The 54727-nt window shown below is 67.0% G+C and carries 60 protein-coding genes, 1 tRNA gene, 1 pseudogene and 1 riboswitch (2 of these 63 only partly in view); of the genes and pseudogenes, 24 read left to right on the top strand and 38 right to left on the bottom strand.

Going from position 1 to position 54727, the window contains the following annotated elements; genetic code table 11:
- The 3 genes from KZX42_RS08815 to xseA form a co-directional block, all read right to left on the bottom strand.
- Nucleotides 1-46 carry the start of a DUF3035 domain-containing protein gene (locus KZX42_RS08815; protein WP_248118835.1) on the bottom strand. The gene continues 521 nt to the left of window position 1, outside the view, so only the first 46 of its 567 coding nucleotides appear in the window; it begins with the start codon at nucleotides 44-46; the stop codon falls past the left edge of the window.
- Between the two features lie 170 nt (nucleotides 47-216).
- Entirely contained in the window at nucleotides 217-702 is a 486-nt protein-coding gene (gene lspA / locus KZX42_RS08820) for a signal peptidase II (protein ID WP_248118836.1), read from the bottom strand.
- 51 nt (nucleotides 703-753) lie between these two features.
- Nucleotides 754-2346, bottom strand: coding sequence for an exodeoxyribonuclease VII large subunit (gene xseA / locus KZX42_RS08825; RefSeq protein WP_248118837.1), 1593 nt, complete (start codon nucleotides 2344-2346; stop codon nucleotides 754-756).
- 65 nt (nucleotides 2347-2411) lie between these two features.
- On the opposite strand from xseA, the gene KZX42_RS08830 reads away from it, so the two are divergent.
- The 3 genes from KZX42_RS08830 to purD all read left to right on the top strand — a co-directional run bounded on the left by KZX42_RS08830 (nucleotide 2412) and on the right by purD (nucleotide 4359).
- The gene (locus tag KZX42_RS08830; protein ID WP_248118838.1) at nucleotides 2412-2573 is read left to right on the top strand and encodes a hypothetical protein; all 162 of its coding nucleotides are present in this window, start codon (nucleotides 2412-2414) and stop codon (nucleotides 2571-2573) included.
- A gap of 17 nt (nucleotides 2574-2590) precedes the next feature.
- On the top strand, nucleotides 2591-3022 hold the full coding sequence (locus KZX42_RS08835; protein WP_248118839.1) for a PRC-barrel domain-containing protein: 432 nt from the start codon (nucleotides 2591-2593) through the stop codon (nucleotides 3020-3022).
- A gap of 62 nt (nucleotides 3023-3084) precedes the next feature.
- Nucleotides 3085-4359 carry a phosphoribosylamine--glycine ligase gene (gene purD / locus KZX42_RS08840; protein WP_248118840.1) on the top strand — a complete coding sequence of 425 codons (1275 nt, stop codon included), beginning with the start codon at nucleotides 3085-3087 and terminating at the stop codon, nucleotides 4357-4359.
- A gap of 111 nt (nucleotides 4360-4470) precedes the next feature.
- On the opposite strand, the gene KZX42_RS08845 is transcribed toward purD, so the two are convergent.
- The 3 genes from KZX42_RS08845 to KZX42_RS08855 form a co-directional block, all read right to left on the bottom strand.
- Nucleotides 4471-5436, bottom strand: a complete 966-nt coding sequence (locus tag KZX42_RS08845; RefSeq protein ID WP_248118841.1) for a hypothetical protein — start codon at nucleotides 5434-5436, stop codon at nucleotides 4471-4473.
- An 89-nt stretch (nucleotides 5437-5525) separates the two neighbouring features.
- A complete protein-coding gene (locus KZX42_RS08850) occupies nucleotides 5526-6218 on the bottom strand; it encodes a murein L,D-transpeptidase catalytic domain family protein (RefSeq protein WP_248118842.1) in 693 nt (230 codons plus the stop codon).
- Nucleotides 6194-6379, bottom strand: coding sequence for a hypothetical protein (locus KZX42_RS08855; RefSeq protein WP_248119149.1), 186 nt, complete (start codon nucleotides 6377-6379; stop codon nucleotides 6194-6196). The genes KZX42_RS08850 and KZX42_RS08855 overlap by 25 nt, the downstream gene beginning before the upstream one ends.
- On the opposite strand from KZX42_RS08855, the gene KZX42_RS08860 reads away from it, so the two are divergent.
- Entirely contained in the window at nucleotides 6333-7658 is a 1326-nt protein-coding gene (locus KZX42_RS08860) for an amidohydrolase family protein (protein ID WP_248118843.1), read from the top strand. The two genes, KZX42_RS08855 and KZX42_RS08860, sit on opposite strands and share 47 nt — an antisense overlap.
- Here KZX42_RS08860 and lpxK read toward each other — a convergent pair.
- Genes lpxK through KZX42_RS08885 form a run of 5 tightly spaced genes read right to left on the bottom strand, consistent with a single transcriptional unit; the run spans nucleotide 7643 to nucleotide 13034 of the window.
- Nucleotides 7643-8659 (bottom strand): tetraacyldisaccharide 4'-kinase, encoded by a 1017-nt coding sequence (gene lpxK / locus KZX42_RS08865; RefSeq protein WP_248118844.1) that lies wholly within the window; start codon nucleotides 8657-8659, stop codon nucleotides 7643-7645. The two genes, KZX42_RS08860 and lpxK, sit on opposite strands and share 16 nt — an antisense overlap.
- Nucleotides 8656-9951, bottom strand: a complete 1296-nt coding sequence (locus tag KZX42_RS08870; protein ID WP_248118845.1) for a 3-deoxy-D-manno-octulosonic acid transferase — start codon at nucleotides 9949-9951, stop codon at nucleotides 8656-8658. Before KZX42_RS08870 ends, lpxK begins: the two co-directional genes overlap by 4 nt.
- Nucleotides 9948-10631 (bottom strand): lysophospholipid acyltransferase family protein, encoded by a 684-nt coding sequence (locus KZX42_RS08875; RefSeq protein ID WP_248118846.1) that lies wholly within the window; start codon nucleotides 10629-10631, stop codon nucleotides 9948-9950. The genes KZX42_RS08870 and KZX42_RS08875 overlap by 4 nt, the downstream gene beginning before the upstream one ends.
- Nucleotides 10628-12466 (bottom strand): ABC transporter ATP-binding protein, encoded by a 1839-nt coding sequence (locus tag KZX42_RS08880; RefSeq protein WP_248118847.1) that lies wholly within the window; start codon nucleotides 12464-12466, stop codon nucleotides 10628-10630. Before KZX42_RS08880 ends, KZX42_RS08875 begins: the two co-directional genes overlap by 4 nt.
- Before the next feature lie 31 nt (nucleotides 12467-12497).
- A complete protein-coding gene (locus tag KZX42_RS08885) occupies nucleotides 12498-13034 on the bottom strand; it encodes a hypothetical protein (RefSeq protein WP_248118848.1) in 537 nt (178 codons plus the stop codon).
- Nucleotides 13035-13111: 77 nt separating this feature from the next.
- Nucleotides 13112-13255: riboswitch (FMN riboswitch) on the top strand.
- 97 nt (nucleotides 13256-13352) lie between these two features.
- Between KZX42_RS08885 and KZX42_RS08890 the strand changes: the two genes are divergently transcribed.
- A complete protein-coding gene (locus KZX42_RS08890; RefSeq protein WP_248118849.1) occupies nucleotides 13353-14318 on the top strand; it encodes a DMT family transporter in 966 nt (321 codons plus the stop codon).
- 31 nt (nucleotides 14319-14349) lie between these two features.
- The gene (locus tag KZX42_RS08895; RefSeq protein WP_248118850.1) at nucleotides 14350-15015 is read left to right on the top strand and encodes a sulfur transferase domain-containing protein; all 666 of its coding nucleotides are present in this window, start codon (nucleotides 14350-14352) and stop codon (nucleotides 15013-15015) included.
- Between the two features lie 72 nt (nucleotides 15016-15087).
- Here the strand turns inward: KZX42_RS08895 and KZX42_RS08900 are convergent, their stop codons facing one another.
- The 15 genes from KZX42_RS08900 to folE form a co-directional block, all read right to left on the bottom strand.
- Nucleotides 15088-15294, bottom strand: a complete 207-nt coding sequence (locus KZX42_RS08900; protein ID WP_248118851.1) for a hypothetical protein — start codon at nucleotides 15292-15294, stop codon at nucleotides 15088-15090.
- Nucleotides 15295-15361: 67 nt separating this feature from the next.
- Nucleotides 15362-15604, bottom strand: coding sequence for a DUF4170 domain-containing protein (locus tag KZX42_RS08905; protein ID WP_248118852.1), 243 nt, complete (start codon nucleotides 15602-15604; stop codon nucleotides 15362-15364).
- Between the two features lie 94 nt (nucleotides 15605-15698).
- The gene (locus KZX42_RS08910; protein ID WP_248118853.1) at nucleotides 15699-16493 is read right to left on the bottom strand and encodes a 3'(2'),5'-bisphosphate nucleotidase CysQ; all 795 of its coding nucleotides are present in this window, start codon (nucleotides 16491-16493) and stop codon (nucleotides 15699-15701) included.
- Nucleotides 16490-17845: a TldD/PmbA family protein gene (locus tag KZX42_RS08915; RefSeq protein ID WP_248118854.1), complete on the bottom strand. Its 1356-nt coding sequence runs from the start codon at nucleotides 17843-17845 to the stop codon at nucleotides 16490-16492. The genes KZX42_RS08910 and KZX42_RS08915 overlap by 4 nt, the downstream gene beginning before the upstream one ends.
- A gap of 52 nt (nucleotides 17846-17897) precedes the next feature.
- Nucleotides 17898-18305, bottom strand: a complete 408-nt coding sequence (locus tag KZX42_RS08920) for an MAPEG family protein (protein ID WP_248118855.1) — start codon at nucleotides 18303-18305, stop codon at nucleotides 17898-17900.
- Nucleotides 18306-18308: 3 nt separating this feature from the next.
- Complete coding sequence (locus KZX42_RS08925) at nucleotides 18309-20141, bottom strand: M14 family metallopeptidase (protein ID WP_248118856.1); 1833 nt, start codon at nucleotides 20139-20141, stop codon at nucleotides 18309-18311.
- 101 nt (nucleotides 20142-20242) lie between these two features.
- Nucleotides 20243-21172: a DUF3829 domain-containing protein gene (locus tag KZX42_RS08930; RefSeq protein WP_248118857.1), complete on the bottom strand. Its 930-nt coding sequence runs from the start codon at nucleotides 21170-21172 to the stop codon at nucleotides 20243-20245.
- A gap of 129 nt (nucleotides 21173-21301) precedes the next feature.
- Nucleotides 21302-22831: a UbiD family decarboxylase gene (locus tag KZX42_RS08935; RefSeq protein ID WP_248118858.1), complete on the bottom strand. Its 1530-nt coding sequence runs from the start codon at nucleotides 22829-22831 to the stop codon at nucleotides 21302-21304.
- A gap of 10 nt (nucleotides 22832-22841) precedes the next feature.
- Nucleotides 22842-23504: a Pr6Pr family membrane protein gene (locus KZX42_RS08940; protein ID WP_248118859.1), complete on the bottom strand. Its 663-nt coding sequence runs from the start codon at nucleotides 23502-23504 to the stop codon at nucleotides 22842-22844.
- 16 nt (nucleotides 23505-23520) lie between these two features.
- Nucleotides 23521-24363, bottom strand: a complete 843-nt coding sequence (locus KZX42_RS08945; protein WP_248118860.1) for an aldo/keto reductase — start codon at nucleotides 24361-24363, stop codon at nucleotides 23521-23523.
- A gap of 70 nt (nucleotides 24364-24433) precedes the next feature.
- Entirely contained in the window at nucleotides 24434-25327 is an 894-nt protein-coding gene (locus KZX42_RS08950) for an alpha/beta fold hydrolase (RefSeq protein WP_248118861.1), read from the bottom strand.
- 68 nt (nucleotides 25328-25395) lie between these two features.
- Nucleotides 25396-25737: an MmcQ/YjbR family DNA-binding protein gene (locus KZX42_RS08955; protein WP_248118862.1), complete on the bottom strand. Its 342-nt coding sequence runs from the start codon at nucleotides 25735-25737 to the stop codon at nucleotides 25396-25398.
- Nucleotides 25738-25750: 13 nt separating this feature from the next.
- Nucleotides 25751-27568: a gamma-glutamyltransferase family protein gene (locus KZX42_RS08960; RefSeq protein WP_248118863.1), complete on the bottom strand. Its 1818-nt coding sequence runs from the start codon at nucleotides 27566-27568 to the stop codon at nucleotides 25751-25753.
- 144 nt (nucleotides 27569-27712) lie between these two features.
- The gene (locus KZX42_RS08965; RefSeq protein WP_248118864.1) at nucleotides 27713-28147 is read right to left on the bottom strand and encodes a biopolymer transporter ExbD; all 435 of its coding nucleotides are present in this window, start codon (nucleotides 28145-28147) and stop codon (nucleotides 27713-27715) included.
- Nucleotides 28148-28316: 169 nt separating this feature from the next.
- A complete protein-coding gene (folE, locus tag KZX42_RS08970; protein ID WP_248118865.1) occupies nucleotides 28317-28931 on the bottom strand; it encodes a GTP cyclohydrolase I FolE in 615 nt (204 codons plus the stop codon).
- 130 nt (nucleotides 28932-29061) lie between these two features.
- On the opposite strand from folE, the gene cysS reads away from it, so the two are divergent.
- Nucleotides 29062-30513: a cysteine--tRNA ligase gene (cysS, locus tag KZX42_RS08975; protein ID WP_248118866.1), complete on the top strand. Its 1452-nt coding sequence runs from the start codon at nucleotides 29062-29064 to the stop codon at nucleotides 30511-30513.
- 177 nt (nucleotides 30514-30690) lie between these two features.
- Here the strand turns inward: cysS and KZX42_RS08980 are convergent, their stop codons facing one another.
- Nucleotides 30691-31974: a lytic murein transglycosylase gene (locus tag KZX42_RS08980; protein ID WP_248118867.1), complete on the bottom strand. Its 1284-nt coding sequence runs from the start codon at nucleotides 31972-31974 to the stop codon at nucleotides 30691-30693.
- 184 nt (nucleotides 31975-32158) lie between these two features.
- Here KZX42_RS08980 and KZX42_RS08985 point away from each other — a divergent pair.
- From KZX42_RS08985 to KZX42_RS09005, 5 genes are all read left to right on the top strand, one after another.
- Nucleotides 32159-32235, top strand: a tRNA-Ala gene (locus KZX42_RS08985).
- Nucleotides 32236-32438: 203 nt separating this feature from the next.
- Entirely contained in the window at nucleotides 32439-32564 is a 126-nt protein-coding gene (gene ykgO / locus KZX42_RS08990; protein WP_008263184.1) for a type B 50S ribosomal protein L36, read from the top strand.
- A 159-nt stretch (nucleotides 32565-32723) separates the two neighbouring features.
- The gene (locus tag KZX42_RS08995; RefSeq protein WP_248118868.1) at nucleotides 32724-32999 is read left to right on the top strand and encodes a DUF2312 domain-containing protein; all 276 of its coding nucleotides are present in this window, start codon (nucleotides 32724-32726) and stop codon (nucleotides 32997-32999) included.
- 12 nt (nucleotides 33000-33011) lie between these two features.
- Nucleotides 33012-33323: a hypothetical protein gene (locus KZX42_RS09000; protein WP_248118869.1), complete on the top strand. Its 312-nt coding sequence runs from the start codon at nucleotides 33012-33014 to the stop codon at nucleotides 33321-33323.
- 130 nt (nucleotides 33324-33453) lie between these two features.
- The gene (locus KZX42_RS09005) at nucleotides 33454-33738 is read left to right on the top strand and encodes a hypothetical protein (RefSeq protein ID WP_248118870.1); all 285 of its coding nucleotides are present in this window, start codon (nucleotides 33454-33456) and stop codon (nucleotides 33736-33738) included.
- A 3-nt stretch (nucleotides 33739-33741) separates the two neighbouring features.
- On the opposite strand, the gene KZX42_RS09010 is transcribed toward KZX42_RS09005, so the two are convergent.
- Complete coding sequence (locus KZX42_RS09010; RefSeq protein ID WP_248118871.1) at nucleotides 33742-35193, bottom strand: sigma-54 dependent transcriptional regulator; 1452 nt, start codon at nucleotides 35191-35193, stop codon at nucleotides 33742-33744.
- Between the two features lie 158 nt (nucleotides 35194-35351).
- On the opposite strand from KZX42_RS09010, the pseudogene KZX42_RS09015 reads away from it, so the two are divergent.
- From KZX42_RS09015 to KZX42_RS09055, 9 genes and pseudogenes are all read left to right on the top strand, one after another.
- Nucleotides 35352-37144 (top strand): annotated as a pseudogene (locus tag KZX42_RS09015) (M3 family oligoendopeptidase).
- 70 nt (nucleotides 37145-37214) lie between these two features.
- On the top strand, nucleotides 37215-37487 hold the full coding sequence (locus KZX42_RS09020) for an aa3-type cytochrome c oxidase subunit IV (RefSeq protein ID WP_248118872.1): 273 nt from the start codon (nucleotides 37215-37217) through the stop codon (nucleotides 37485-37487).
- 136 nt (nucleotides 37488-37623) lie between these two features.
- On the top strand, nucleotides 37624-38757 hold the full coding sequence (locus tag KZX42_RS09025) for a Re/Si-specific NAD(P)(+) transhydrogenase subunit alpha (RefSeq protein WP_248118873.1): 1134 nt from the start codon (nucleotides 37624-37626) through the stop codon (nucleotides 38755-38757).
- Entirely contained in the window at nucleotides 38754-39008 is a 255-nt protein-coding gene (locus KZX42_RS09030) for a hypothetical protein (protein ID WP_248118874.1), read from the top strand. Before KZX42_RS09025 ends, KZX42_RS09030 begins: the two co-directional genes overlap by 4 nt.
- 2 nt (nucleotides 39009-39010) lie before the next feature.
- The gene (locus tag KZX42_RS09035; protein ID WP_248118875.1) at nucleotides 39011-39346 is read left to right on the top strand and encodes an NAD(P) transhydrogenase subunit alpha; all 336 of its coding nucleotides are present in this window, start codon (nucleotides 39011-39013) and stop codon (nucleotides 39344-39346) included.
- Nucleotides 39343-39609 carry a hypothetical protein gene (locus tag KZX42_RS09040; protein WP_201099279.1) on the top strand — a complete coding sequence of 89 codons (267 nt, stop codon included), beginning with the start codon at nucleotides 39343-39345 and terminating at the stop codon, nucleotides 39607-39609. The genes KZX42_RS09035 and KZX42_RS09040 overlap by 4 nt, the downstream gene beginning before the upstream one ends.
- Nucleotides 39610-39622: 13 nt before the next feature.
- On the top strand, nucleotides 39623-41044 hold the full coding sequence (locus tag KZX42_RS09045; protein WP_248118876.1) for an NAD(P)(+) transhydrogenase (Re/Si-specific) subunit beta: 1422 nt from the start codon (nucleotides 39623-39625) through the stop codon (nucleotides 41042-41044).
- A 26-nt stretch (nucleotides 41045-41070) separates the two neighbouring features.
- Nucleotides 41071-41475 carry a hypothetical protein gene (locus tag KZX42_RS09050; protein WP_248118877.1) on the top strand — a complete coding sequence of 135 codons (405 nt, stop codon included), beginning with the start codon at nucleotides 41071-41073 and terminating at the stop codon, nucleotides 41473-41475.
- Between the two features lie 90 nt (nucleotides 41476-41565).
- Nucleotides 41566-42624 carry an acyltransferase gene (locus KZX42_RS09055; RefSeq protein ID WP_248118878.1) on the top strand — a complete coding sequence of 353 codons (1059 nt, stop codon included), beginning with the start codon at nucleotides 41566-41568 and terminating at the stop codon, nucleotides 42622-42624.
- Nucleotides 42625-42629: 5 nt separating this feature from the next.
- Here the strand turns inward: KZX42_RS09055 and KZX42_RS09060 are convergent, their stop codons facing one another.
- Nucleotides 42630-42854, bottom strand: a complete 225-nt coding sequence (locus tag KZX42_RS09060) for a hypothetical protein (RefSeq protein WP_248118879.1) — start codon at nucleotides 42852-42854, stop codon at nucleotides 42630-42632.
- Between the two features lie 92 nt (nucleotides 42855-42946).
- Between KZX42_RS09060 and KZX42_RS09065 the strand changes: the two genes are divergently transcribed.
- A complete protein-coding gene (locus tag KZX42_RS09065; protein ID WP_248118880.1) occupies nucleotides 42947-43936 on the top strand; it encodes a WYL domain-containing protein in 990 nt (329 codons plus the stop codon).
- Nucleotides 43937-44010: 74 nt separating this feature from the next.
- Nucleotides 44011-45444, top strand: a complete 1434-nt coding sequence (locus tag KZX42_RS09070; RefSeq protein WP_248118881.1) for a hypothetical protein — start codon at nucleotides 44011-44013, stop codon at nucleotides 45442-45444.
- A 62-nt stretch (nucleotides 45445-45506) separates the two neighbouring features.
- On the opposite strand, the gene KZX42_RS09075 is transcribed toward KZX42_RS09070, so the two are convergent.
- Both KZX42_RS09075 and KZX42_RS09080 read right to left on the bottom strand, forming a co-directional pair.
- Entirely contained in the window at nucleotides 45507-46481 is a 975-nt protein-coding gene (locus KZX42_RS09075; RefSeq protein WP_248118882.1) for a DUF6607 family protein, read from the bottom strand.
- 36 nt (nucleotides 46482-46517) lie between these two features.
- The gene (locus KZX42_RS09080) at nucleotides 46518-48728 is read right to left on the bottom strand and encodes a TonB-dependent hemoglobin/transferrin/lactoferrin family receptor (protein ID WP_248118883.1); all 2211 of its coding nucleotides are present in this window, start codon (nucleotides 48726-48728) and stop codon (nucleotides 46518-46520) included.
- 109 nt (nucleotides 48729-48837) lie between these two features.
- Here KZX42_RS09080 and KZX42_RS09085 point away from each other — a divergent pair, with 109 nt between their 5' ends.
- Nucleotides 48838-49377, top strand: coding sequence for a hypothetical protein (locus KZX42_RS09085; RefSeq protein ID WP_248118884.1), 540 nt, complete (start codon nucleotides 48838-48840; stop codon nucleotides 49375-49377).
- Here the strand turns inward: KZX42_RS09085 and ychF are convergent.
- The 7 genes from ychF to KZX42_RS09120 form a co-directional block, all read right to left on the bottom strand.
- Nucleotides 49370-50464, bottom strand: coding sequence for a redox-regulated ATPase YchF (gene ychF / locus KZX42_RS09090; protein ID WP_248118885.1), 1095 nt, complete (start codon nucleotides 50462-50464; stop codon nucleotides 49370-49372). The two genes, KZX42_RS09085 and ychF, sit on opposite strands and share 8 nt — an antisense overlap.
- 73 nt (nucleotides 50465-50537) lie before the next feature.
- Nucleotides 50538-51032: a copper chaperone PCu(A)C gene (locus tag KZX42_RS09095; RefSeq protein ID WP_248118886.1), complete on the bottom strand. Its 495-nt coding sequence runs from the start codon at nucleotides 51030-51032 to the stop codon at nucleotides 50538-50540.
- 12 nt (nucleotides 51033-51044) lie between these two features.
- Nucleotides 51045-52436 carry a PepSY domain-containing protein gene (locus KZX42_RS09100; RefSeq protein ID WP_248118887.1) on the bottom strand — a complete coding sequence of 464 codons (1392 nt, stop codon included), beginning with the start codon at nucleotides 52434-52436 and terminating at the stop codon, nucleotides 51045-51047.
- Between the two features lie 68 nt (nucleotides 52437-52504).
- On the bottom strand, nucleotides 52505-52891 hold the full coding sequence (locus KZX42_RS09105; RefSeq protein WP_248118888.1) for a hypothetical protein: 387 nt from the start codon (nucleotides 52889-52891) through the stop codon (nucleotides 52505-52507).
- 36 nt (nucleotides 52892-52927) lie between these two features.
- Entirely contained in the window at nucleotides 52928-53536 is a 609-nt protein-coding gene (gene pth, locus KZX42_RS09110) for an aminoacyl-tRNA hydrolase (protein ID WP_248118889.1), read from the bottom strand.
- Between the two features lie 87 nt (nucleotides 53537-53623).
- Entirely contained in the window at nucleotides 53624-54256 is a 633-nt protein-coding gene (locus KZX42_RS09115; RefSeq protein WP_248118890.1) for a 50S ribosomal protein L25/general stress protein Ctc, read from the bottom strand.
- Between the two features lie 132 nt (nucleotides 54257-54388).
- On the bottom strand, nucleotides 54389-54727 hold the end of the coding sequence (locus KZX42_RS09120; protein WP_248118891.1) for an ATP-binding protein. 1797 nt of this gene lie beyond the right edge of the window; the window shows 339 of its 2136 coding nt (coding positions 1798-2136); its start codon lies off the right edge, out of view — the gene reads right to left on this strand; it ends in the stop codon at nucleotides 54389-54391.

Consider the following 54727-nt stretch of genomic DNA (forward strand, 5'->3'; position numbering starts at 1 on the left):
CGGAGGAGGCGACGAGGGTCAGGACGGCGACGCTGCGGATACGCATGGTTTCAGGCTCTGATCGGCTTATGCACGAAGCGCCGCGACGGCGCCGTTGGCATAGTGAAGACGGGGTGATTACGACTTTTCGGGGGCCGCGCCAACCTAGAGCCTGATCGTTCGAGGCGGGCGATCCCGCCGAGATCGTGAATCAGGGCCTAGAAAATGGAAAGCCGCTCAGGCTTTGGCGGGCTTATCCGACAGCAGGCTGTCGAGAATAAGCAAGACCACGCCGATGGTGATGGCGCTGTCCGCCACGTTGAACACCCAGGGAAAAACGCCCGTGCCGGAGAAGTCGATGAAGTCGACCACATAGCCGAAGCGGATGCGGTCGATCACATTGCCGAGCGCGCCGCCCATGACGAAGCCGATGGCGGTGATCAGAAGGCGGCGATCCGACTTTGTCGCCCACCAGCCCAGGCCGGCCGAGACGATGATGGAGAAGATGGCCAGGCCCCAGCGCGCCTCGCCCCCGCCGAACAGGCCGAAGCTGACGCCGGTGTTCTCCACCCAGCTGAAGTTCAGGATGGGCGGGAGGACGGGAATGCGCCCGACCTCGTGCAGGGTCAGGCCGCTGATGACCCAGGCCTTGGTCGCCTGGTCCAGCAGGATGATCAGAAGCGCGAAGACATAGGCGGTGACGGCGAGGCGGGTGATCTTCATGCCGGGCCGGTTAGCAGGAAGCGCCGCCGGGGCGAAGCGGAAAACCGCGCATCAGAACAGGTCGCCCTGACCCGCCACGGGCGGTTTCGGTTTCGCCGGCGGACGCGCAGGCGCCGCCCGGGCTTCGCCGCCGTCGATCGTGGCGGATTTCGCCCCGTCGCCGAACACCAGCCGAACCGCTTGACCCGCCTCAAGCGCGGCGGCCGAGGTGATCCAGCCGCCGTCCGTGTCCTCGACCCGGGCGAAGCCGGGCTTGGGTCGGCCGGGGTCCAGCGTGGCCAGCGCTCGCGACAGGGCCGCCAGGCGGTCCTTGTCCCGCTCCAGCCGGCGCGGCAGCACCGCGTCCAGCCGAGTCGTCGCCGCCAGCAACCGCGCCTCTCGCTGGTCCAGCCGCCGATGCAACGGTGCGGGCGACAGGCGGGCCGAAACCTGCAGCAAACGCCGCTCACCGCGCGCCACGCCCGCCTGCAGCGCCGAGCCCAGCCGGTCGCCCGCGCCGCGCAGCCGGTCCTGTCCCCGTTCGATCCGGGTGCGCAGCAAGGCCGGGCTCAGCTTGCCGCCCGTCACGGCCAGATGCCGCTCGTGCAGGGCGATGTTACGTTGAAGGCCAGAGCCGAGACGGCTCGACACATGGTCCAGCCGCTGCTGCGCCAGGGCCAGCAGATCCTCCGGCCGCGCCGGCAGGCCGCGCGTCACGGCCCGGAGCCGGGTGCGCCGATCCTCGATCAGCCGCCCGCCCGCCTGGACCATGCGCCGATCCATGTCGGCCACGGCGTAGCGCAGGTCCGCCAGCACCGGCGTGGCCATTTCGGCTGCGCCCGTCGGGGTCGGCGCCCGGCGATCCGACACGAAGTCGATCAGGGTTGTATCCGTCTCGTGCCCCACGGCCGAGATGATCGGGATGCGCGCCGCCGCGACCGTGCGCGCCAGACCTTCGTCGTTGAAGCACCACAGGTCCTCCACCGATCCACCGCCGCGCGCCACGATGAGCATGTCCGGGCGCGGGATCGGCCCGTCCGGCGTAAGCGCGTCGAAACCGCGAATCGCATTTGATACTTGGCCGCAGGCGGCCTCGCCCTGAACCACCACGGGCCAGACGATCACGCGGCAGGGCCACCGTTCGGCGATCCGGTGCAGAACGTCGCGGATCACCGCGCCGGTCGGGCTTGTGATCACGCCGATGACGGCCGGGAAGGCGGGCAGGGGCTTCTTGCGGCCCGGCTCGAACAGACCTTCCTCGCGCAGCCGGACCTTCAGCCGCTCCAACTGGGCCAGAAGCGCGCCGGCGCCCGCCGCCTCCATGCTCTCGATCACGATCTGGTAGGACGAGCGCGCGGGATAGGAGGTGATCTTGCCGGTGACGATGACTTCCAGCCCCGCCTCGGGCTGCACCCCCAGGCCACGCGTCGAGCCTTTCCAAACCACCCCGTCGATGGCCGACTTGTCGTCCTTCAGTGTCAGATAGATGTGGCCCGAGGCGTGGCGGTTGACCTTGGAGATCTCGCCCCTCAGCCGAACATGGCCGAACCGATCCTCCAGCGTCCGCTTCAGCGCGAACGACAGTTCCGAGATCGACAGCGGCGGATTGTTGTCGCGCGGGGCAGGGGCCTCGGCCGGGCCTTCGAACACATAGTCGTCGCTCATGCGCGGCACTCTAGCCTGCGTCGATGCGTCCGGGAACGGGGGCTTCGTTGTCTCGTTGAACCACCATGGCTGCTGATCCCCCGAACACAGACCCTGCCGACCGGGATCCGCACGAGCGCGATCTGATGCGCCGCTCGGGCGCGGGCGGCGCCATGAGCCCGTGGCTGATCATTGGCGGCATCGCCCTGCTGGGCGTGGGCGCCTATGTCGTTTTCGCCCTGCTTTGACGCCGTCAGGACACCCCATGACCCGTATTCTTCCGTTCGCCGCCGCCCTGTTGATGACTGCGTCCGTCGGGGCCTGTTCTGACCGTGACGACGACATAGTGCAGGCGCCCGCGCCGGGCGCGACGCCCTCAAGCCTGCCGGCCAGACAGGCGGATGTCGCCGCCACCAACGCCGCCCTGGCCTTCGGCATGACCCGCGACCAGCTGGAGGACGCCGACATTGTATCGCGCGCCGGGGCGGATCTGGGCGACATCGAAACCCTGGTGTTGGACGCCTCGGGCGCCCTGACCCATCTGGTGGTCGAACTGAACGGGCCGGGCGACATGAAGGTGCTTGTGCCCGTCGCCGACGTGGCCCCTATCGACCGCAACGGCGGCAAGGATCTGGTCACCGATCTGACGCCAGGTCAGCTGCAGGCTCTGCCGGCCTGGACGCCGCCCGCGCGCTGAATTCCGTGTTAAGCCTGCCGGGCGCTTGACCGGCCCGCGCCAGCCGGTCATTGCCCGGTCTCATGAACATTCTTCTCGTCGGATCGGGCGGCCGCGAACACGCCCTGGCCTGGAAGATCGCCCAGTCGCCTCTGGTCAAACGCCTGGTCGCCGCACCGGGCAATCCGGGCATCGAGAAGCTGTGCGAGCTTCGCGCCGTCAAGGTCGACGACGCCGAGGGGTTGGCGGCCCTGGCGCGCGAAATCCGCGCCGATCTGGTGGTGGTGGGGCCCGAGGTGGCGCTGGCCGCCGGTCTGGCCGACCGACTGGCCGCAGCGGGCATTCCCTGTTTCGGCCCCACGGCCAAGGCCGCGCAGCTGGAGACATCCAAGGCCTTCTCCAAGGCGTTCCTGGCGCGGCACGGCATCCCCACGGCGGGCTACGGCGTCCATGAGACGGTCGCGGACGCCAAGGCGGCGCTGAACGCCTTCCGTCCCCCTTTTGTCATCAAGGCCGACGGCCTGGCCGCCGGAAAGGGGGTGGCGATCAGCCCCGACCGCCCTGACGCCGAGGCCGAGATCGAACGGATGCTGGGCGGCCGGTTCGGCGCGGCCGGCGCCCGTGTCGTGATCGAAGAGTTCATGGACGGCGAGGAAGGCTCGCTGTTCGCCCTGTGCGACGGGAAACAGGCCCTGCTGTTCGGCGGCGCTCAGGACCACAAACGCGCCTTCGACGGCGACCTGGGGCCGAATACCGGCGGCATGGGCGCCTATTCGCCGGCGCCTGTCTTCACCCCCGACCTTGTGCATCAGGCCGACAAACTGATCGTCCAGCCGACCATCCGCCACATGGCCGAGGAGGGCGCTCCCTATCGCGGCGTGCTCTACGCCGGACTGATGGCGACCGAGGACGGTCCCAAGGTGGTTGAGTTCAACGCTCGCTTCGGCGACCCGGAATGCCAGGTGCTGATGATGCGGATGGCCGGCGACATCGTGCCCTATCTGCTGGGATGCGCGCGCGGCGACGTGTCGGGCCTGTCGGCGCCGGCTTTCAAGCCCCAGACGGTGATCTGCGTAGTCATGGCGGCCAAGGGCTATCCCGACAGCCCGCTGGAAGGCTCGATCATTCGCGGCGCCGACCAGGATTTCGGTCCTCACGTCCAGGTCTTCCACGCCGGCACCAAACGCCGCGGCGACGGCCAGCTGTGCGCCTCCGGCGGGCGGGTGCTGAACGTCTGCGCCGAGGGCGACGACATCGCCCAGGCCCGCGAACGCGCCTATGCCGCCATCAAGCAGATCGACTGGCCCGGCGGCTTCAACCGCTCCGACATCGGCTGGCGCGCGCTGGAGCGGGGCTAGGTTCAGTCGACATTCAGCCGGTCGAAATCTCAGACGGTCATTCCGGGTTCGTCCTATGGACGCCTCGAAATGGTGGTTTTGGGTTGGATGTCGATCAGCCTTGGCCTCGATTCACGGTTGCGGTAGCGCCTCGTCGTCAGTCGATGAGCGAAGGTGTTGGCGCGTTCTTTGGATAGAGGCGATGATTTCGCCGTTCCCGGCCCGCGTATTCTGGCGCGTTCTCTGAGCCTTGTAGAGACCTTTGAGGTAGGCTTGATCCCAGCTCGACAGTCCCTGTGTCGTTTCGGGAGCATCGAACAGGTTGAGAATCGACGCGTAGGGGCGGGTGTCAGACTGCGGGTCGATTTGAGCAAAAGTGATCATGGCGATATAATCGGCTAACTGCTGAGCGGATAAGCCGGACGTCTGTGTCGTGTCGATCAGAACAACTGTTCGAAAGATATTGTCGACGATCTGCGAGGAAAGTCGCGAGGCGGCGAACACAGGGATGATGGGAGCGTAATCAAAAGCGTCACTGCAGTCGTCGCTGCACTCGCCAGGGATACGATTGGCGCGCTGTCCGTTGCTGGAGTTGATCGGCATGGCCTGTTGCCACCATCTGACAGGATGTTCTGACGATTGAAACGCCCTGAGAGCCGTCGCGCCGCGATCCATGCCGGATCCGCCTGTGCGAAACGCGCGCAGACGTGTGCGAACAAGTTCTGTCGCCAGTGCGGAAGGCTGGTTGGTTGCAATGATCAAGACATTCGGGCGGCACCCGGGAAGTCCAGGAGACAACCCAAGGTCTTCGGCCACCGTCGAAACTCGGTCGACAATGTACTGCGCCGCCTCATGTTGAAGATTGGCCGCGCCGATGCAGACCGCATTGTCCCAACGCGCTATTCCCCGGCCGGGATTGGGGGCCGCGACTTCATTGACAAAGTCTCGGATCAGTCTGTTGGAACTTTTGCCGACGACATCGATATCTTCTAACCGAACGGGTTCTTGAACTTCACCCCTCGAGATGCGGTCTGAAGAAAACTGTGGTGCGGGGTCTTGGGTGATCGCCAACATCGCAGCAAGAATGATCGTCAGCATGGCGTCCTCCCATTGAGACTGTGACCGTATTCCCGCTTTGCGGGACAGTCAAACCACCAGGGCGCGATCTGAGATCCTCTTGGAAAACCCTACGCCGCCGCGAACAGCAGTCGGCCTTCGCCCATTCGCTCGCGCAGGCCTGGGAGGTCGGTGTGGGCGACCGAGAAACAGCCGTAGCTTCGGCCCAGCTTGCCTTCGCGCGCCAGGAAGTCGGGGTCGGCGTAGTCGGCGCCGTGGATAATGATGGCCCGCTCGCGCGCCTTGTCATTGGTGTATTCCAGCCCATCCAGCAGCACGTTCGGCCCCTGCTGCCGACCCCAGTTCGCGCCGGCGGTGGCGTAGGCGCCGACCGAGGACATGTTGGAATCTGGGGTGTTGGAGAACCGTTGGGCGTAGCCGCTGTGGCTGGGGTCGGAGCCGCGACCGTGGCAGGTGCGCAGAACCTTGACCTCGCCGGCGACCAGATCGACCTCGTACAGGCGTTCTTCGCCCGAGAACTTCTTGAAATCGACCAGATACATCCGGTCGCGCAGCGGCAGATGGCGGTGATGGGTGTCCAGCGCGGTCATGGCGCGCTCCATCAACTCCTTGCGGACGTGGCCGCGCGGATCCAGCGGCGGCGGCGTCAGCGAGGCGGTCTGGATCGTCGGCAGACCGGCCTGTGGCGGCGCGACAGGGGACAAGGTCTGAGCCGTGGTCAGCGGCGCCCTGGCGCTCGCGCTGGCGCATCCCGCCAGCATGGCCGAACCGCCCAGAATCAGCCCTCGTCTCGATAGCCGCATGCGACGCCCTCGTTGCGGTTGGTCTTGGGCCGTGGTTGTTTCAAAAGGTTACGGGCGAGGCAACCTGAGCCTTGTGGGGCATTTTTGCGGCCGACGGGCCGGGGGGAGACATCGATGAAGCGTTTTGGAATCGCATTGGCGGCGCTGATGGCGTCAGCCATGAGCGCGCATGCCCAGCAAACCCCCACGGCGTCTAGGGTTTCGTCGCAACCCACGACAACGTTCGTCGAGGCCGGAAGGTTGCTGGCTGATCCGTCGAACGGCGTTGTGCAGCGCGATAAAACTCTCGTGATCAGAGGGAACCAAGTCGTTGAAGTGCGCGACGGCTTCGTCGGCGACGCCTCCCAGGGCAGGGTTCTGGACCTGCGACACGCCTTCGTCCTGCCCGGACTGATCGACAGCCACGTCCATCTGACCAGCCAGCAGAACCCGAATGGGCGGCTGGAACAGGTCACCCTGTCCGATGCAGACCGGGCCATGGTCGGCGCCCGTTACGCCCGCCGCACCCTGATGGCGGGCTTCACCACCGTGGCGGACCTAGGTGCGGGCAACGAAGCCATATTCGCCCTGAGGAACGCGGTGAAGAACGGTGACGTGCCGGGGCCGCGCATCATCGCGGCCGGATCGTCGGTGTCGATCCACGGCGGTCACGGCGACATCAACGGCTATCGCGACGACGTCATGCATCTGTTGTCGTCCGAGAGCATCTGTTCGGGGCCTGAGGACTGCATGCGCGCGGTCCGCACCCAGGTTCGCGCCGGGGCCGACATCATCAAGATCACCGCGACGGGCGGCGTCCTGTCCAACACCGCCGCCGGTCTGAACCAGCAGTTCAGCGATCCCGAGTTGACCGCCATCGTCGACAGCGCCCACCGCATGGGCCGTCAGGTGACGGCGCACGCCCACGGCGTGGACGGCATCAACGCCTTCCTGCGGGCGGGCGGCGATTCCATCGAACATGGCACCTATCTGGACGACCAGTCGATCCGCCTGTTCAAGGCGAACGGCGCCTGGCTGATCCCGACCCTGCTGGCCGGCGATTTCGTGGCCCGCATCGCGTCGGGGCCCGACAACTTCTTCACCCCGGCCCAGACGGCCAAGGCGCTGGAGGCGGGGCCCAAGATGCTGGACATGGCCCGTCGCGCGCATCAGGGCGGGGTGCGGATCGCCTTCGGAACCGATAGCGGCGTCTCGGCCCACGGCGACAACGCCCAGGAGTTCGCGCTGCTGGTCCGCGCCGGCCTGACGCCGCTGGAGGCCGTCCAGGCCGCCACCGTCGGCGCCGCCGAACACCTGCGAATTTCGAACGAAGCCGGCAGAATCGCGCCCGGAATGCCCGCCGATATCGTCGCCGTCTCGGGCGATCCGCTGACGGACGTCACCGAACTGGAGCGGATGAAGTTCGTGATGAAGTCAGGCGTCGTCTATCGCGCCGACTGAAGCCAATCGTTCAGGAAGGCGGTGAAGGCCGCCTGATCCTGGAACCGGGCGACGACCGGCCAGGCGACGACCTGGGCGCGCTGGTCGGGCGTCAGCCGCACCCAGTCCTTTTCGGTGGTGACCAGGCCGGCGTCATAGACGGCCGCGCGGTCGGCCAGGAAACTCATGTTCTCGGCGCTGTAGGCCGCATGGTCGGGGAAGGGAACGAAGTCCGCCAGGTCGCAGCCCGCCGCCTTCAGCGACCGCTCGACCTTCCAGGGCTTGGCGATGCCGGCGAACCCGACCTGCGGCCCCGACGGCGGCGGCCCCTCGGGCGTCAGACGGGCGATGAAGACGGGCAGGGCGCCGAACACCGCCAGCAGTTCGGGATCGGCGGCCTCCACATCGGTCGGCAGCATGACCACTACGGCGTCGGCCCGCGCCAGCCCGGCCTTCAAGGGCTCGCGCATCGGGCCGGAAGGAAAGACCGATCCGTCCCCGAAAGGCCATTCGTCGCCGCGCGTCTCGCCGTCCACCACGATCAGGCTGATGGTCTTCTTCAACGCCGGGTTCTGATGGCCGTCGTCCAGAACCAGGGCCTGGGCGCCGCCCGCGACGGCGGCGCTGGCCCCCGCCACACGATCACGCGCGATCCAGACCGGCGATCCCTGCGCCAGCATCAGGGGCTCGTCGCCGACGTCGGCGGCCGTATGCGCCGCCGGATCGACACGGATCGGCCCCTCCAGCCGCCCGCCATAACCGCGCGACAGGCCTTGGGCCTCAACGCCCGTCGCCCGCAACAGTCGCAGGATTTCGCGCGCGACCGGCGTCTTGCCCGATCCGCCGACCGTCAGATTGCCGACCGAGACGACCGCGCAGCCTGGATCGACAGGCGCGGCTTTGGCGATGCGCCGCGCGGTGACGCCGGCCCACAGCCAGCCCAGGGGTTTCAACATGGTGCGGGTCATGCGCGCGTGGTTGCTGTCGCGCACATACCACCAGCGGGGGGTGTTCAGCTTCATCGTCCAGCCCGCGCCGGGGGGGGCGTCAGCGGCTTTAGGGCGGCCCACAGCCGATCAAGCCCGCCGCCCGCCTCGGCGGCGGCGCGACGCGCCCGCTCTCCCATCGCCTTGGCCGACGCCGGATCGGCCAGCAAGGGCGCGATGACCGCCGCCAGGTCTGACGGCGCCTGCACCAGGGTCAGGCCGCCCGCGCTGCTCAGCGCCGCCGTCACCGGCGCCCAGTTCGAGGCGTCCGGCCCCGTGATCGCCGGCCGACCCAGCCGCGCCGGCTCCAGCGGATTGTGGCCTCCGACCGGCGGCAGGCCCAGCGCGGGGGCGAACGATCCGCCCATGACGACCACATCGGCCAGCCGCAGGAACAGGCCCATCTCGTTCAGGGTGTCGGCCAGATAGATATCGGTGTCCGGCCCGATCGTCTGGCTGCGCGAACGCATGGCGAAGGCGTAGCCCTCGCGCGCCAAGGCCTGTGCGATATGCGGCCCGCGCTCGGGGTGGCGGGGGGTCAGGATCAGGCATATCCGCTCGTCCAGACCGTCCAGGGCGCGCACGATGGCGATCTCCTCGCCCTCATGGGTGCTGGCGGCCACGATCACCGGTCGGTCGCCGATGGCGGCCGACAGGCGGCTGAAGGCGGCGGGATCGTGCGGCAGGGCCTCGCCCGACAGTTTCAGGTTCACTAGCCCATCGACGCGCGCGCCCATCGTCTCCAATCGCCGGGCCGAGGCCGCGTCCTGTGGCAGGACCAGATCGAAGGCGCCGGTCACAGCCCGGGCCGAGGCGGGAAACCGCGCCCAATTCTCGACCGTCCTTTCGGTCAGGCGCGCGCTGATCAGGGCCAGCCCGACCCCGCGCCGATGCGCCTCCAGCAACAGATTGGGCCACAGTTCGCTCTCGACGAAGACCCCCAGGGCCGGCCGCCAGTGCTCCAGGAAACGCGCCACCACGCCCGGCGCATCGACCGGCGCATACTGATGGATCACCCCGGCCGGCAGCCGCTCGGCCAGAATTTGGGCCGAGGTCACGGTGCCTGAGGTCACCAGCACGTTCAGGTCGGGCCGCGCCTTCACGAACCGCTCGACCACGGGCAGCAGCGACAGGCTCTCGCCCACGCTGACGCCGTGCAGCCAGACCAGATCGCCGGCGGGGCGTTTGGCGCGGGTGAAGCCCATCCGCTCGTCCACCCGCACGGGGTCTTCCTTGCCCCGCCGCGCACGCGCATCCAGCAGGCGCGGGGCCAGGGGCTCCAGCGCGCGGGTCGCCAGGCGATAGGCGATCAGCGGCAGGGGCGTCATGGCTTCAGGCCGGTGATTGCATCGGCCCGCGCCTCGACCGCGTTCAGGCGGGGCGTCCAGTCGGCAACCACATCGGCGATCTGAGCGCCTTCAGGATAGTCGGCGCGGTCCCAGACGATGGCGCCCTTGCCAAAGGGCAGGGGCAGGACGGCGCGGTCCCAGCTGTTCAGCCGGATCGCCGGGCTGCACGACATGCCTATGAACAGCACCGGCGCCCCGGACAGTTTAGCCATCAGCGGCAGACCCTCGGCCATGACATTGGCCGGGCCGCGCGGGCCGTCGGGCGTGATCGCAAGGGCGCCCGACTTCAGCTGTTTCAGACCGTCGCGCAGGGCCTGTGTTCCGCCCTTGGCCTTTTCCGTCTTGTCCTTGTTGGCCGACGATCCGCGCACGGCGGGAAAACCCTGACGCGCCACCGCCTTGGCGATGAACTCGCCGTCCGCCGACAGCGAGATCAGGGCCTTGGCCGGCTGCGCGCGGTCCAGCGGCCAACACGACGGCGACAGGCCGATGCGCGAATGCCAGAAGACGCACAGCACCCCGCCGCCCTGCGACCAGACCGTCTGCGCCGCCTCTTGGTTCTCATGGGTCCAACGGATGGTGGCGAAGCAGAACTGCATCCACTTCGCAAGGGTCCAGGCCAGGGCCGACTGGACGAACGGGTTAAGCAGCGGCCTCACGCCACCGTCTCCACGCTGGGCTGGGCGCCGTCCAGCGACTGCTGCCGCGCCAGTCGGGCGTAGAGACCGCCCTGCGCCACCAGTGCGTCGTGCGACCCTTCCTCGACCACGCGCCCGGCCTCGATCACATAGATGCGGTTGGCGTTCTTCACGGTCGACAGACGGTGGGCGATCATCAGGGTGGCGCGGCCCTGCATCAGCCGCTCCAGCGCCGCCTGGACCAAGGCTTCGCTTTCGGTGTCCAGGGCGCTGGTCGCCTCGTCCAGCAGCAGGATCGGAGCGTCCTTCACAAAGGCGCGGGCGATGGCGATCCGCTGACGCTGCCCGCCCGACAGGCGCAGGCCCGCCTCGCCCGCACGGGTGTCATAGCCTTGGGGCAAGGCGGTGATGAAGTCATGGGCGGCGGCCGAACGCGCGGCCTCTTCGATCTGCGCCTGTGTCGCGCCGGGCCGCCCATAGGCGATGTTGGCCGCGATGGTGTCGTCGAACAGGAAGGGCTCCTGCGTCACCAGGGCGATGTGTTCGCGCAGGTCATGCAGCCGCAGTTGGCGTACGTCGCGGTCGTTCAGCATCACCGCCCCGTCCGTCACGTCATAGAAGCGCGGCAGCAGGCTCAGGATCGTGCTCTTGCCGCCGCCCGACGGCCCGACCAGGGCCACCGTCTCGCCCGGCGCGACCCTCAGTGATACGTCGTCCAGCGTCGGGGCGCCGCCCTCGGTCCTCGGCGCATAGGCGAAGGAAACCCGGTCCATCACCACCTCGACCGGGCCGGGGGGCAAGGTGGCGGCGTCAGGCGCTTCACGGATTTCCGGCTCGATATCCAGCGCCGTGAACAGACGACGCGCGGCGGTGAAGCCTTCGGCCATAACGGTCGCCAGATTGGTCACCTGACGCAGCGACTGGCCGGCCGCCAGCAGCATGGCGATGAAGGCGGCGAACCCGCCCACCGTCATGGCCCCCGACTGCGCCCGCCATCCGGCGTAGGCTAGCACGGCGGCGACCACGACATAGGCCACCATGTCCGACGCGGGTCCGGCGAAGGCGCGGGCGTTGGCGCCCTTGATGACGTGGCGCTGGCGGCGGGCGACGACTTCGGCGACGCGGGCTTCTTCGGCGGCTTCGCGGTTCTCGATCTTGATCAGCCGAACCCCGTCCATGTTCTCCATGAGGGCGGTGGACAGGTTTTCGGTCTCGGCCATCGCGCCGCGCGCGGCCTTGCGCGTCCGCTTGCCGAACCGCCGCAGCACCAGCGCCACCAGCGGCACGCCCAGCAGCACCACCATCGCCAGTTGCCAGTCGTTGAAGAACATGAAGACGATGGTGCCGACCAGCATCAGCAGGTTCTGGGTGTAGGTGACAACGCCCGAGGTGAAGGCCTCCCGCACCAGATTGGCGTCGAACAGGACCGACGAGACAAACCCGCCCGAGTGCTGGCTGCGCAGACGCGCCAGGTCGGCGCGGATCATGCGACCGAACAGCCGCACCTGGATATCGCCGACGATGCTGTGGCCAAGCCGATTGACCAGAGCTGCCTGCAATAGGGCCGCGCCGGTTCGGATGAGGGCCACTGTCAGGATGGCGATGGGAATGGCGATCAAGGCGTGTCTGGCCTGAACATGAATGTATCTGAACAGGGTGATCGGCTGGTCGCCGCCCAGAAACAGTCCGTTCACGGCGGGTTGCAACAGTTGCAGCAGGGTGACGGTCAGCACGCCGGTCACGGCCGCGCAGACGACGGCCGTGATCAGGGTCCAGCGGTGTAGGGACAGGTAATCGCGCCAGATTCGCGCCAGCAGGACGCGCAGGGGCATGGTCTGGTCGACGGGGTCTTTCATCGGCCTTCGGTCGTCCGACCCGCCCCTCGAGTCAAGGCTTGTCGGGCGACGGGACCAGCGGGCGGCCCGGTTCGTCGGCGCGGATCAGGGTCTCGCCCGGCGCATCCTCGATTCTGACAGCGGGCGCCACGGTCGGATTGCGGGCGTAGCGGCGACCGTCGAAGGGCACGGCGGCCTCATAGGCTTCGGTAATCCCGCCGCCGGCGACCTGGACGCCCAGATCACGCCGGCCGTGGCTCTGGCGTTCCAGTAGGCGAATGGGCGCCCGCGCCACGCTGATCTCGCCGACCGACCGATAGGTCCCGCCCGCCCGGTCCAGCACCAGAAGGCGGCATCCGCCCGATCCGCACCAGCTCGGTCCGGTCAGATAGACCAGCATTGTCCGCCCGTCCGGCGTCAGGGCGGCGGTGTAGCGGGTCGTGTCCAGCGCCCCGAGCGCCCTTTGCCGCAGATAGGCGATCAGGCCGGGGTCTTCGGGCGGCGGGGCCTGGGCTGCGGCGGCCGCCGGGAACGAACCGGACAGGGCCAGGGCGGCGGCGATCATCATCGGGAGCAGTCTGTCAGGCATGGAAATCCAACGCCCGAACGCCGGGGTGGTTGAACAGTCCACCCGCCTTTTCTAACTAGGGGCTGCGGGTTCGCCCGCAGTGTTCTCAGGGCGGGGTGAGATTCCCCACCGGCGGTAAGGCGGCGACGCCAAGCCCGCGAGCGCTCTCCAGCATTGGAGAGGTCAGCAGATCCGGTGCGATTCCGGGGCCGACGGTATAGTCCGGATGAAAGAGAACGGGACCAACGCCTCGTCGGCGTTCGCCGCCCCCTGCCGGGCGGCGAGCTGGCGCGTCGTCGCCCGTAACCCTGAGGAAACTGGTTACGGAAAGGACGACCATTGAACCAGATTTCCTCGTCTAACCCCGGCTCCGCCTCAATGGGCGCGCTGTTGATGCTGTCGGCCAGCCTGGTGTTCGCGGCCGGCAACACGCTTCAATCGGTGCTGCCGCAGCAGTTCGGCATGAGCTCCACCGGCATGGCCTTCTGGCAATATCTGATCGCCTCGGTGCTTATGGCGCCGGTGGTGATGCGGATCGGGCTGGGCAAGCTGAAGACCCGCCATCCGCTGGCGCACCAGGCCCGCGCCTTCGCCTCGGCGCTGGGGGTGCATGTGTTCGTTTACGGCTTCGCCTCGGGCGTGCCGATCTGGCAGATGGTGACGCTGCTGGCCACCGGGCCGCTGTTCGTCATCGTCGGATCGACGCTGTTTCTGGCCGAGCGGGTGTCCGGCGCCCGGCTCGGCGCGGCGCTGGCCGGCTTCGTCGGCGCGGTGGTGGTGTCGGGCGTCGGGGCCGAGCGTCTGGACTGGCCCGCGCTGACCCCGATCCTGGCCGCCGCCCTGTGGGCCGCGACCGACGTCCTGACCAAGGCGCTGGCGCGGGAGGAGACGCCCGAGACCCTGACGGTGTCGCTGCTGGTGCTGATCACGCCCAACCATCTGGCCATCCTGCTGCTGGCCAACGCCTTCGCCTTCGTCCTGCCGGCGGGGGTGGCGACGGGCCTGCCGTTCGCCCTGCCTCAAGGGACGGGGCTGCTGCTTCTGCTGGTCTTGGGCGGGCTAACGGCGGCGGCGCAGTATCTGCTGGCCTCGGCCTACAAGCGCGCGGATGCGGCCTATCTGCAGCCGTTCGCAGACCTGAAGGCCCCGCTGGCGGGGCTGATCGGCTGGTCGCTGCTGGGGCAGACGCCGTCGCCCTGGTTCTGGCCGGGGGCGGCCCTGATCGTCGCCGCCTCTGTCTTCATCTTCTGGATCGAGAATCGCGCCCCGCAGGCGCGCGCGGCCCCAGCCGTCGGTGGAGGATGACGCGGCGGCCCCTGACCGCTATCTGGCCTCCATGTCGCGTTTCGATCTCACCACCGCCTTGGGCCGGTTCAAAACCCATTGGCACTATTTCTGGGCGGACCATGCGTTCCTTCGCGTGGCCTTTTCCAACGCCCACTGGCTGGGACCGGACCTGGTGCGCACCAACCAGCCGTCGCCGCGCCAGCTGGCCGGATGGAGGGCCAAGGGGATCAGGACCGTCATCAACCTGCGCGGCGAGCGGGACGAAGGCTATTACTGGCTGGAGAAACAGGCTTGCGAACGTCTGGGCCTGACCCTGATCGACGCCCCCCTGGATTCGCGCGATCCGCCGCAGCCCGACCGCATCCACCGCGCCCGCGATCTGTTCAAGACCATCGAGTATCCGGTGCTGATCCACTGCAAGTCGGGTGCGGACCGGGCGGGGATGATGGCGGTCTTCTATCGCCACTTCCATCTGGGCGAACCGATCTCGGTGGCGATGAAACAGCTGTCCAAGAAATACCTGCACTCGCGCGAAGGGCTGACGGGGGTGCTGGACTATACGCTGGAAAAATATGTCGCTGAGGTCGAGCCGAAAGGGATCAGCTTCATCGACTGGATCGACAGCCCTGAATATGAACCCAAGGCGATCCGAGCCGAGTTCAAGGCGGGATGGTGGGGCACGCTGCTGACCGACAGACTGCTGCGGCGGGAGTAGGGGGCGCCGCTCCTTGAGCCGTACTCCTCGCCAAATAGGCAAGCCGATGATTAGGGGGGGCAGCCCTGCGGCTCAGCCCCAGGGCCCCGTCTTTGGCGCGCCGGGATCGTTTTCACGCGCCCCGGCCGCCAGTTCGGCCTCGCGTCGGGCCTTGCGGTCGGCCTCCCACTTCTTGAACCAGCGGGCGTAGTTCATGTGGCCGCGCAGCGAAAAACTGAACAGCGCCAGTACGGCCAGCAGGCTGACCAGTTGGAAAATCTGTTGCGGCTCCAGGTTCATCGTCGTCCTCGCATACGGAGTGAACGTCGGATCGGGGCGTCGGTTCGGACGCCCCGATGTCGCAGGATCAGGCGTCGCCGCGCGGGTCGATCAGCTTGTGGGCGTGCAGGATGAAATAGCGCATGTGAGCGTTGTCCACGGTGGCCTGGGCGCGGGCCTTCCAGGCCTTCTTGGCCTCGTCGTAGCTGCCGAAGGCGCCGACGAACTCGACCTGCGACAGGTCGCGGAAGGTCGGCTCGCCCAGGTGACGCAACTCGCCGCCGATGACGATGTGCAGAAGCTGGGGCGGAACGGTGTTTTGATCGGTCATCGACAATCCAGGCATTGGGGGAGGGAGCTTTGCGCGCGCAATAGGCCGAGAACGGCCTCGGATCAATGTCGGGAGGGGTTTTTCCGCCCCCGGCTCAGGTCGAAAACGGCACGTTTTTACAGCGCCGCACGATCATCGGCTGGATCAGAGGGGCGGCGCAAACCAGGCTGGCCTGACGCGGATCGGGCCGGTTGAAGGCCCAGGCGCGGCCGTGATGATCGCTGACCCTGGCCCCCGCCTCCGTGGCGATCAGCCAGCCGGCGGCGACGTCCCAGTCCCATTTGGGCGTCAGGGCCAGAGCCGCGTCGAACGCCCCCGACGCCACCAGGGCCATGCGATAGGCCAGGGCGTTGCGCTTTGAAAACCGCATCGCCGGCCACGGTTCGTCGAAATAGGGCGCTTCGATCAGCCGCGCGTCGCCCAGGATCGAGGCGTCATCCAGCGTATCGACATCTGAGGCCGTGACGACCCGGCCGTTGCGTCGCGCCCCGCCGCCGCGCACGGCGACATAGGTCTCGTCCACCTCGGGCGCATGGATGACGGCGGCGACGACCTCACCGTCCTCGACCACGGCGATGGGCACGCACCACCACGGCGTCCGCTTCATATAGGCCACCGTGCCGTCGATCGGATCGACCACGAAGATGCGCCGTTTCGACAGGCGATCCGGCGAATCGGCCGTCTCTTCCGACAGCCAGCCATAGTCGGGTCGCGCCGACAGCAGCCGGTCCTTCAGCATGGCGTCCACCTTCAGGTCGCCGCTGGTGACGGGCGAACCGCCCGGCTTGGATTCGATCTTCAGCCCCGCCTCGCGCTCGGCGATGGCCAGGGCGCCCGCGTCGATGGCGGCCTGGCGGATAAGCTCCAGATCGTCGTTCAGGTCCGTCATTTGCCGGCGATGGCCACCGCGTCGAACATCAGGCTGGGCACGTTGAATCCGCCCCGGAATTCCAGGTCCGAGCCGCGCTGGATGCGCAGATAGAGGTCGGTCAGCTTGCCGGCCACGGTCACTTCGCTGACCGGATAGGCGATCGCGCCGTTCTCGAACCAGAAGCCTGACACCCCGGCGGACCAGTCGCCCGTATTGCCGTTCAGCGACGGCCCGAACATCGACGTCACCAGCAGGCCCGACCCCGCATCCGCCATCAGACCCGCCAGATCGCGCTCGCCCGCCTCCATATGCAGATTATGGGTCGAGACGCCCGACGGACCCGCCAGGCCGCGCGACGCATGGCCGGTCGTCTCCAGGCCCAACTGACGAGCCGATGCGCTGTTCAGCAGCCAGGTGGTCAGAATGCCGTCGTCGAACAGGGCGCGCCGCTCGACCGCCACGCCTTCGTCGTCGAACGGGGTCGACCCCATGCCGCGCGGGCGGAACGGATCGTCGATCAGGGTGACGCCCGGCGCGAACACCCGCTGGCCCAACCGATCCTTCAGGAAGGAAGTGCCGCGCGCGATGGATGGGCCGGATATGGCCCCCAGCGCGGGCGAAACGATCTGGCCGGCCATGCGATTGTCGAAGATGACCGGGGCGGTGGTCGAGGCGATCTTCCTCGGCCCCACACGGGCCACGGCCCGCGCGCCGGCGGTGCGCCCGATTTGGTCGGCGCCCGGCAGGTCGGACAGGTGGCGGGTCGAACGACTTTCGCCGCCGCGCTCCATCGCCCCGTCCTTTTCGGCGATGACGCCGACGCCCAGCGAGAAGGCCGAACCCTCATAGGCGCCGTCGAACCCGTGCGACGTCACCAGCCGCCAACGGCTGGACGACCAGGAGGCGTGACCACCCTCGGACCGCGCCACGCCGGTCACGGCCAAGGCGGCGGCCTCGGCCTCTGCGGCGGCGGCTTCCAGCGCCTCGGCGCTGCGCTCTCTGGCGTCGAACAGGTCCAGGTCGGGCAGGGGGCCGCGCGCAAGCCGCTCCTGCGGAGCCAGGCCGGCATTGGGGTCTTCCGGCGCCAGCCGCGCCATGGCGACGGCGCGTTCGACCAGCCGGGCCTGCGTCGCCGGCGACAGATCTGAGGCCGACACCGATGCCTGACGCTGACCCACGAACACTCTCAGGCCCAGGTCGCGCGATTCCTCGCGCTCGATATCTTCCAGCCTACCGTTGCGCACCCCCAGCGACAGGGACCGGCGGTCGGCGCTGACCGCCTCGGCCGCGTCGGCGCCGGCCTTCAAAGCCGCCTTGACGATGTCGTTAAGAAGATCGGTGGAAACGGGCGCAGCCAGGGTTTCAGTCATGCCCCGATATGGCGGACGCCCTGCTGCACCGCAACCTGTCGCGCCCCTCGCCTCACACCACCGCGAAGGCGATCAGGCCCACGGCGGCCGTCAGCAGCGCCACCCAGGTCAGCAACATCCCCACGACCCGGCCCAGCGACGGCCCGGTCTGGAACAGCAGGCCCAGCGCATGGGCGATCCGCCCGACCAGCAGGGTCGCGCCCACCCCATGCACCATCCAGGCGGGCGCGCCCACGGCGGCCAGCAGCAGCATGGCGATCATGCCGGGCGTCGCATATTCCACCAGATTGCCGAAGGCCCGGCTCGCGGCCATCAGATCGGCGTTCCCGCCATCCCCCAGCGAAACCATGTGCTTGCGCCGCCCGCTGACCACGATGCCCGACAACACCAGCATCATCAGGATCAGCAGGCCGCTCCACAGGGCGGCGGCCTGAATGGCGAGCATGAGGGGGGTGGTCATCGATCAGTCCTCGCGCCCGACCGGGTAGAGCAGATAGTGGTCGTCGTAGAAGGGCGTGCGCTCATAGAACCAGGCCAGACGCGCCTGTGGATCGGCCGCAAACGCGGGCTCGGCGGCCAGCTTGGCCTCGAACTCGGCCTTCAGCGCCGGGTCCGCCGCCAGCATCTTCTCGGCCAGGGGCGCGATGGCGTAGGCCTCGATATATTCCACGCGGCTCATGACCTCGGGGAACATCCCCCAGGCGAAGAAGCTCTCGCTGGACTGCGGCTCCAGCAGCAGCACGACGATGTCGCCCAGCGGCTGGTCGGTCGGCGCCCGCACCGAGCCGGGCGGATAGGTCCAGTCGCGCGTCTCGACCTCGACCGATTTGACCGAGGCCTGGACGTGACCCTCGTTGGCGCGCGTGGCCAGCTTGGGCTCGACCAGCCGCAGCATCGACAGGTTCACCGTGCGCGGCGCCGTCAGAGTCTCCATCTCGATCCCGTGCGCGCGCAGCCGCTCGATGATGTCGGTGCGATAGCCCGGCACCCAATAGGCGGCCGGGCGCGTCAGGGTCAGGGTTGGCTTGGAGCCATAGAAGGGCATCTGCCACAGGTCTGGATCGGGCTGGCCCAGCCAACGGATTTCCTTCCGGCCCGAGGCGGGGCTGTCGTACATCTCGTACAGGATGCCCTTGAACGGACGGGTGGACGACGGGGCGTCGTCAGCCTCGAAGTTGGCGGGGATCTGCGTCGGGCGCAGGGCCTTGTCCTGATCGGTGGCGGCCCGCAAGGCGGCGCCCTGGTCGGCCAGCAAATGCATCGCCGCCTCGATGAAGACATAGGTGCCCAAGACCCGCTGCTCGTGCGGTTTCAGGCTGTGGTTCTCGATCAGGATGGTCGGCACATGGGCGGCCGCGCCCCAACCGTTCGAGAATCGCTCGCCAAGCCCGCCGTCCGAAAGGCCCTTTTTCGGATCGTCGTCGTCCAGGCCGAACACCAGTTCGCCGGGAATATGGCCCTCGCGTTCCAACGCCGCGTTCATCGCCGGCTTGAAGACCGAATCCAGCCAGGCCGAGCCGTTGGGTGAGCGGCTGAACGCCCCGTCCTCGCCGTTGAAGCCGTAGGTGACGTCGTACTGGTAATCCATGCCGTCGGTGACGTGCACATCCACATACAGGTCCGGCCGGTATTTCAGGATCAGGCCCCGGACCGCCCTCATCTCAGGCTGGTCCAGCTTCAGATAGTCGCGGTTAAGGTTCTGGTTGGTCGCCGTGTTACGCCAGCCCTGAATGCGCGGTCCGCGCTGGTTGGGGCGGGAATAGGCGGATGCGCGCTCATGGCCATCGACGCTCAGGATCGGGATCAGGATCAGATTGACCCGATCCAGCAGGGCGTCCTTTCCATAGAAGGCGATGTCGCGCAGCAGCATCATGCCCGCGTCCTTGCCGTCGATCTCGCCGGGATGGATGCCCGCCTGGATCATCAGCACCGGCTTTGCCGGATCAAATGTCGCGCCATCCTTGGAGGCGATCACCGCATAGATGGGCCGCCCCTCGGGCGAGACGCCGAACTGTTCGATGCGGATCAGGTCGCTGGCCTGATCCAGCCGGTCGAACCAGGCGCGGGTGTCGGCGTAGTTCGGCGAAAAGTCATGGCCCGGATCGGCCTCGAACGCCGTGACCCACGGATCGCCGGCGTCGCGCAGCAGGGCCTTGGATGCGCCATTCCAGGCGGGAACGGGCGGCAGGAAGGCCTGGTCCCAGGGGGCGGCGTTGGGAAGCGTCTGGGACATGGCGGGGCTCACGCTACAGGCAAGGGCGGCCAGCAGGGCCGAGATTGCGAGATGGGATTTCATATCGGCTTTCGTGAGCCGATTGGTCCGCCCTGACAAGCATTCAACCTTTGCCGCACCGTGGGATCGCCGCCTCCGTCATGCACGAAGGCGGCGCCGCTTGGTCAGGCTGGCAGTTCCACGTCGCCCATCTCTTCAATGGCGCGGTTGTAGTCGTCGACGATGCTTTCGCGCTCGTAGTCGGACTTGCTCTGCTTGTAGTCGCGCCAGGAGCCGACCATTGAATCCAGGCGGTCGGCGATGGAGCTGAACTCCGACTTGTTCTTGGCGTCTGAGGCCATGGCCGCCTCGGCTTCGCGCACCTTGGCCGTCGCCGCCACCAGGCCAGGCAGCAGGCGGTCGGCTTCTTCCGCCTTGTCCTCCATTACGGCGGTGGTGAAGTGGTCGGCCTTCTGCATGGCGTCGACCAGATTGGCCTCCGCCGCGTGGCCGGCCTTGTTCAGGGCGGTGATCTGGGCGGCGTTTCGGGCGCGCTGATATTCCGACAGGGCTGCGTCCAGTTCGCCGATCCCGGCGACTGCGCCCTGATAGGCCGTCATCACCGCCGGGTGCGCGGCCTTGGCCTTGGCCAGACCGTCTTCGCGATAGGCGCGGGATTCGAAATAGGGGTCCAGCGTCTTCCACTGGGCCAGCAGGGCCTCCAATTGGGGGATCAGCTTGTCCACCGCCGCATCGGCCCGCTGGCTCTGCGCGCCGCCCGAAAGGGCCTTGCCTTCCTTCAGCTTCTCGATCGCCTGTTCCAGCGTCGTGATGTTCTCAGGGAAGTAGATCGAACCGGTTGCATCGGCGGACGGAATATCCAGTTTCTGGTACTTGTCGAAGTTCTCGGGCACGCCCCAGTTCTTGTCGATCAGCTTGTTGAAGGCTTCGGTGTAGAGGCCCAGCTTCTGCTGTGTCGCTTCGTTGCCCGTGGCGGCGGCGATCGATTGCGGGCGGCCCTCCGTCTTCTTTCCGTCGCCCTGTCCGCAGGCCGCCAGGCCCATCGTCATCGCGCAGACCAAGGCCATGGCGCTAACCGCTGTCCGAGACTTCATGGATTTTCCCTTCCCTGATGAAGCGAAGGCTCAGCCTCCGCCGGAGCGGGAAGACAACGCCACGGTCAAGGTTGGGTTCTCAAAAAACGCCGCCGTCTTGCCATGAGTTCGCAAGTCGTTGAATGGGCTTCACTTCCAGATCGGCTTGCCGTCGCCGGGCAGGCCCAGGCGGTCCCACATGTCGGAAACACGGTCGATCACGACCTGATCCATGCGGATCTCCTCGCCCCATTCGCGCTTGGTTTCGGGCTCCCACTTGTCGGTGGCGTCCAGACCGATCTTGGAGCCCAAACCGCTCTCGGGCGAGGCGAAGTCCAGATAATCGATGGGGGTGGATTCGATCAGGGTAATGTCGCGCGCCGGGTCCATCTTGGTCGAGATGGCCCACATGACGTCCTTCCAGTCGCGGGCGTCGATGTCGTCGTCCACGACAATGACCCATTTGGTGTACATGAACTGGCGCAGATAGCTCCAGACGCCCAGCATCACCCGCTTGGCGTGGCCCGGATAGGCCTTCTTCATCGACACCACCGCGATCCGATAGCTGCACCCCTCGGGCGGCAGCCAGAAGTCGACGATCTCGGGGAACTGCTGGCGCAGCAGGGGGATGAAGACCTCGTTCAGGGCCTCGCCCAGCACGCTGGGCTCGTCAGGCGGGCGGCCGGTGAAGGTGGTCAGATAGAGGGGGTCACGGCGCATGGTGATGGCGCTGACCTGGAAGACCGGGAATTTCTCGACCGAGTTGTAATAGCCGGTGTGGTCGCCGTAGGGGCCTTCGTCTTCGAACTCGTCCAGCAGGACGTGGCCTTCCAGCACGATCTCGGCCTGGGCCGGGACCATCAGCGGCACGGTCTTGCAGGGAACAAGCTCGGCCTTGGCGCCCCGCATCAGGCCCGCGAACTGGTATTCAGACAGGGTGTCCGGCACCGGCGTCACGGCGGCCAGGATCGTGCCCGGATCGGCGCCCAGAACCACGGCGCAGGGCAGGGGCTCGCGCTTTCCGGCCTTCTTGTGCCGGGCATAGTGTTGCGCCCCGCCACGATGCGCCAGCCAGCGCATGATGGCCCTGTCCTTGCCCAGCACCTGCATCCGGTAGATGCCCAGGTTGAAATCGTCCTCGCGGTCGTCCGACGGCCCCTTGGTCACCACCAGACCCCAGGTGATCAGGGGCGCGGGCTCGCCGGGCCAGCACGACTGGACGGGCAGGGCGGTCAGGTCGATCTGGTCGCCCTTCAGAACCACCTCCTGCACCGGGGCCTTCTTCACCGTCTTGGGTCGCATCGACAGGACGGTCTGCGCCAGCGGCAGCATCTCCATCGCATCGCCCAAGCCGCGCGGCGGCGTCGGATTTCTCAGGAAGGCCAGCAGTTCCCCGACCTCGCGCAGTTCCGCCGTGGTGGTGCGCGCCTTGCCCTCCAGCGTGACCCCCATCGCCACTCGCTTCACCGTGCCGAACAGGTTGGCCAGGCAGGGGATGGGGCTGATGGTCCCATCCGGCATCACCGGCTTTTCGAACAGGACCGCCGGGCCGCCGTTCCGCAGCAGCCGGGTCTGGATTTCGGTCATCTCCAGCACGGTCGACACCGGCTCGGACACCCGCACCAGTTCGCCGTCGGCTTCCAGTTGCTGGATGAAGTCACGCAGGGATTTGTAGGCCATGCGCGGTGGCTTAGGCGGCTCTCGGCCCGCTGTCACGCGCCGTTCGCCCGAACAGCTGGTCCAGCCCCACCAACGCCATCCCCACCAGCCCGAAGAAGGCCAGCAGCCCGGCGAACACGGCGATCACTCGCACCGGGCCCAGCGCATCCACGTTCACGAACCCGTAGGGCCACCAGTGGGTCGCCAGTCCATGAACCAGCGTCCAGCCGCCATAAATCAGCGGAAAGGTCAGCCAATTCACCGGGTCGATCCAGCGCAGCCGACCCTTGGGCGTGAACCACAGCCAATCCAGCACGAAGGCGACCGGCATCAGGTAATGCAGCACCAGATTGACCCCGTAGAGCAGGCCCTCCGGCTGCCAGTGCGGCGCGATCAGCAGGTGGTACACCACCCCGACCACGACGATGTACATGGCGACCGCCGCCCGCACGCCTTCGCTGGCGCTCCAGCGCGCCAGCCTGCGATCGGCGTCGATCAGCGGGCCGGTGAAGGCCAGGGCGACCAGGATGTTGGTCAGGATGGTGAAATAGCTGAAATAGTTGACGGTCCGCTCGACGACGTCCCAACCCTGGCTGGGGCCGACCATCAGGATGTATTGCAGACCCAGGGTCGCCCAGCCCACGACCGCAAAGGTCGCCCGCCACAGTCGCGGCCGGTCCCGGTCTCTCAGCATCCGCGCCTCCGCTACGTCAGGCGTCAGTCTTGTCCCATTCGAACGCCGGGTCCAGCCAGTCCCCGATCCGTTCCGCACGATCCAGCGCATCCATCCGCTGCATCTCCTCGTCCGACAGTTCGAAGTCGAAGATGTCGAAATTCTCGCGCGCCCGGCTTTCCTTGGTCGTGCGCGGGATGGCGATGATCCCGTGCTGGATCAGCCAGCGCAGGGTGATCTGGCCGTTGGTCTTGTCATGCGCCTTGGCCAGTTCGCTGATCGTGGCGTCGTCGGCGATCTTGCCCTGAGCCAGCGGCGACCAGGCGGTGATCGACGACCCCAACTCGGCCGCGGTCGCCACCAGTTGGTCAATGCCCAGATAGGGGTGATGTTCGACCTGATTGGTGATCAGGCGGGCCTTGGACAGGGCCTGCGCCTGATGGAATTCCTTGGACGGGAAGTTGGACAGGCCGATCGCCCGCGTCAGCCCCTGGTCCTTAGCCTCGTTCAGGGCGCCCAGCGTTTCTTCGAACGTCGGCGTCGTCTTAGGCCAGTGCAGCAGCAACAGGTCCGGGGTCGTCCCCAGGCTGCCGGCCGATTCCTTCGCCTGTTTCAGCAGGGCGTCGTGGGTGAAATGTTCGACCCAGATCTTGGTGGTCAGGAAGATGTCCTCGCGCGCCACGCCCGAATCGACAATGCCCTGACCCACGGCCTTCTCGTTCTTGTAGATCCAGGCCGTGTCGATGTGGCGATAGCCGATCCGCAGGGCCTCAGCGACCATGCGCCGCGCATCGTCGGGCTCCAGCTGCCAGGTCCCGAACCCCAGCAGCGGGATTTCGATTTCATCAACGGTGATCGTGGGTTGGTCGCCGTAAGCCATGCGCATCTCCTGCTGGGTCGTGTCGCCCGATATAGGTTTTGAACCCGGCTTCGCCACTGTTTCGCCTGTATCAATCCTGCTTCACCGGTTCGAAAGGGTGCGCGCGTTCAGCCTCGAACCACTCCAGGATTTCCTCCCACAATGGCTCCATGCCCTTTCTGAACGCCCCCTCGTGGCCGATGCGTTTGACGCCGTAGTCTTCGGGCCGACGCAACAGGATTTCAGCCGCTGCTGTGGAATAGGCGGTCAACAGGCGCGCACCCGTCGTCGGCGTGGCGATGGGATCGTCGCTGAAGACCCACGACCGGATCGGCGCGGTGACCCGGTCGAACTGCTGCGGGTCAAGCGCGCCGTCAGCCAGTTCCTTCAGGAAATAGCTCGGCTTCAGGCACCAGCGTTTCCAGGTCTGGAAAACCCCGCGCGGCAGGTCAGTCCCACGCCACAGCTTGCCGCTGCGGACATAGCCGTGTTTGCGCAGATCGCGCGGGCCCAGCACCAGCCAGAACATCAGCTCGAACGGGTTGTACGTCGGATGATGCCCGCCCCACCAGCCGCTGCCGACCGAGACGAAGGCGTGTCGGGCGATCTCGCCCTGGTTCGGCATGAAGCCGACGAAATGGCCGCCGACGCTGTGGCCGACATGGAAGACCGGCAGACCGAGCGCCGCCCGCTTCAACGCCTCCAGGGCTGCTGGCATGTCCAGCCGCCCCCAGTCGGTGTAATCCATCTGCATCGCCGCCAGATCCTCGGGCCGCGATCCGCCGATCCCGCGATAGTCATAGGTCAGGACCGCCGCCCCGCGCGCGGCCATCCAGCGCGCGAACCGACCATAGAATCCTCGCGGAAACCCGGTCCCCGCCGACATCAGCACCGCCATCCGCGCCTCATCGGGGCGAAACAACGTCGCCTCCAGCGGCCAGCCGTCACTGGACTTGATGATCCGATCCTCGACCCTTACCGTCACGGCCCGCCCCCAGCCTCTATGTCCGTTCTTATTGGATACGGACCATGCTGGATTTCCGTCGCGTCAGGTCAAGCCTGATCGACGCCTTCCACCAACCGTTTGGGCGCGACCTTTCGCCAGCGCTTTTCCATCATGGCCTTCAGCCAGACCGGATTGACGCTGGTGATCCGCGCCAGGACGATGGCGTGATCGCGATAATGACCGGTGAAATGGAACGTCGCCGGGTCCATCCCGATCAGCAGTTCGCGCTCATCCAGATTGTCCAGATGCACCACAATGCTGTCGTCCAGCGCCGGGCGCATCCAGGTGAAGAACTTGCCCGCCACCTTGAACGAGGGCTCGCCATAGGACACGCCATCCTCCACGCCGGGAAACGACAGCAGAAGCGCGCGGACCTCGTCGTGGGTCATCAGTCGCCCGATCTCAATAGGCTAGAGCGATCCCGTCCTTGCGCATCTCGGTCGCCGCGCCATAGGTCCAGCGGCCGCCGGGATTCACCTGTTTCATCACGTTCTGATAGCCGCCGAACCCCCCGTCCGGTTCGCCCAGCGTCCAGCCCATGGCGCGCAACTGGGCCTTGGTCGCCTCGGGCACGCCGCTCTCCAGATGCAGGACGCCGCTCCCCTCCTGCGGCTGCCCGGTCGGTTCGGACGAGCCATAGTGCTGCCAGCGCGGGGCGTCGCCCGCCGCCTGGGGCTCCAGCCCATAGTCGACCATGTTGATGATGATCTGGGCCTGGCCCTGGGGCTGCATGGCGCCGCCCATGACGCCGAACGCCAGCCAGGGTTCCCCGTCCTTGACGGCGAAACCGGGGATGATGGTCTGGGAAGGGCGTTTGCCAGGCGCATAGATATTGGGGTGGCCATCGGTCAGGGCGAACAACTCGCCCCGGTCCTGGAACATGAAACCCAGCGGCTCCGACCCATTGTCCGGCGCCAGGCCCGAGCCCATGCCGCGATAGTTGGACTGAATCCAGCTGACCATCATGCCGTCGCTGTCCGCGACGCTGAAATAGGTGGTGTCGCCGTGGTGCGGCGCGTCGCCGGGCATGACGCGATCCATCACCCGATCCGGCCGGATCAGCCTGGCCCGTTCGGCGGCATAGGCCTTGGAGTTCAGCCATTCGACCGGGGTCTCGGAGAATCGGTCGTCGGCGAACCAGCGCGCCCGGTCCTCGAACGCCAGCCGTTTGGCCTCGGCCTGGACGTGCAGGGAGGCGGCTGACTGGAAGCCCATGGATTTCAGATCGAACTGTTCGCAGATGTTCAGAATCTGGTTGGTGGACAGGCCCTGCGTGTTCGGCCCCAGGCCGAAGACGTCCACGCCGCGATAGTTGGTTTGGATCGGCTCGACCCATTCGGTGTGGTGGGCCGACAGGTCGGCGCGAGTCATCCAACCGCCGATTCGCTTGAAATAGGCCTCCATCTGATCGGCTAGCGGACCGTCGTAGAAGGCGTCGCGCCCGCCCTCGGCGATCATCCGCAGGGTCTTGGCCAGATAGCGGTTGGCGAACAGTTCGCCGACCTTGGGCGTGGCGCCGCCGGCGGCCCAGATGCGCTTTCGGTTGTCGTTCTCCTCGATCGGAATCTGCCCCCGGTCGAAGGCGGCCATGTTGCGCTCCAGATAATAGGCGATGACCTGGGGCACGGGCGCACCCTGTTCGCAAAGCTCCGCGACCGGCAGCAGCACGTCCCTCCACGGCAGTTTCCCATACCGCTGGTGCGCGCTCCACCATGCGTCGACCGCGCCGGGCACATTGACCGTCACCGCCCCGTAACGGGGCAGGTAGCCGTCGATGGCCTTGGATCGCGCCGTCTCAAGGCTAAGCCCGCGCGGACTGGCGCCCGAGCCGTTCAAACCGACGACCTTCTTCTGTTTCGGGTCCCACAGCATGCAATAGGCGTCGCCGCCGATTCCGTTGGCTGTCGGCTCCAGAAAGCCCAGGGCCGCATTGATGGCGATGGCTGCGTCGATGGCCGATCCGCCACGACGCAGGGTGTCGATGCCGATCAGGCTGGCGGCCGGATGCGCCGTCGCCGCCGCCCCGTTCGCGCCCCAGACGGTGGAGCGTCCCATGAACCTGGGCCCCGAGATCCGGTCGCCGATGGCCACGCCGGCGTAGGGGTCGGCCGGGCGGGCAGGGGCGGGCGGGGCGGTCGTCGGCGCGGGCTGCTGCGCCTGAGCCGTGTTCGCCGCCAGAACCCCGACGGGCAGGGCGGACAGGAAGGTGCGACGACGCATGGGCGAACTCCTCGAACAACCGATGCGGCATCAAGGAGGCGTGCGGCCGATCCGGCAAGCCCCAATCGGACGATCATGCGACCAAAGAAAAAGGCCGCGTCCCTTTCGGAACGCGGCCCTGATCGTTTCGCCTGAGTGCGAACATCAGCTGATGTCTTCGTTCAGCAGGCCGACCTTGAAGAAGCCGTTCTCCTGCATCTTGTTCATGACTTCCATGAACTGCTTGTACTTCACTTCCGGCTGGGCGCGGACGAACACGCGCTCTTCCTGGCAGGCGCCGCCACCCAGGGCGGTGCAGACGTCGGTGGGCAGGTTGTCGATCGAGGTTTGTTTGTCCGACAGGAACAGCTGACCGTTTTCCTGGATGGTGATGTACACCGGCTCCTTTTCCTGGGTCGGGTTCACCGGCGGCTGCGCCGGCGGCAGGTCCAGTCGGATCGAGACGGTCGCCATCGGCGCGGCGACCATGAAGATGATCATCAGCACCAGCAGAATGTCGATGAACGGCGTGATGTTGATATCCGCCGTCTGTTCGATCGTGTGCTTGTCCCCGCCGGAACCACCGAGCTTGGCAGCCATGCATCGTCTCCGTTACTCGCCGGCTGCAATCCGCGCCGGCATTTCCCTATGGATCGCCCGAAAGCTTGCTCGGTTCTTGGCGTCCCGATGCGCGCTTGTAAAGCGGTTCTAAACGATCCGGCGTTCCCGAACGTCAATTATACGCGACAGTCCCCCGCCGCCGCCGGCGTCAGGCCTTCGCCAGCTTCAGAAAACGGTCCATCAGGGCAGAATCGTCCTTGAAGGCGCCGGTGAAGCGGGTGGTGATGGTCGAAACGTGCCGGTGATGCACCCCGCGGGTGGTCATGCACTGGTGTTCGGCGTCCAGCATCACCGCCACGCCCCGTGGCTGCAGATGCGATTCGATGGCGTCGATGATGTCGTTGGTCAGCGTCTCCTGGTTCTGGAGCCTGCGCGCGAAAATCTCGACCACGCGGGCCAGCTTGGAGATGCCGACCACCTTCTCGCCGGGCAGATAGGCGACATAGGCCTTGCCCAGGAAGGGAGCCATGTGGTGCTCGCAGTGGCTCTCCACCTCAATGTCGCGCAGGATGACCATGTCGTCGTATCCGGTCACGTCCTCGAAAGTGCGGCTCAGTTCCCTGGCCGCATCGGCCTCATAGCCGTCGAACCATTCGCCGTAAGCGTCCACCACCCGTTTGGGCGTATCCACCAGGCCCGGCCGGTCGGGATTGTCGCCGGCCCAGGCGATCAGGGTCCGCACCGCTTCCAACGCTTGTTCGCGGCTGGGGCGCTGCACGGCGGCATCGCTGACGAGGACGGGCTTGGCGGGGATGAGGCTCATGAAACTCGATTTTCCGGCCGGGGCGGGTGGGTCGCCCGGTTTACCTTCTACAATCCGTCGGGACTGTATATCAGGCCGCTATATGGGACAGACCGTCCGTCCCGCAAGAAAACCCGCTGAAGACCGAGCCATGCCGCTGCACATCCACGACACCCTGCGCCGTGAAAAGCGCCTGTTCGAGCCCAGGAACAAGGATCGTGTGACCCTCTATGTCTGCGGCCCCACGGTCTATGACTACGCCCACATCGGCAATGCGCGCCCCCCCGTGGTGTTCGACGTGCTGGTGCGGCTGCTGCGCCGGACCTATGGCGCGGACAAGGTCATCTACGCCCGCAACGTCACCGACGTGGACGACAAGATCAATCAGAAGGCCGCTCGCGAAGGCGTGCCGATCAGCGAGGTCACGGCCCGCTACGAGGCCGCCTATCTGGCCGACATGGGCCTGCTGAACGTGTCGCCGCCCGACATCGCGCCCCACGTCACCGAATATATCCCGGCCATCGTCGATCAGATTCAGGCCATCGTCGACGCGGGCTGCGCCTATGCCGCCGAGGGGCACGTCCTGTTCGACGTCTCGTCCTACAAATCCTATGGCGCGCTGTCGGGCCGGAATCTGGACGACATGATCGCCGGCGCCCGCGTCGAGGTCGCGCCCTACAAGAAGAACCCGCACGATTTCGTGCTGTGGAAGCCGTCCAAGGCGGACGAACCGTCCTGGCCATCGCCGTGGGGACAGGGGCGTCCCGGTTGGCACATCGAATGCTCGGCCATGATCGAGAAGACTCTGGGTCTGCCGATCGACATCCACGGCGGCGGCATAGACCTGGTCTTCCCCCACCACGAGAACGAGATCGCGCAAGGCGTCTGCGCCCACGGCCATGCCCACGGCGATCAGGCGCACGACGAATACGCCCGCTACTGGATGCATAACGGCTTCCTGACCGTGGACGCCGAGAAGATGTCCAAGTCCGTCGGCAACGTCCTGCTGCTGCACGACCTGGTTCAGGCCATGCCGGGCGAGGTCGTCCGCTGGGCGCTGCTGAGCGCCCACTATCGCCAGCCGCTGGACTGGAACCAGGGGCTGCTGGATCAGAGCCGCAAGAACCTGGATCGGCTTTACGGCGTCCTGCGCGACGCCGACGCGGCCCTGGCCGACTTCGACGAGGCCACGCTGGACGAGGCCGAGATGGAGCTGGCTGAGAACGCTCTGGACCCGGTGCTGGACGCGCTTGAGGACGACCTCAATACGCCGGGCGCCATCGCGCAGCTGTTCGGGCTAGGAAGCGCCCTGCGGGATCTGTTGAACGACGCCGAAGCCGACATCAACGACGTCGCCATGGCCCGCTGGAGCCTGGTCGAAGCGGCCGGCCTGCTTGGCGTGCTGTCGCTGACGCCAGACGCCTGGTTCGAAGGCGGCGATCCCGCCCTGAAGGCCGAGGTCGAGGCCCTGCTGGAGCAACGCGCCACCGCCCGCGCCGCCAAGGACTGGCCCGAGGCCGACCGCATTCGCGACCGCCTGAACGCCCTAAATGTCGTCGTCATGGACGGCCCCGACGGTGCGACCTGGCGGATGAAGGGCTGATCGAAAACGCTTCTCCCCTCGGAGGAGAAGAACTCGCACCATCGTCTCCTCCCCATGAAATGGGGAGGGGGCGCGAAGCGGTGGAGGGGCTCTTTAAGTCCCACGGGCGCGTGCGATGCGTCGAAGAACCCCCGCCGTGAGCGGCAGGAGCGTCGAACCATTCCTGGCGTTACGCTCTCAGCCCGCCCGGCGGATCAGTTCATCCGCCAGCGTCGGCGTCAGATAGCCGTCGGCGGTCCGGCCGGTGGCGATCTGCCAGCGGCGCAGGGCCGCGCGGGTGTTGGACCCGATCACCCCGTCCACCCCTTGGGTGTCATAGCCCAGCTTGGTCAGCGCCCTTTGCGCGCCGATCCGCTGGTCGCGCGACATCGACGGGTCGTTGGGCCAGGCCTTGGTGAGGCCGGGCTTGCCCATTATCCCGTCCGCCGTCAGGCCGATGGCCAGCGCATAGCTGACCGAGTTGTTGTAGCGGCGGATCACATAGTGGTTCGGCAGGGCCAGGAAGGCCGGTCCGTTCGCGCCTTGGGGCAGCAGGATGGTGGCCTCTTCCAGCGCCTCGGCGCCGTTCGGCGTTCCGCCTTGCGCCAGCCGCACGCCCTTGGCCGCCCAGTAGGCCCAGTCGTGCTTGGGCCCTTCCGCCTCGGCGTAGTCGAAACTGGCGGGCAGGACGACTTCGTAACCCCAGCTCTGGCCGCGCTTCCATCCGGCCTGGGCCAGCAGATTGGCGGCAGAGGCCAGGGCGTCGGCGTCGTCGCCCCAGATGTCCACCTTGCCGTCGCCGTCCTGGTCCACGCCCAGGCGCAGATAATTGTCGGGCATGAACTGGGTCTGCCCCATGGCTCCGGCCCAGCTGCCCTTCAGGCCCGAACGCTCGCGCCGGCCGTCCACCACGATGTCCAGGGCATCCTTCAACTGGCCCTCTGCCCAGTCGCGCCGACGACCGTCATAGGCCAGGGTCGCCAGCGAGCGTATGACGTCATAGTCGCCCTGCACCTGACCGAAGGCGCTTTCCTGCGCCCAGACGCCGACCAGGATTTCGCTGGGCACGCCGAAGCGCTGGACCACCGACCACGGCACGCGGTCGATTCGCTGCTTGGCCTGGGCGATCCGCACAGAGGTCACGGCGTTCTGTACATAGGCGCCGGCGGGCTTGGAGAATTCGGGCTGGTTCCGATCCAGCCGAACCACGGTCGGGTCGGGCGTCAACCCTTCCAGCTGACGTGCGTACTCGGCGCGGCGGGCGCCGCCTTTGCGCGCCAGGAAACCCTGTTTCCAGCCCTCGAATCCCTGCTGGTCGTAGGCGGCTAGAGGCGGGGTCTGCGGGGTGGGCGCGGGCGCCGCGACAGGCGCGCCCGGTTGCGGTTGAGGCTGGTGCGCCGGCAGGGCGACCTGAGGCTCAGGCAACATGGGCGCACAGGCGGAGACGCAGCCGATCAGAAGAAGGCGGTAGGAAAAGCGCATGAGATTCAAACTAAAGCCCCCAGGGTCCGACGTGAAATGACATCCGCGCGAATGCCCAGTTTCACGGCGATTAAAGCGTCCGTGAGGCGAAAGCGTTGCCCTGCCGCTTGCTCGTTGGCGTCATTAACCCTGTTTTTCGTCGACGCCTTAACGCCTGCGGCGTATTACCGCACCGTCCTCTGACGGCCTGATGGCGGAGTGGCGACGCAACGGGCGTGCAACCCCGTAAACCCTCCGTTCGACTCGGAGGTCAGGCCTCCATCCTTTTTCGACCGTGTTGTCGCCCTGCGAGGTAGTTGAGCACGCGGTGGGAAAGCCTTCGCTGTGCAGGCTGGGCCTGGGTTCTATGTGGTTTTGGCCTTTGGCGGGTTGACCTTCTGAACCCCTCTCTCTATACGACCGCCTCCGCCGCGATCCGACCGGGTCAGCGGCTTTCTTATTGGTTTCTCTCAGGACGTCCGACCATGAAGGTCCGTAGCTCGCTCAAGTCCCTGAAGACCCGCCACCGCGACTGCAAGGTCGTGCGTCGCAAGGGCGTCGTCTTCGTCATCAACAAGACCGACCCGCGCTTCAAGGCCAAGCAGGGCTAAGCGGGCGGGCCTGCGCGCCGCTTCGGCGGCGTGCGCGCGCAGCGTCTTGCTGACGATCCACAGGCTGCGGATTTTCATCCGCGGCCTTTTTCGTGTTCGCGGTTGTCGCGCGCCGGCCGGCATGGTTAGCGTCCGCGCCTGATTTCTGGAGTATTCCCCATGGCTGACGACGCTTCGTTCGACGGTGGTCCCGACGTTCTCACCTCGACGGCGCAAGGGCGCCTGCGCACCATCATCGAGCGGCTGGAGCGCCTCGAAGAGGACAAACAGGCCGTCATGACCGACATGAAAGAGGTCTTCGCCGAGGCCAAGGGCGAGGGCTACGACGTCAAGATCCTGCGCAAGGTCATCCGCATCCGCAAGCAGGACAAGGCCAAGCGCCAGGAAGAGGACGCCATCCTGGACCTCTATATGTCGGCGCTGGGCGAGATCTGAGGCTGACCCGGCTTGAAGCGAAAACCGCCGCCAAGCCCCTTTGAAGCCCAACGCAAGGCCGCTCAGCGCGCGGCCCTGAACGCCCTGAAACGCGCCCGCCGCTCGGCAGAGAAGGCGGGCGTTTCTCTGTCCGACTGGGAGGGCGAGTTCCTCGATTCGGTCGGCGAGCGGGTGAAGACCCACGGTCGCGCCTTCGCCGACCCCGAAAAAGGCGCGCCGGGCCAGGCCCTGTCCGCCATGCAGGGCCGCAAGCTGAAAGAGATAACCGCCAAGGCCAAGGGCGAAGAGCCGAAACGGCGGTGGGGCAGGAAGAGGGACCTGTAACGTGATCCATCATCCTCGGGCTTGACCCGAGGATCGGGCTGTCCGCAACTCTGCATTGATGAGTGAGCGCAGACCTTTCATCGCGACCTATATTCAGTCTAGCCGCCCGCATGGTGTGCTCTACGTCGGGATGACGGCCAATCTCTTCGAGCGTGGCCGTCAGCATCGTGATGGCGCGGTCGAGGGCTTTGCGAGCCGCTACGGTTGCGGTCTTCTTGTCTGGTACGAGCCGTTGGAGTTGGTCACCAGCGCCAAGCGCGTTTGGAAGCTGGAACTGATCGAACGGACGAACCCCGGATGGATCGACCTCTATCCCAGTCTATGCGGCTTGGCGCCCGATCCTCGGGTCAAGCCCGAGGATGACGGAGAGGGAAGTGTGGCGGCCTTTTTGAAGCGGTTGGAAACGGACGAGTAGGTCTCACCCCGCCTCCTTCAACTGACCTTCCAGCCCCTGCTCCCGGACCTTGCGGTAGAGGGTCGAGCGGCCGATGCCCAGGCGGCGGGCGATCTCGCTCATGTGGCCGGCATAAACCTCGATGGCGTGCTGGATCAGGTCGCGCTCGATGTCTTCCAGCGTCCGCAGATGTCCGCGGTCGTCCAGGATGCGGATGGGCTGTTCGCCGGCGGCGGCCGCCTCGGTCTGGGCGTTGGCGGCGGTTGCGGCCTGAAGCGGGCGGGCGTCGGGCAGGGGGGCGGCGACCCCGGATATGGCGGGAAAATCGTGCGGTTGCAGGAAGGGCGCGTCTGCTAGGACGATGGCGCGGAACACCGCGTTTTCTAGCTGACGGACATTGCCGGGCCAGTCGAACCCTTGCAGCTGGGCCAGGGTCTCGGGTGCGCAGCCGGCGATCCGCCTGCCTTCCTCTGCATTGAATCGGGCGATGAAATGCTCGACCAGGGCCGGAATGTCCTCGCGCCGTTCGCGCAGGGAAGGGGCCTCGATCGGGAAGACGTTCAGGCGATAGAACAGGTCCTCGCGGAAGGCGCCGTCCTTGACCTGCTGGGCCGGGTCGCGATTGGTCGCCGAGACGATGCGCACGTCGATCTTGACCGGGCGCTTGCCGCCGACCGGGTCGATCTCGCCTTCCTGCAGGGCGCGCAGCAGCTTGACCTGCATGTCCAGCGGCAGTTCGCCGATCTCGTCCAGGAACAGGGTGCCGCCGTCCGCCTCCCGGAACTTGCCTAGCGTCTTGTCCACGGCGCCGGTGAAGGCGCCCTTCTCGTGCCCGAACAGGATGGATTCGATCAGATTGGAGGGCAGGGCGCCGCAGTTGACCGCCACGAAGGGCTTGCCTGCGCGGTCGCTGGCGCCATGCAGGGCGCGGGCGATCACTTCCTTGCCCACGCCGCTTTCGCCGGTGATCAAGACGGGGATGGAGGATTTGGCCGCCCGGGCGCCCAGCGCCTTGACCATACGCATGGCGGGGCTGTCGCCCACGATGTCGTCGAAACTGGTGCGGCCCTGGGCGCGCTTGGTCAGGCGTCCGACCTCGGCCGTCAGGCGCTTCATCTGCAAGGCGTTGCGCACCCCGATCAGCAGCCGTTCCGGCCCCACCGGCTTGACGAAGAAGTCCTGGGCCCCCGCCTGCATGGCCTTGACCACCATGTCGATGCCGCCGTTGGCGGTCAGCACGATCACCGGCTCGGCGACGCCCGCGCTGCGCAGTTCGGCCAGACATTCCAAGCCCGACATCTCGGGCATCACCATGTCCAGCAGTATCAGGTCCGCCCCGCCGCCCTGGGTCATCCGGTCGATGGCCTCGCCGCCGCCCGTCGCATGGACCACGGCGTATCCATCCCGCTCCAGCACGGCCTGGATCAGCCGGCGCTGGGTCGGATCGTCGTCGACGACCAGAATGGTCTTGGCCATGACAGGCAGCCCTTCGTCTCGGCCGCCAGAACGCAGGTGGCCCGTTTCGGGACGGTTCTAGCGGCGATGAGGTGAAAATCGCGTTGTGCGGCGTGGTGAGCGGCGGGTTAACGGCATCGGAGGTTGCGCCTGTCATCGGGCGTCCCCAGAACAGGGGCATGAACGCTCCCTTCAAGACGCCGAACGCCGACGCCCCCCTGTGGGACCTGACCGACCTCTACGCCTCGCGCGACGATGCGCGGGTCGCTGCCGATCTGGAAAAGGCCAGGGGATTGGTCGACGGCCTGAACGCCCTTCAGGGGCGGCTGGCCGCAGAGCAGGATGCGGCCGCGCTGGGCGTGTTGCTGGACCAGGCGATCGGGCTTTATGAGCAGGCGTCGGACGTGCTGGGCGCCCTGGGCGCCTACGCCTTCCTGTCGGCTTCGACCGCGCGCGACGATGCGGCGGCCCAAGGGTTTGAGGCGGATGTGCGCGAGAAGATCACCGCCATCGCCACCCCACCGTCTGGCTGACGCTAGAGATCAATCAGATCGACGACGCGCGGCTGGAGGCGGCCTTGGACGCCCACGACGGCGCCGCCCGCTGGCGGCCGTGGCTGCGCCGGGTGCGGGCGATGAAGCCGCACGAACTGTCGGCCGAGTTGGAGACCTTCATCGCCGAACGCGGCCCAATCACGGCCCAATGGCCGCGCCTGTTCGACGAGCAGCTGGCCGCCCTGCGCGCCAAGGCGGGAAACGAAAGCCTGACGCTGGCCGAAGCGCTGAACCGTCTGTCGGACGCCAAGCCGGCGCGTCGGAAGGCCGCCGCCGAGGGTTTGTCCGAGGCCTTGGCCGCCCGCGCCCCGACCCTGGCTCTGGTGCTGAACACCGTGGCCGCCGACAAGACGATGGAGGATCGCTGGCGCGGTTTCAAACGCCCCGCAGACAGCCGCCACCTGGGCAATGAGGTCGATGGCGAGGCCGTGGACGCGATGGCCGAGGCGGTGGCGGCCGCCTATCCGCGCCTGTCGCACCGCTATTACGCCCTGAAGGCCAAGGCGATGGGCAAGACCCGGCTGGACCACTGGGACCGCAACGCCCCCATCGAGACCACCACCCCGCGCACCTTTACCTGGAGCCAGGGGCGAGAGATCGTGCTGGACAGTTTCTCGGACCTGGGCGGCGACTTCGCCGAACGGGCGGGCGGTTTCTTCGACAAGCCGTGGATCGACGGCCGGGCGCGGGCGGGCAAACAGTCCGGCGCCTACGCCCACCCCGTCACCGCCGACCGCCACCCTTACGTCTTCCTGAACTGGATGGGCGAGCGGCGCGATGTCCTGACCCTGGCGCACGAACTGGGGCACGGCGTCCACCAGACCCTGGCGGCGGATCAGGGCACGCTTCTGGCCGATACGCCCCTGACCCTGGCCGAGACGGCATCCATCTTCGCCGAGGGGCTGACCTTCGATCGTCTGCTGGCCACGGCGCCCAAGGCCGAGCAGCGCGGCCTGCTGGCCGGACGGATCGAGGACGGGCTGAACACCGTGGTCCGCCAGATCGCCTTCCACCGTTTCGAGACCCGCTTCCATGACGAACGCCTGAAGGGCGAAGTGTCTCAGCCGCGCATCAACCAACTGTGGCTGGAGGAGATGGGCGCCTCGCTGGGACCGGCGGTCAAGCTGAACCCTGGTTATGAACACTGGTGGGCCTATGTCAGCCACTTCGTCCACTCGCCCTTCTACGTCTATGCCTACGCCTTCGGCGACCTGCTGGCGGCGGCTTTGATGGAGGCGCGGCGCAACGATCCGACCGGCTTCACGCCGCTGTATCGTCAGTTGCTGGCCGGGGGCGGATCGCGCACCTATGTCGAGGCGCTGAAGCCCTTTGGCCTGGACCCGCGCGATCCGGCCTTCTGGAGCGTGGGTTGTCAGCGACTGGAGAGACTGGTCGATCAGTTCGAGGCCCTGGGCTGACCGGTCGGGCTTGAGCCGCGCGACGGCGCGGGTATAGTCGCGCGCAAGGAACGACGAGGGGAAGAACGCCATGGCCGACCACGACCACACCGCTACAGGTCCTGCGGACGCCGACGCGCAAAGCTATATGCGCGGCCATATGGAGGTGCGCGAGCAGGTCTCGACCTACCGCCTGTTCCTGACCCTGGCCAAATGGGGCAGCCTGGCCATCGCGGTTCTGCTGGTCTTCTTGACGCTGTGGTTCCATCCGGGCGGCAGCTTCATGGTCGCGCTCACCGGCGCGGTCGTCCTGGGCGGGGTGGGCTTCGTGGCCCTGCGGTCCAAGCCCGGCGCCGCGCACTGATTTACGGCGTGCGCCGTTCGCGCCTTCCGTGGACGGAAATCGCAGGGTGCGCTGCAAGCTTTGGCATAACCGTGCTTTGACGGCCTGCGCCGGAACGGCCTAACCTTCGTTCAACCACAAGAACGAGGGGATTCGCTTGGCCGTCGCTATCGCCGTCACCCGTGAACGTCGTGAAGGCGAGACGCGCTGCGCCGTCACGCCTGAAACCGTCAAGAAGCTGATCGCCCTCGGCGCGACCGTGGCGGTCGAGGCTGGGACGGGGCTGGGCTCGTCGATCCCCGACGCCCAATACACCGCCGCCGGCGCGGTGGTGAAACCGGACACGCGGGCCGTGCTGGACGGCGCCGACATCGTGCTGAAGGTGCGCGGGCCGACGGCGCAGGAAATCAGCGCCCTGAAACCCGGCGCCATCGTCCTGGCCATGCTGGACGCCTATCGCGAGAAGGATACGGTCGAGGCCCTGCGCGGCGCCGAGGCCACGGCATTCGCCATGGAGTTCGTGCCTCGCATCACCCGCGCCCAGGTGATGGACGTGCTGTCGTCGCAGGCGAACCTGGCCGGATATCGCGCGGTGATCGAGGCGGCCTACGCCTATGGCAAGGGCTTCCCGATGATGATGACGGCGGCCGGCACCGTCGCCGCCGCAAAATGCTTCATCATGGGCGTCGGCGTCGCGGGGCTTCAAGCGATCGCCACGGCGCGACGGCTGGGCGCAGTGGTCACCGCCACCGATGTGCGCCCCGCCACCAAGGAACAGGTCGAAAGCCTGGGCGCCAAATTCCTGGCCGTCGAGAACGAGGAGTTCAAGAACGCCCAGACGGCAGGCGGCTACGCCAAGGAGATGTCGGCGGAATACCGCGCGCTTCAGGCCGAACTGACCGCCAGCCATATCGTCAAACAGGACGTGGTCATCACGACGGCTCTGATCCCCGGCCGCGCCGCGCCTGTTTTGCTGACCGCCGCCCACGTCGCCTCGATGAAGCCCGGCTCGGTCATCGTCGATCTGGCGGTCGAGGCGGGCGGCAATGTCGAAGGCTCGAAACTGAACGAGGTGGTCGTCACCCCGAACGGCGTCAGCATCGTCGGCTGGGCCAATCTGCCGGGCCGCATCGCCGCTGACGCCAGCGCCCTCTACGCCCGCAACCTGTTCGCCTTCATCGGCCTGCTGATCAAGGACGGTGGGCTGAGCGTGGATCTGGAGGATGAAATCCTCAAGGCGTCGGTCGTCACCCACGGCGGGGCCATAGTCCATGAGGGCGTGAGGGGATGATCACGCGTGTTCGCCCCGTTTTGACGGGGGTTGGTTTTGTGCTGCTCTGCGTAAGCATTCCTTGGCAGCTTTTGCTGGCGGTATGGGACGTGGCTCAAGCGCAGGTCGATTTGGAAAGCAGTTTCGCCCGATCCGTGATGATTAAAGCCATCGCCGACAATCTTCCTCAGGCCGTCTTCGATATGGCTGTCGGAGGCGGGCTGCTTATCCTTTGCAACATTGATAAGCGACTAGAACAAGGGCGCGCCTGACCATGGAACACGTCGATCCCACCGTCTTCCGCCTGGCCATCTTCGTGCTGGCCATCTTCGTCGGCTATTACGTCGTCTGGTCGGTCACGCCTGCATTGCACACACCGCTGATGGCTGTGACCAACGCGATTTCCAGCGTCATCATCGTCGGCGGTCTGATCGCCGCCGCCGCGGTGTCGTGTGACGTGTCTGGCCCCAGCGCCTGGATCGCCAAGGGGGCGGGCGTGGTCGCCGTCACCTTGGCCAGCGTCAACATCTTCGGCGGCTTCATGGTCACGCGCCGCATGCTGGCCATGTACAAAAAGAAGGAGCGGCCAGCTCCCAAGGTCACGACGTGACGGACGCCGCACAGATCGCCATCGTCGGCTCATGGGTCGGCACCGGCATCGGCTTCGGCCTGTGGCTGTATGGGTGGTTCGGGACGCAGATCCCGTTGAAACGTCAGCGGCTGCATGACTGCGGCATCGCCCTGGTCTTTTCGGCCATCCTGGTCCGCGTGGTGACGCAGGACCGGCCGCTGGGTGTCTTCGAATGGGCCCTGTTCTTTATCGGCCCCTTGTTCATCGCCGCCGCCCTGTGGCGGCTGGCGCGCACGTCTTAGGGGGAGGGGCGTGATGAACGCATCTTTGGCCGCATTGGCCTATCTGGTTTCGGGCGTCCTGTTCATCCTGTCGCTGCGGGGGTTGTCCAGCCCCGAGACCAGTCGTCAGGGCAACACCTTCGGCATGATCGGCATGGCCCTGGCCATCGGCGTGACCCTGCTGACGCTGGGCACGACGGGGGCGCTTGATCCCGTGACGCTGGGCCTGATCGCGGGGGGCGTCATCGTCGGCGGCGGGGGAGGGGCGCTGATCGCCAAGCGGGTCGCCATGACCGACATGCCGCAACTGGTCGCCGCCTTTCACAGTCTGGTCGGCATGGCCGCCTGTCTGGTCGCCATCGGCGCCATCTATGCGCCCGAGGCGTTTGGAATCCTGTCCGACGACGGCGCGGGCATCAAGACGCTGTCGATCGTCGAACTGAGCCTTGGCGTGGCCATCGGCGCCATCACCTTCACAGGATCGGTGATCGCCTTCGCCAAGCTGAACGGAAACATGAGCGGGGCGCCGATCATCCTGCCGGCCCGGCACCTGATCAACGTCGGTCTGGCGCTGGCGCTGGTCTTTCTGATCGGCATCCTGATCGGCACCGCCGGTGCGGCGACATGGGCTTTCTGGGGCGTCTTCCTGATCGCGCTGGTTTTGGGCGCGACGCTGATCATCCCCATCGGCGGCGCTGACATGCCGGTCGTGGTGTCGATGCTGAACTCCTATTCCGGCTGGGCGGCGGCGGCCTTGGGCTTCACCCTGGAGAACATCGCCCTGATCATCACCGGCGCCCTGGTCGGGTCGTCGGGCGCCATCCTCAGCTACATCATGTGCAAGGGCATGAACCGCAGCTTCGTCTCGGTGATTCTGGGCGGCTTCGGCGGAGGCGATGCGGCGGCCGGTCCCGGCGGCGCCAAGGAGACGCGCCCGGTCAAACAGGGCTCGGCCGAGGATGCGGCCTTCATCATGAAGAACGCCTCCAAGGTCATCATCGTGCCGGGCTACGGCATGGCGGTGGCCCAGGCCCAGCACGCGCTTCGTGAAATGGCCGACAAGCTGAAGGAGGAGGGCGTCGAGGTGAAATACGCCATCCACCCGGTCGCGGGCCGGATGCCGGGCCACATGAACGTCCTGCTGGCCGAGGCCAACGTCCCCTATGACGAGGTGTTCGAACTGGAGGACATCAACGCCGAGTTCGCGACCGCCGACGTCGCCTTCGTCATCGGCGCCAACGATGTGACCAACCCGGCGGCCAAGACCGACCCGACCAGCGCCATCTACGGCATGCCGATCCTGGACGTGGAGAAGGCCGGAACCGTGCTGTTCATCAAGCGCGGCATGGCGGCGGGCTATGCGGGCGTGGAGAACGAACTGTTCTTCCGCGACAACACGATGATGCTGTTCGCCGACGCCAAGAAGATGGTCGAGGGGATCGTGAAGGGGCTTTGAAGGCTTCTCTTCCCAAGATCGTTGCTTTGGCGACCTTTTTCGCCCTCGCAGCCTGTTCCGCGCTGATGAAGCTGACGATTTCCGGCGGACTGGACCGACCCGTGGTGCGGTTCGATGACGGCCGCGCGGCCTGCGTCGATTATCTGGACGTCCGCGATGTCGCCGCGCCTGGGCGTTCGCTGTGGACCTTGCGCGCCATCGGCGTGCGATGCGAGATGGTTGGACATATCGTCTATGGCGAGACGCCAGGTGGATTTATAGTCGAGACGCCGCCGGCCCCTTTGAACGCCGATGCATCCTATGAGGTTTTCGGCAAGGGTTTGACGACCAACCTGATGGCGAAGGTCCGCTGGTCCGGTGGCCTACGCATCCAATATCGCGACGGGGCATGGCGAGAAGCGGCAGTCGCCCACATGGCGCCCAGAACGTAGCAGCCGCGCCGTTCAAGCCCTCTATCGCAACGCTTTCAGACCCGATATCACGCGCTCGTGAAGACGGCCGGACATCAGAGATTTGAAGCCTTGGACTCCCTGCGCGGGGTCTGCGCCATTCTGGTGGTGATGTTCCATATGCCCGTGGCCAGCCACTGGCGAGACTGGGGGTTCATTCAGCACGCCTATCTGTTCGTGGACTATTTCTTCGTGCTGTCGGGCTTCGTCATCGCCCATGCCTATGCCGAGCGTCTGAAGTCGGGGCGGGACGCGGGGCGGTTCATGGTGAGGCGGTTCGGCCGCATCTGGCCGTTACATCTTCTGATGCTGGGCGCCTTCGTGGGCCTGGAGCTGGCCCGACTTGTCTTTCATTTCGACGGGGCGGCGCCGTTCACGCGCGATCGTTCGGTGGACGCCATCTTCACCAATCTGGCGCTGATCCAGGCGTGGCACGTCCACCCCTATCTGACCTGGAACGGGCCGGCCTGGACGCTGAGCGCGGAGTGGGCCTGCTATCTGATCTTCGCGGGGCTGGTCCTGATCGCGCCCAGGCGGTTCCGCTGGATCGGCCTGGTCCTGGCGATCATAGGCGGCCTGCTGGTTCTGGCCTACGCCCGGCGCTGGATGAACACGACGTTCGACTTCGCCGTGCCGCGCGCCGTCTATGGCTTCTTCCTGGGCTGTCTGCTGCAGGGCGTATGGACCCGAATTCCCCGCCTGAAGGGCGCGGCGGCCACCGGGCTGGAGGTCGCGGCCGTCGTCGCAGCCTGTGTCTTCATCGGCTGGGCGACGGGGCCGGTCACGGTGGCGGTGACCCTGGTCTTCGTCGGGCTGGTCTGGGTTTTCGCGGGCGAGAACGGGGCTCTGTCACGCCTGCTGGACCGGCCTGCGCTGGTGACGTTGGGGCGATGGTCCTTCGCCATCTACATGGTCCATATGTTCATCCTGACGGTCATGTTGATCGTCGGGCGAAAGCTGGACTGGCTGCCGAACGGGCGACGGATCGACTTCGGTTCGGTGTGGCTGAACGACCTGTTCGCCATCGCCCTGTTCGGCCTGATCGTGGCGGTCGCCGTCATCGCGCACCGGCTGGTCGAACAGCCGGCCCAGCGCATGATCGACCGCTGGACCAAACCCAAGACCGCCTGATCGGCTCAGGCCGCGATCCGCCATTCCGTCGCAGGCTCGGCGGCCCGGCCTTCGTCCCACAGCATGTCCTCGTCGGAGTAGCGACGGCTGGCGGCGGCCGAGATGACATCGACCACCTGCTCCTCCAGCCGATCCCAGATCACCGCCAGGTCCGACGACCCGTCGGCCTCGCAAGGCACGATGATGTAGCGGCTGGCGTTGACGGCGGACGTCGGTTGAAAGCGGGCCATGTGACGATCTCCTGGAAGCGGGGGCCTCTTGTCGATGATGGTGTTTTGCACCACTGTTGCGTCAGAAACGGACGTAGCATTCGGTAGGCGCGGTGAGACACGACAAGGCGGCCATGGTGATCGAGCTGGCGCGGCGCATGGCCGCCAGCGCCGAGGGGCTGACGCTGGATGAGATGGCCCGCGATATGCGCACCGGCCGCCGCACCGCCGAACGGATGCGCGACGCCGTCCTGATGCTGTTCCCCCAGGTCGAGGAGGTGTCCGACCCACCCACCAAGCGCTGGCGCATTCGCGGAGGGCTGTCGGCGTTCGAACAGGCGCCGACGGCCACCGAGATGCTGGAGCTGACCAAGGCGGCGTCGGCCTTGCGCGCGGCGGGCGAGCCGGCGCGAGCGGCGGCCCTGGAGGCGCTGGAGCGCAAGCTGAAGGCGGCGATGCGATCCACCACCCTGAACAGGATGGCGCCGGATCTGGAGGCGCTGGTGCGGGCGGAAACCATCGCGGTCCAGGCGGGGCCGCGCCCATCGGCGGACGAGGCGATGCTGACCGCCATCCGCAGCGCGGTTCTTGCCCAGCAGCCGCTGGGTTTCACCTATTCCCGACCAGGGGCCGAGCCGCGTCGGCGCAGCGTGGCGCCCTGCGGCGTCATGTTCGGACGCGCCAACTATCTGGTCGCCGCCGACCGCGAGACCGGTCGCATCCAGACCTTCCGACTGGATCGGATGAGCCATGTCGCCGCGCAGGACGGGCTGGCTGTTCCGCCCGCCGATTTCGACCTGGCGGTCTTCGCCAGCCAGTCGTTCGGCATCTATCAGGACGAGATCGAGGATGTGGTTATCCGCATCGCGCCCGAAGGGGCAGCCGAGGCCAGGAGCTGGCGCTGGCACCCGACGCAGAGCTTTGAGGATCAGGCGGACGGCGGCGTGATCGTGCGGTTTCGCGCCTCGGGGATGCGGGAGCTGGCCTGGCATCTGTTCACCTGGGGCGAACAGGCGTCGATTCTGGCGCCCGAACGGCTTAAGGCCGTCATGGCCGCAGAGCTGGCGGCCGCCGCGCGCGCCTTGGATCGGACCTCAGCCTGACGAAACCGTAAGCTGACCCGGCGCGTTGACGGCGGCTAAGCTTTTCGCTCCTCCAGACTGCCAGGAGATCGCCCTTGCGCGTCCAAGTCTTCGCCGCCTCTGCGCTTGCCGCCGTTGTTTTGACCGGCGGAGCTTGCGCCGCCGGACCGACCGTCTCGCGGCCCGCAGCGCTCGAGGACGCCGGGGCTCAGGTGATGGTGACGCGCCAGGGCGATCAACTGATGGTCGACTATCGGTTCGGGCGCGACGCCCCGGTCTGGGCCTTCATGGATTCGGCGCTGGAGACGGATTCCCGCCAGCCCTGGCGGCCGCGTCAGTGGACGGTGGAGACGCCCGGCGTGGTGATGGAGCGGCGCGGCCACTACGACATCATCCGCGACGCTGACGGCGGCCCCGTGCCGCGCGAGGTGCGTTTCCGCGTTCGACCGAAGGCCGTGGACCTAGAGGCGGAATATCCCACCCTGCTGTTCTCCAACGGCGCGGTCGCCCTGCCGACGCGGCAGATGGACGTCTTCGCCCTGGCCTCGCCCCAGGCGGCGGAGGCGGTGCCGGATGACCTGAATAGGACGAAGGTCGACGGCGGCCCGGCGCGCGTGACCTGGCGCGACGACAGCGGGCCGGTGCTGTTCAACGGCCGCCGCCGCGACGCCCTGACCACCACGGACGAGCGCAGCTATGTCCTGCTGGGCGACGCCACGGTGACGCCGGGCCAGGGCCTGTCCACCGTGATCGACCCGAACCTGCCCCCGTGGATCGGCGAGGAGATCCGCGACTTCGCCCCCCATGTGGGCCAATACTATCGCGACCGGCTGGGCGCCCCCGGCGCCGGCGGGGATACGCCCATCGTCATGGCGGCCTGGAATGGCCCGACGGAGAGGATGACGAGCATGGGCGGCAGCGTCCTGCCCGGTCTGATCGTGATGTCGTTCGAGGGGCGGGGCGTGACCACGCCTCAGGCGGAAATCCGCGAGCGGTCGCGCTGGTTCATCGGCCATGAGGGCGCGCACTTCTGGCTGGGCCAGACCATCCGCTATCAGTTCGCCGACGAGGCCTGGATCACCGAGGGCGGGGCGGACCTGATGGCGGTGCAGGCGCTGAAGCATCTGGACGCGACCTATGATGACCGCGCCGAACTGCAGTCCGAGGTGGATGATTGCGCCGACCTGGCCAAACGCCCGGTAGCGCAGGCGGGCGCGCGCGGCGAACACCGGGCCTATTACGCCTGCGGGGCCGTCTTCGCCTTGGCGGCAGAAGGCGCGCAGCGCCAGCGGACGGGCGGAGATTGGTTCGACTTCCTGAAGCCCCTGTTGCGCCAGCCCGACGGCGTTCTTAGCCGCGAGGAATGGCTGAGCGGCCTGACGCGGGTGTCGCGGGACCCGTCGCTGCGTGGCGACGTGGAGCGGCTGCTTGATCAAGGGGCGGCCGATCCGTCCGCCGTCATCGCCCGGCTGCTCCAGCGGACGGGAGTCGCCTTCCGCATGGAAAACGGCCGGGTTGTTCTGAGTTGAGGCAAAAATAACGGCTCCCGGTCGCCCGGCCGCCGTTTCAGTCGTCCGCGCTGGGGGAAGGGTCAGCGGGGTGTCGTGGCCTGTTCGATCAAGGTGCGCGCCTGGGCGATGGCGGCGGCCTCGGCGGTCTTTCCGTCGGCGACGGATTGCGCCAGGTCCATCAGCGGCGTGCCGGTGACCGAGCCGGTGTCTCCGACCTCCTCCAGATGGATGCCGTTATGCGCGGCGACAGCGGCGTCCCAGGCGTCGCGAACAGCGGCCCAGAAGCCCTGCGTCTTGGCCCAATAGTCGTCCCCGGCCCGGGGCGAATAGCTGGTGGAGCGATCGTAGGTGTTGATGACGTCTTCCTGAACGATGGCGATGGGTTCCCCGCCGGCCTTGCCCGACATCTTCATATTGTCCTGGATATGGACCCAGCCGTCCGGCTTCAGGATATGGCGGTTGGTCCCCAGATAGCGGTCATAGATCGGATTGCGCACCGCATCGCGCCGCGCCAGGGGCCGCCAGGTCGGGTTCGATGTCCAGGCTGACAGCCCGTTGTCGTAGGTCCAATGGCCGACGCCGCCATAGCGGGGCGAATCGTCGGTCTGCCACATCGTCTGGGACCAGGCGCCGGCGCGCTGGTCGGCCGGCACCGGCGTCAGCGTCCACTGGTTCGGCCCGGCGTAGGTCAGGACCGTCTCGGGCTGATAGGCCCAGTCCTGGCGCCAGTGTTTGACCACGATGGTCTGGCCGCCGTGCTCCATGACCAGGATGTGCTGCAGGCTGATCCTGTCGCCCTTGTCATAGACGACGCGGACGATCTCGCTGCCGCCGGACAGCTTTTCCTCCAACGGGTCGTAGTCGGCGCGGAAGCTGACGTTCTCGCGCATGTCGAAGTGGACGCGGTACTGGCCCGCCTGGGCCAGGATCGACTGGCGATCCCGTTCGAAGGCGTTGGCGGGCGCTGCGACCGCAGTGGGTGTGGCGGCCTGTTGGGCCAGGGCGGCCGGCGCGGTTGCGGTCAACAGGGCGGCGGCGATCAGGATGGCGCGCATCGGGCGTGTCCTTGAGGTTCGAGAGGGCATGGTCGCTTACAGCCGCAGCGTCAGCGAAACGCCGAAGTTGCGGCCGGGCTGGGTGTAGGCGTCCTTGACGGTCGAGGCGGCGGACAGGCCGCGCACGTCGCTCCACCAGCCATAGGTTTCGTCCAAGACGTTGAACGCGCCGGCCCGCAGCGTGGCCCGCTCCGTCACGTTCCAATAGGCGGTCAACTCTAACAGGGTGAAGCTGTCACCCAGATAGCAGGTCGTCCCACACGATAGATTATAGGTCGCCTCATCCTTCTTGCCCGACCAGGTGACGGTGGCCGAGCCGCCCCAGACGCCCGACGGCGCGGCATAGTTCAGGCCCGCGACCACCTTCACCGGATCGACACTGCCTAGGTCCGTGCGACGGCCGTCGGTGGTTTGTTCGCCCTCGGCGTAGGCGGCCGAGCCGATCAGGCTGAAGCCATTGTCCCAATAGATGTCGGCGCGCGCCTCAAGGCCCCTGATGTCGACCTCGGTCAGGTTGACGTACTGATAGACCAGCGGATCGACGCCGGGAATGCCGCGTCCGCTGACCGAAACCTGATCGATGAAGTCGTCATAGTGGGTGGCGAAGGCGGTGGTGTTCAGCCGCATCTTGCCGCCCGCCACATCGATATCGCGCAGACGGAAGCCGGCCTCGAAACTTTCGCTGGTCTCGGGCGACAGGTTCGGGTTCGGGATCGAGCGATAGCCGAAGACCGGGTTCTCGAAATAGTTGTTCACCTGCATCGGCGAGGGCGCGCGGAAGCCCAGGGCGTAGTTGGCGAAGACGCCGAGATGCGGCCCCGTCCAATAGACGACGCCCAGCTTGGGCGAGATGTGGTCGTCGCTCTGGCCCGAGGCGGCGGCGGGGAATTGGGCGTCGACCTTGGGCGACAGATCATACCAGTCGTAACGGACAGCCGGGATGATGCTGAGCGCGCCGTTCAGCAGTTCGATCTCGTCCTGTACGAACAGACCGGCCAGCTGGTATTCGGTCTTGGGGAAGGCGCGGAGGGGGAAGGTCTCGCCGACCGGCGGGACCACGCCGTCGCGAACCCCCTCCTGCGTCGTCATCGACCAGTCGCCGCCGAGGGTGACGCGGTGCTGCACCGCCGCGCCCTGACCGAAGACGCGCGAGCCCTGGGCGGCCAGTCCATGGACGGTGTTGTCGAAGGTCACGTCGCGCACCCGGTCGGCCAGGGTGGCGCGGTCTTCGAAGGTGTACTGTCGCGTGTTGGAATCTTGCCAATAGACGGAGACCGAACCGTCGCTGAGGCCCGCGAAGTCCTGGAAGCGCCAGTCGCCGCTGACGCGATCACGCTGGGTCTCGTCATGGGCGGTGACGGCCAGGACGGTGGAAGACCGGCTGCTGAGTGCGTCGCCGTTCATTTCCGAATCGAGGTGGTCGTAGGTTAGGCGCAGAGTGTGGTTAGGGTTCACCTCCCACACCAGCTTGCCCAGATAGGCGTTGGAGCCGAAATCCTGAGGGTTGGGCTGGGTGCGCGTCGCGCCGAGGCCGCCGACTGAGCCCTTGTTCTCGGTCTCTTGAGCATCGCGGCGGGTATAGGCCAGCAGCCCAGAGAGCGAACCCGAACGGCCCGCCAGCGCCAGCCCCTCGGTCCAGCCTTCGTCGGCGGAGTTGTAGGCCACCCGGGCGCGGGCGCCGAAGGTCTGTTCGCCGACCAGGAAATCGGACGGATCCTTGGTGGTGAAGGCCACGGCGCCGGCGACGCCGTCCGAACCGTAAAGGGCCGAAGCGGGACCGCGCAGGATTTCGACCGACTTGATCAGGTCCAGATCGTTATAGCCGCCGCGGCCGACCGCCTGGGCGCCGAAGGAGAAGCCGGCGGGAAGACGCACCCCGTCGTTGACGATCAGGACCCGGTCGCCGCCCATGCCACGGATGGTGAAGCCCGAGTTTCCGTCGCGGCCGGCGCCCGAAAGCGCCAGTCCGAAGCGGGCGGGCGAGGTCGGAACGCTGACGCCCGGCTCGAAGCGGATCAGGTCCTTGATGTCGGTCGCCAGAATCGTCTCGATCTGCTCGGCGTCGATGACGCTGACCGTGCCAGGCACATTGGAGGCCAGGCGCCGTGACCGCGTGCCCAGCACGACGACCGGATCGACCTCGGCGGCGGGCGCGGCGGCGACGGGCGCCTCGGCGCGGACAGGCTGAACGATCAGGGCCGAACCGATGGCCGCTGTGGCGGTGGAAAGGAGGAGGAGAGTGCGCATCAATGGCCCCGCTGTGTGATTGGCGGCGTGTTACTGCGAACGATTATTAGAATCAACCGCAATGAATGGTCGGTTTGAACCTGAACCTTCGCCGTTGCGTTGTGGGGACATGAAAACGGCCCTGTTTCCGGCGCTCGCCGCCCTCGTCCTGCTGGCGGCTTGCGGCGACGATCAGGTCAATCCGCCCAACGAACCGGCCGCGCCGCTTCGCACGCCCGAGGCCATGCAGCCAGTGGAGCCGCCGGGCCCGTCGTCTCTGGCGTCTCGCGGACCGCGCAGTTTTGTGGGGGTTTGGGCGGCCAATCCGGCATGGTGCGAGCGGCCGCAGGGGGCGAACAGCCCGATCACCATCACGCCGATGCGGTTTGACGCCTATGGCCACAACTGTGACATCGGCAGCATCGACGAGCGGGGATCAGGTTATGTCGCGGCGCTGTCCTGCATGGCCCAGGGCAAGGCCGTGAACGAGCGCGTCCACATGGGTACGACTGGCGATGTCTTGACCCTGACCTATGTGGATCGCGACATGCTGACGACCAAGCTGGCGCGCTGCCCCGGCTCGCCGCGCGCGCCGGACCCCGCCAACCCTCTGGAAAAGATGATGAAGAAGGACGGGGCCGAAACCCCGCCCGTTACGCCATCTAGTTGAACAGGAAGTTCATCACGTCGCCGTCCTTGACGACATAGGACTTTCCTTCCGCGCGCAGCTTGCCCGCTTCGCGCGCCCTGGCTTCGCCGCGCAGGGCCACGAAGTCGTCGAAGGCGATGGTTTCGGCGCGAATGAATCCCTTTTCGAAGTCGGTGTGAATCACACCCGCCGCCTGGGGCGCGGTGTCGCCGACATTGATGGTCCAGGCGCGTGCTTCCTTCGGGCCGACGGTGAAATAGGTCTGCAGCCCCAGCAGCTTGTAGGCTTCGCGGATCAGACGGTTCAGGCCGGGTTCTTCCAGGCCCAGGGTCTCCAGAAACTCACGCTGCTCCTCGTCGTCCAGCACGGCGATCTCGGATTCGATCTGGGCCGAGATGACGACCGAGTTGGCGTTGTCGGCGGCGGCCCGGGCCGCGACCTTGTCGGACAGGTCGTTGCCCTTGTCGGCCGAGCCTTCCTCGACGTTGGAGACATAAAGGGCGGGCAGGGCCGTCAGCAGTTGCAGCATGTGCCAGGCCTTCACGTCCTCCTTGGACACTTCGGCCGTGCGGGCGGGCTTGCCGGCGTTCAACTGGGCCAGGGCCAGGTCGACCAGTTTCAGCGTCAGGGCCGATTCCTTGTCGCCGCCCTTGGCGCGCTTCTCCAACTGCGGCCGGCGGCGCTCCAGGCTTTCCATGTCGGCCAGCATCAGCTCGGTCTCGATGATCTCCAGATCGGCGATCGGGTCGATTCGGTCCTCGACATGGGTGATGTCGTCATCGACGAAGCAGCGGGCCACGAAGGCCACGGCGTCGCAGTCGCGGATGTTGGCCAGGAACTGGTTGCCCAGGCCCTCGCCCTTGGACGCGCCGCGCACCAGGCCGGCGACGTCGACGAAGGTGATGCGGGCCGGAATGATCTCCTTGGAGCCCGCGATTTCGGCCAGGGCGTTCAGACGCGCCTCGGGCACCGCGACGTCGCCGGTGTTCGGCTCGATGGTGCAGAACGGATAGTTGGCCGCCTGGGCCGCCGCCGTCTTGGTCAGGGCGTTGAACAGGGTGGACTTGCCGACATTGGGCAGGCCGACGATCGCGACTTTAAGGGCCATGGGTATTCCTTGGAGAAGGCGCGAGCCTTTAACCCGTTCGAACGGGTTTGTCAGGCTCGCGCTTCAAAAGGGCTTAATGGGCGCCGTGATCCATGCCTGCCATGGCCGGCTGACGCACCTTGGCCTGAACCGTCACGGGCGCGGCGTCGGCGAAGGTCAGGGTCAGGGGGACGGTTTCGCCGGCGACCAACGGCGCAGTCAACTCCATGAGCATCAGGTGGTTTCCACCGGGCGCCAGGGCGACCGCTTCGCCCGCCGGCAGCGGCAGGCCCTGGCCCATTTCGCCCATGGTCATCACGCCGTTCTCGGTCTTCATCTCGTGAACCTGCAGCATCCCCGCGCGCGGTGTGGAGCCGCCGGTCAGTCGGTCGTCGGTCGCCGCGGTCAGGGTGATGTAGCAGCCGCCCGCCTTGGCGCCGTTCGGAGACGGACGGCACCAGGCGTCGGCGGCGACCACTGCCGCGGCCTGGCCCGCATCGGCGGGCGTCCTGGCCGGCTGCGACGGATTGCAGGCGCTCAGCACCAGAAGGAGGACGGGCGCGGCGGCCAGGGCGGATTTGATCTTCATTGTATGAGCCTTTCAGAAGGCGACGGGACGGCGCCGGATCATCGGTCGTAGCGCTCGATCGAGCAACACGGCCGCGACCAGGCTCAGTCCCGTCAGGGGATAGAGGATGGCGAGGGGAAGAACGATGCCCAAGACGGCGGCGCGCACGCGGGGGCCGGGCGGGGCGGGCGGGGCGCCCAGGCGGCGGCGCGACAGGTCGGGCGGCCGTCGCTTCCACCACATCACCAGGCCGCTGATCGCCAGCACCCACACGCCGATGCAGCCCAGCAGCATGACGATGCGGTTCGCCTGCCCGAACTGCGTGCCTTGATGGGTGTAGATGCCCAGTTCGATAGCCTTGGCGCCGGCCCCAAACTGGTCATAGCCGATGTCGCCCAGCACCCGGCCGGACGCGCCGTCAATATAGAGGGAGCGGCTGTCCTGAACGCGGCGGGCTTGGGTCGTGACCGTATAGGCCGTGCCCTCGCTCGCCGGAATGTTGATCGCATAGGGGCGCGCCAAGCCCGCCGCGTCGGCGGCGTGCATCACCTGCGTCAGGGCGCCGTGACCGGCGTGATCGTGCGTCATGACCATGCCCTCCATGGTCCAGCCGGCGCCGACCGGCGCGTCATGGTGCTGGGCGCGCTGCCAGGCCCCCGCGACCGGAGCGGGCGGCCGGCCCCAGCCGGTCTCCTTGACCCAGCCCATGACGCGCTCGCCCCATACCGCCGACCACGGCATGCCCGTGACCGCCAGAAACAGCACAACCCCGCCGACGTAGAAACCTGTCAGGGCGTGCAGGTCACGCCAGAATGGCCGACGCCGGCTGTCGGTCGTCTGTGGCTTCAGGACCGCCACGGCGCGCCCTCTGGGCCACCATAGATAAAGACCCGTGGCGAACAGGATGATGGCCCAGCCGGCGACGATCTCGACCAGAATGTTGAACGGCCGACCGAGCAGGGTGAGGCTGTGCAGCTTCTTGATCAGTTCCATGACTCCGCCGGCCGGGATCACGCCCGTCGCGCGCCCGGTATGGGGATCGACGAAGACGGTCTTCTGCGCCCCATCCGGCTGGTCCACACGCAGCCGAACGGCCTCGTCAGACCGAGCCGGCAAGACCAGATTGGCAACCCGTCCGCCGCCGGCGGCCGTCTCGGCACGGGCCGCCCAGGTCTCGGGCGCGGCCTGGGCCTGCCCGACCTGGCTCTGGGCAACCGGCGCGCGGATCATGTCGCGATAGACCAGGCCGTCGATCTCGTCCTTGAACAGATAGAGGCCGCCAGTCAGGGCCAGCAGCATCAGAACCGGCATGACGAAGACGCCGGCGTAGAAATGCCATCGCCACACCGCGCGATAGGCGCCGGACAGGGCGTCCGGCTGGTCGGAACGCAGCGGCGGTGGCGCTGCGATCGTCTTGGAAGACATGGGAATCCTGAAGTTCAGGGCAAACACGTCGCGCAGGATTCAAACCGGCGCGGGCTGGCAGTCTGGATTCAGGGGTGGGGCGGCGCGGTGGACGGCGGGCGTGGCGGAGCCCGCGCGGGCGGCGGCGCGCCGACGCTTACAGGTGCGTAAACTACGGTCTCGACCGTGCGGATGATCGTTGCAGGCTGGGGCGCGGGCGGGCAGGGCAGGGCGGCGACAGGCGGGGTGACGCAGGCGGCGCACTTGGCCCCGACGTGCTTGTTGATCGGCCCGTCCATGCCGCCCGACTGGATCGTCTGCGGTCCCTCGGCGGAGCAGATGACCAGCGGATGGCCCGGCTGGACGGCCGCCAACGCCGCGAACGGCAGCAGCGCGCCGATCACGAGCGCGAACACCGCCGCCAGGAAGGCCAGCGATTTCGCAGTCGACCAGTTGTCGGCCTGGGATCGGGTCACGCTTCGCCTCTACGGCCTTTCGACCGTCAGCGAAAGTTAAAGCTCTCCACGCGCCGCCTGGCGCGGGCTGAACTTGGGCGCGGGAGCCAGTCGCATGACCTCGCCCTGATAGCGTTCGTCGTCGCCTGCGACTGCAAAAGGCAAGGCGTCGGCGCAGGCCTGCAGCATGGCGTTCAACCACGGCTGTTCGGCCTTGTGGAAGTCGCCCAGCACATGCGGCATGACCAGCTCCTTCTCGCCGGGATGGCCGATGCCCATGCGGGCGCGACGGAAGTCGGCGCCCAGATGGCTGATCAGGCTGCGGATACCATTTTGCCCCGCCGCGCCGCCGCCCGTCTTCATACGGAAACGGCCGGGCGCCAGGTCGATTTCGTCGTGGAAGACGATGATATCGCTAGGCTTGATCTTGTAGAAGCGCGCGGCCTCGCCGACCGCCCGGCCGCTCTCGTTCATATAGGTCTGGGGCTTCATCAGCAGGATCTTTGTCCCCTCGACGTCCCCCTCGGCGATGATCGACTGGAACTTGGCCCGCTCAGGCCCGAACCGCCACCGCCGCGAGATCTCGTCGGCGGCCATGAAGCCGATGTTGTGCCGGTTCTTCTCATATTTGGCGCCAGGGTTTCCCAGGCCTGCGATGATGATCATGGCGTTCTCATGCCTCGCGCCAGGCCCAAAGAAAAGCCCCGCCGCGGCGAGCCGGGCGGGGCGTGATCTAGTCGAAGCGACGAAGGTTTAGCCTTCGGTCTTCTCGACCGGCGCGGCCTCGGCGTCGGCGGCTTCGTCGGCGGCGGCCGACAGGGCGGCCGAGGAGACCTTGATCGTGGCGATCACGAAGTCGCGGTCGGTGATGGTGGCTTCCGCGCCCTTGGGCAGGGTGATGTCCGAGATGCGAATCGTGTCGCCCATCTGCGACTTGGCCAGGTCGACGACCAGTTCTTCCGGGATCTGGTCGGCACGGACCAGGATTTCGACGGCGTGACGGACGACTTCCAGCGAACCGCCCTGACGAGCGAAGGGCGCTTCGTCGGCGTTCAGGAAGTGCACCGGAACCTCGATCTTGACCGGGGCCTTCTCATCGACGCGCATCAGGTCGAAGTGCAGGGGGCGGTCCGACACTGGGTCGAACTGCACGTCCTTGGCGATGACCGGCTGGGTCTCTTCGCCATACTTCAGCGTCACCAGGTGGCCGAGCAGCTTGCCGGTGTAGAGCGACTTGCGGAAGTCCTTCTCGTTCACCGAAATGGCGACGGGGGCCTTGTCGCCGCCGTAAAGGACGCCCGGCACGAAACCCGCGCGACGCGCAGCGCGAGCGCCGCCGGTGCCGACGCCATCGCGGACGTCCACGTTCAGAATGATCTCGGCCATGTGGCTCGCCTCAACAACAACAGAAACGCCGCGCCAACCCTGGGCCCGCGCGGCGGGGGTCATGAACCCTCGAATTCAAGAGCGCGGGCTATTACACGCATCGAACCGATGGCGCAACCTTCAAAGGCGCGCCTACGCCGCCTGCGCCCTATCCTTGGTCAGGGCGGCCGGACTGGCCACCAGGGTCAGTAATTCCGCCGCGTTGAAGGGCTTGGCCAAATGATGATCGGCGCCTGCCGCGCGTCCGGCGGCGACGTGTTCGGGCATGGCGTTGGCTGTCAGCATGACGATCGGCGTACGCGCCATACCCATCGCCGCCTCGTGCAGGCGAATCTCCTGCGTCGCCGTCAGGCCGTCCATGACCGGCATCTGCATATCCATAAGCACCAGGTCGAAGACGTCGGCTCGGAAAGCCTCCAAAGCCTCGGCGCCGTTCTCGGCCATGACGATCTTGGCGGCCGTCTGGGCCAG

This window comes from Brevundimonas sp. EYE_349, assembly GCF_023147505.1.
GTDB lineage: Bacteria > Pseudomonadota > Alphaproteobacteria > Caulobacterales > Caulobacteraceae > Brevundimonas.

Coding starts and splice junctions, on each gene's coding strand:
- lspA (WP_248118836.1), bottom strand. CDS start 702: ATGAAGATCACCCGCCTCGCCGTCACCGCCTATGTCTTCGCGCTTCTG.
- xseA (WP_248118837.1), bottom strand. CDS start 2,346: ATGAGCGACGACTATGTGTTCGAAGGCCCGGCCGAGGCCCCTGCCCCG.
- KZX42_RS08830 (WP_248118838.1), top strand. CDS start 2,412: ATGGCTGCTGATCCCCCGAACACAGACCCTGCCGACCGGGATCCGCAC.
- KZX42_RS08835 (WP_248118839.1), top strand. CDS start 2,591: ATGACCCGTATTCTTCCGTTCGCCGCCGCCCTGTTGATGACTGCGTCC.
- purD (WP_248118840.1), top strand. CDS start 3,085: ATGAACATTCTTCTCGTCGGATCGGGCGGCCGCGAACACGCCCTGGCC.
- KZX42_RS08845 (WP_248118841.1), bottom strand. CDS start 5,436: ATGCTGACGATCATTCTTGCTGCGATGTTGGCGATCACCCAAGACCCC.
- KZX42_RS08850 (WP_248118842.1), bottom strand. CDS start 6,218: ATGCGGCTATCGAGACGAGGGCTGATTCTGGGCGGTTCGGCCATGCTG.
- KZX42_RS08860 (WP_248118843.1), top strand. CDS start 6,333: ATGAAGCGTTTTGGAATCGCATTGGCGGCGCTGATGGCGTCAGCCATG.
- KZX42_RS08855 (WP_248119149.1), bottom strand. CDS start 6,379: ATGGCTGACGCCATCAGCGCCGCCAATGCGATTCCAAAACGCTTCATC.
- lpxK (WP_248118844.1), bottom strand. CDS start 8,659: ATGAAGCTGAACACCCCCCGCTGGTGGTATGTGCGCGACAGCAACCAC.
- KZX42_RS08870 (WP_248118845.1), bottom strand. CDS start 9,951: ATGACGCCCCTGCCGCTGATCGCCTATCGCCTGGCGACCCGCGCGCTG.
- KZX42_RS08880 (WP_248118847.1), bottom strand. CDS start 12,466: ATGAAAGACCCCGTCGACCAGACCATGCCCCTGCGCGTCCTGCTGGCG.
- KZX42_RS08885 (WP_248118848.1), bottom strand. CDS start 13,034: ATGCCTGACAGACTGCTCCCGATGATGATCGCCGCCGCCCTGGCCCTG.
- KZX42_RS08895 (WP_248118850.1), top strand. CDS start 14,350: ATGTCGCGTTTCGATCTCACCACCGCCTTGGGCCGGTTCAAAACCCAT.
- KZX42_RS08900 (WP_248118851.1), bottom strand. CDS start 15,294: ATGAACCTGGAGCCGCAACAGATTTTCCAACTGGTCAGCCTGCTGGCC.
- KZX42_RS08905 (WP_248118852.1), bottom strand. CDS start 15,604: ATGACCGATCAAAACACCGTTCCGCCCCAGCTTCTGCACATCGTCATC.
- KZX42_RS08910 (WP_248118853.1), bottom strand. CDS start 16,493: ATGACGGACCTGAACGACGATCTGGAGCTTATCCGCCAGGCCGCCATC.
- KZX42_RS08915 (WP_248118854.1), bottom strand. CDS start 17,845: ATGACTGAAACCCTGGCTGCGCCCGTTTCCACCGATCTTCTTAACGAC.
- KZX42_RS08920 (WP_248118855.1), bottom strand. CDS start 18,305: ATGACCACCCCCCTCATGCTCGCCATTCAGGCCGCCGCCCTGTGGAGC.
- KZX42_RS08925 (WP_248118856.1), bottom strand. CDS start 20,141: ATGAAATCCCATCTCGCAATCTCGGCCCTGCTGGCCGCCCTTGCCTGT.
- KZX42_RS08930 (WP_248118857.1), bottom strand. CDS start 21,172: ATGAAGTCTCGGACAGCGGTTAGCGCCATGGCCTTGGTCTGCGCGATG.
- KZX42_RS08935 (WP_248118858.1), bottom strand. CDS start 22,831: ATGGCCTACAAATCCCTGCGTGACTTCATCCAGCAACTGGAAGCCGAC.
- KZX42_RS08940 (WP_248118859.1), bottom strand. CDS start 23,504: ATGCTGAGAGACCGGGACCGGCCGCGACTGTGGCGGGCGACCTTTGCG.
- KZX42_RS08945 (WP_248118860.1), bottom strand. CDS start 24,363: ATGGCTTACGGCGACCAACCCACGATCACCGTTGATGAAATCGAAATC.
- KZX42_RS08955 (WP_248118862.1), bottom strand. CDS start 25,737: ATGACCCACGACGAGGTCCGCGCGCTTCTGCTGTCGTTTCCCGGCGTG.
- KZX42_RS08960 (WP_248118863.1), bottom strand. CDS start 27,568: ATGCGTCGTCGCACCTTCCTGTCCGCCCTGCCCGTCGGGGTTCTGGCG.
- KZX42_RS08965 (WP_248118864.1), bottom strand. CDS start 28,147: ATGGCTGCCAAGCTCGGTGGTTCCGGCGGGGACAAGCACACGATCGAA.
- folE (WP_248118865.1), bottom strand. CDS start 28,931: ATGAGCCTCATCCCCGCCAAGCCCGTCCTCGTCAGCGATGCCGCCGTG.
- cysS (WP_248118866.1), top strand. CDS start 29,062: ATGCCGCTGCACATCCACGACACCCTGCGCCGTGAAAAGCGCCTGTTC.
- KZX42_RS08980 (WP_248118867.1), bottom strand. CDS start 31,974: ATGCGCTTTTCCTACCGCCTTCTTCTGATCGGCTGCGTCTCCGCCTGT.
- ykgO (WP_008263184.1), top strand. CDS start 32,439: ATGAAGGTCCGTAGCTCGCTCAAGTCCCTGAAGACCCGCCACCGCGAC.
- KZX42_RS08995 (WP_248118868.1), top strand. CDS start 32,724: ATGGCTGACGACGCTTCGTTCGACGGTGGTCCCGACGTTCTCACCTCG.
- KZX42_RS09005 (WP_248118870.1), top strand. CDS start 33,454: ATGACGGCCAATCTCTTCGAGCGTGGCCGTCAGCATCGTGATGGCGCG.
- KZX42_RS09010 (WP_248118871.1), bottom strand. CDS start 35,193: ATGGCCAAGACCATTCTGGTCGTCGACGACGATCCGACCCAGCGCCGG.
- KZX42_RS09020 (WP_248118872.1), top strand. CDS start 37,215: ATGGCCGACCACGACCACACCGCTACAGGTCCTGCGGACGCCGACGCG.
- KZX42_RS09030 (WP_248118874.1), top strand. CDS start 38,754: ATGATCACGCGTGTTCGCCCCGTTTTGACGGGGGTTGGTTTTGTGCTG.
- KZX42_RS09035 (WP_248118875.1), top strand. CDS start 39,011: ATGGAACACGTCGATCCCACCGTCTTCCGCCTGGCCATCTTCGTGCTG.
- KZX42_RS09045 (WP_248118876.1), top strand. CDS start 39,623: ATGAACGCATCTTTGGCCGCATTGGCCTATCTGGTTTCGGGCGTCCTG.
- KZX42_RS09060 (WP_248118879.1), bottom strand. CDS start 42,854: ATGGCCCGCTTTCAACCGACGTCCGCCGTCAACGCCAGCCGCTACATC.
- KZX42_RS09075 (WP_248118882.1), bottom strand. CDS start 46,481: ATGCGCGCCATCCTGATCGCCGCCGCCCTGTTGACCGCAACCGCGCCG.
- KZX42_RS09080 (WP_248118883.1), bottom strand. CDS start 48,728: ATGCGCACTCTCCTCCTCCTTTCCACCGCCACAGCGGCCATCGGTTCG.
- KZX42_RS09085 (WP_248118884.1), top strand. CDS start 48,838: ATGAAAACGGCCCTGTTTCCGGCGCTCGCCGCCCTCGTCCTGCTGGCG.
- ychF (WP_248118885.1), bottom strand. CDS start 50,464: ATGGCCCTTAAAGTCGCGATCGTCGGCCTGCCCAATGTCGGCAAGTCC.
- KZX42_RS09095 (WP_248118886.1), bottom strand. CDS start 51,032: ATGAAGATCAAATCCGCCCTGGCCGCCGCGCCCGTCCTCCTTCTGGTG.
- KZX42_RS09100 (WP_248118887.1), bottom strand. CDS start 52,436: ATGTCTTCCAAGACGATCGCAGCGCCACCGCCGCTGCGTTCCGACCAG.
- pth (WP_248118889.1), bottom strand. CDS start 53,536: ATGATCATCATCGCAGGCCTGGGAAACCCTGGCGCCAAATATGAGAAG.
- KZX42_RS09115 (WP_248118890.1), bottom strand. CDS start 54,256: ATGGCCGAGATCATTCTGAACGTGGACGTCCGCGATGGCGTCGGCACC.